General features: G+C 68.8%; 57 protein-coding genes and 2 tRNA genes. 37 read left to right on the forward strand and 22 right to left on the reverse strand.

The window, feature by feature from the left end:
• The 7 genes from VGZ23_12970 to VGZ23_13000 all read left to right on the forward strand — a co-directional run.
• A partial coding sequence (locus VGZ23_12970; protein ID HEV2358501.1) for a hypothetical protein occupies positions 1-463 on the forward strand: 463 nt, incomplete at its 5' end.
• A gap of 3 nt (positions 464-466) precedes the next feature.
• Positions 467-1429: a pyridoxal-phosphate dependent enzyme gene (locus tag VGZ23_12975; GenBank protein HEV2358502.1), complete on the forward strand. Its 963-nt coding sequence runs from the start codon at positions 467-469 to the stop codon at positions 1427-1429.
• Between the two features lie 120 nt (positions 1430-1549).
• Positions 1550-2005 (forward strand): M67 family metallopeptidase, encoded by a 456-nt coding sequence (locus tag VGZ23_12980; protein ID HEV2358503.1) that lies wholly within the window; start codon positions 1550-1552, stop codon positions 2003-2005.
• Positions 2002-2433, forward strand: a complete 432-nt coding sequence (locus tag VGZ23_12985; GenBank protein HEV2358504.1) for an Rrf2 family transcriptional regulator — start codon at positions 2002-2004, stop codon at positions 2431-2433. Before VGZ23_12980 ends, VGZ23_12985 begins: the two co-directional genes overlap by 4 nt.
• Complete coding sequence (locus VGZ23_12990; protein HEV2358505.1) at positions 2430-3014, forward strand: sigma-70 family RNA polymerase sigma factor; 585 nt, start codon at positions 2430-2432, stop codon at positions 3012-3014. The genes VGZ23_12985 and VGZ23_12990 overlap by 4 nt, the downstream gene beginning before the upstream one ends.
• Positions 3011-3235, forward strand: a complete 225-nt coding sequence (gene rsrA / locus VGZ23_12995) for a mycothiol system anti-sigma-R factor (protein HEV2358506.1) — start codon at positions 3011-3013, stop codon at positions 3233-3235. Before VGZ23_12990 ends, rsrA begins: the two co-directional genes overlap by 4 nt.
• Before the next feature lie 57 nt (positions 3236-3292).
• The gene (locus VGZ23_13000; GenBank protein HEV2358507.1) at positions 3293-4222 is read left to right on the forward strand and encodes a hypothetical protein; all 930 of its coding nucleotides are present in this window, start codon (positions 3293-3295) and stop codon (positions 4220-4222) included.
• Between the two features lie 368 nt (positions 4223-4590).
• On the opposite strand, the gene VGZ23_13005 is transcribed toward VGZ23_13000, so the two are convergent.
• Complete coding sequence (locus VGZ23_13005) at positions 4591-4899, reverse strand: hypothetical protein (protein HEV2358508.1); 309 nt, start codon at positions 4897-4899, stop codon at positions 4591-4593.
• Positions 4900-5114: 215 nt separating this feature from the next.
• On the opposite strand from VGZ23_13005, the gene VGZ23_13010 reads away from it, so the two are divergent.
• From VGZ23_13010 to VGZ23_13020, 3 genes are all read left to right on the forward strand, one after another.
• Entirely contained in the window at positions 5115-5723 is a 609-nt protein-coding gene (locus tag VGZ23_13010) for a helix-turn-helix domain-containing protein (GenBank protein ID HEV2358509.1), read from the forward strand.
• A gap of 125 nt (positions 5724-5848) precedes the next feature.
• Positions 5849-5980, forward strand: a complete 132-nt coding sequence (locus VGZ23_13015) for a hypothetical protein (GenBank protein HEV2358510.1) — start codon at positions 5849-5851, stop codon at positions 5978-5980.
• A gap of 84 nt (positions 5981-6064) precedes the next feature.
• Positions 6065-6141, forward strand: a tRNA-Met gene (locus VGZ23_13020).
• A 437-nt stretch (positions 6142-6578) separates the two neighbouring features.
• Here VGZ23_13020 and VGZ23_13025 read toward each other — a convergent pair.
• Positions 6579-6905: a JAB domain-containing protein gene (locus tag VGZ23_13025; GenBank protein ID HEV2358511.1), complete on the reverse strand. Its 327-nt coding sequence runs from the start codon at positions 6903-6905 to the stop codon at positions 6579-6581.
• Between the two features lie 497 nt (positions 6906-7402).
• On the opposite strand from VGZ23_13025, the gene VGZ23_13030 reads away from it, so the two are divergent.
• On the forward strand, positions 7403-7618 hold the full coding sequence (locus VGZ23_13030) for a hypothetical protein (GenBank protein HEV2358512.1): 216 nt from the start codon (positions 7403-7405) through the stop codon (positions 7616-7618).
• Between the two features lie 975 nt (positions 7619-8593).
• Here VGZ23_13030 and VGZ23_13035 read toward each other — a convergent pair.
• Positions 8594-8761: a hypothetical protein gene (locus VGZ23_13035; protein ID HEV2358513.1), complete on the reverse strand. Its 168-nt coding sequence runs from the start codon at positions 8759-8761 to the stop codon at positions 8594-8596.
• Positions 8762-9296: 535 nt separating this feature from the next.
• Here VGZ23_13035 and VGZ23_13040 point away from each other — a divergent pair.
• On the forward strand, positions 9297-9746 hold the full coding sequence (locus VGZ23_13040) for a cupredoxin domain-containing protein (protein ID HEV2358514.1): 450 nt from the start codon (positions 9297-9299) through the stop codon (positions 9744-9746).
• An 87-nt stretch (positions 9747-9833) separates the two neighbouring features.
• On the opposite strand, the gene VGZ23_13045 is transcribed toward VGZ23_13040, so the two are convergent.
• From VGZ23_13045 to VGZ23_13055, 3 genes are read right to left on the reverse strand one after another with little or no spacing between them, the layout of a single operon-like run.
• Positions 9834-10277 (reverse strand): GNAT family N-acetyltransferase, encoded by a 444-nt coding sequence (locus VGZ23_13045; protein HEV2358515.1) that lies wholly within the window; start codon positions 10275-10277, stop codon positions 9834-9836.
• Positions 10278-10327: 50 nt separating this feature from the next.
• Positions 10328-10987 (reverse strand): class I SAM-dependent methyltransferase, encoded by a 660-nt coding sequence (locus tag VGZ23_13050; protein ID HEV2358516.1) that lies wholly within the window; start codon positions 10985-10987, stop codon positions 10328-10330.
• Positions 10988-11009: 22 nt separating this feature from the next.
• The gene (locus tag VGZ23_13055; protein ID HEV2358517.1) at positions 11010-11579 is read right to left on the reverse strand and encodes a GNAT family N-acetyltransferase; all 570 of its coding nucleotides are present in this window, start codon (positions 11577-11579) and stop codon (positions 11010-11012) included.
• Between the two features lie 295 nt (positions 11580-11874).
• Between VGZ23_13055 and VGZ23_13060 the strand changes: the two genes are divergently transcribed.
• Positions 11875-12345, forward strand: coding sequence for a hypothetical protein (locus tag VGZ23_13060; GenBank protein ID HEV2358518.1), 471 nt, complete (start codon positions 11875-11877; stop codon positions 12343-12345).
• A 22-nt stretch (positions 12346-12367) separates the two neighbouring features.
• Here the strand turns inward: VGZ23_13060 and VGZ23_13065 are convergent, their stop codons facing one another.
• Both VGZ23_13065 and VGZ23_13070 read right to left on the reverse strand, forming a co-directional pair.
• Positions 12368-12766 (reverse strand): hypothetical protein, encoded by a 399-nt coding sequence (locus VGZ23_13065; protein ID HEV2358519.1) that lies wholly within the window; start codon positions 12764-12766, stop codon positions 12368-12370.
• 31 nt (positions 12767-12797) lie between these two features.
• Complete coding sequence (locus VGZ23_13070; GenBank protein ID HEV2358520.1) at positions 12798-13559, reverse strand: M23 family metallopeptidase; 762 nt, start codon at positions 13557-13559, stop codon at positions 12798-12800.
• A 285-nt stretch (positions 13560-13844) separates the two neighbouring features.
• On the opposite strand from VGZ23_13070, the gene VGZ23_13075 reads away from it, so the two are divergent.
• From VGZ23_13075 to VGZ23_13110, 8 genes are all read left to right on the forward strand, one after another.
• Positions 13845-14819 carry a succinylglutamate desuccinylase/aspartoacylase family protein gene (locus VGZ23_13075; protein HEV2358521.1) on the forward strand — a complete coding sequence of 325 codons (975 nt, stop codon included), beginning with the start codon at positions 13845-13847 and terminating at the stop codon, positions 14817-14819.
• A 92-nt stretch (positions 14820-14911) separates the two neighbouring features.
• On the forward strand, positions 14912-15730 hold the full coding sequence (locus VGZ23_13080) for a carbon-nitrogen hydrolase family protein (GenBank protein ID HEV2358522.1): 819 nt from the start codon (positions 14912-14914) through the stop codon (positions 15728-15730).
• A 62-nt stretch (positions 15731-15792) separates the two neighbouring features.
• The gene (locus VGZ23_13085; GenBank protein HEV2358523.1) at positions 15793-16647 is read left to right on the forward strand and encodes a sugar phosphate isomerase/epimerase family protein; all 855 of its coding nucleotides are present in this window, start codon (positions 15793-15795) and stop codon (positions 16645-16647) included.
• A gap of 109 nt (positions 16648-16756) precedes the next feature.
• Positions 16757-17905: an extracellular solute-binding protein gene (locus VGZ23_13090; GenBank protein ID HEV2358524.1), complete on the forward strand. Its 1149-nt coding sequence runs from the start codon at positions 16757-16759 to the stop codon at positions 17903-17905.
• 13 nt (positions 17906-17918) lie between these two features.
• The gene (locus VGZ23_13095; protein HEV2358525.1) at positions 17919-18764 is read left to right on the forward strand and encodes an ABC transporter permease subunit; all 846 of its coding nucleotides are present in this window, start codon (positions 17919-17921) and stop codon (positions 18762-18764) included.
• Positions 18761-19588, forward strand: coding sequence for an ABC transporter permease subunit (locus tag VGZ23_13100; GenBank protein HEV2358526.1), 828 nt, complete (start codon positions 18761-18763; stop codon positions 19586-19588). The genes VGZ23_13095 and VGZ23_13100 overlap by 4 nt, the downstream gene beginning before the upstream one ends.
• 43 nt (positions 19589-19631) lie before the next feature.
• Entirely contained in the window at positions 19632-20747 is a 1116-nt protein-coding gene (locus VGZ23_13105) for an ABC transporter ATP-binding protein (protein HEV2358527.1), read from the forward strand.
• Positions 20744-22009 (forward strand): hypothetical protein, encoded by a 1266-nt coding sequence (locus VGZ23_13110; protein HEV2358528.1) that lies wholly within the window; start codon positions 20744-20746, stop codon positions 22007-22009. Before VGZ23_13105 ends, VGZ23_13110 begins: the two co-directional genes overlap by 4 nt.
• A gap of 16 nt (positions 22010-22025) precedes the next feature.
• Here VGZ23_13110 and VGZ23_13115 read toward each other — a convergent pair whose 3' ends face one another.
• Positions 22026-22568: a macro domain-containing protein gene (locus VGZ23_13115; protein ID HEV2358529.1), complete on the reverse strand. Its 543-nt coding sequence runs from the start codon at positions 22566-22568 to the stop codon at positions 22026-22028.
• 164 nt (positions 22569-22732) lie between these two features.
• Here VGZ23_13115 and VGZ23_13120 point away from each other — a divergent pair, with 164 nt between their 5' ends.
• The 4 genes from VGZ23_13120 (at position 22733) to VGZ23_13135 (ending at position 25872) form a co-directional block, all read left to right on the forward strand.
• Complete coding sequence (locus VGZ23_13120; GenBank protein HEV2358530.1) at positions 22733-23323, forward strand: DoxX family membrane protein; 591 nt, start codon at positions 22733-22735, stop codon at positions 23321-23323.
• Positions 23324-23497: 174 nt separating this feature from the next.
• Positions 23498-24859, forward strand: a complete 1362-nt coding sequence (locus VGZ23_13125; GenBank protein ID HEV2358531.1) for a trypsin-like peptidase domain-containing protein — start codon at positions 23498-23500, stop codon at positions 24857-24859.
• Positions 24856-25050, forward strand: a complete 195-nt coding sequence (locus tag VGZ23_13130; GenBank protein HEV2358532.1) for a hypothetical protein — start codon at positions 24856-24858, stop codon at positions 25048-25050. Before VGZ23_13125 ends, VGZ23_13130 begins: the two co-directional genes overlap by 4 nt.
• A 96-nt stretch (positions 25051-25146) precedes the next feature.
• Positions 25147-25872, forward strand: a complete 726-nt coding sequence (locus VGZ23_13135; GenBank protein HEV2358533.1) for a hypothetical protein — start codon at positions 25147-25149, stop codon at positions 25870-25872.
• A gap of 97 nt (positions 25873-25969) precedes the next feature.
• Here VGZ23_13135 and VGZ23_13140 read toward each other — a convergent pair whose 3' ends face one another.
• The 4 genes from VGZ23_13140 to VGZ23_13155 all read right to left on the reverse strand — a co-directional run bounded on the left by VGZ23_13140 (position 25970) and on the right by VGZ23_13155 (position 28400).
• The gene (locus tag VGZ23_13140; GenBank protein HEV2358534.1) at positions 25970-26419 is read right to left on the reverse strand and encodes a hypothetical protein; all 450 of its coding nucleotides are present in this window, start codon (positions 26417-26419) and stop codon (positions 25970-25972) included.
• A gap of 148 nt (positions 26420-26567) precedes the next feature.
• Positions 26568-27497: a lytic transglycosylase domain-containing protein gene (locus tag VGZ23_13145; protein HEV2358535.1), complete on the reverse strand. Its 930-nt coding sequence runs from the start codon at positions 27495-27497 to the stop codon at positions 26568-26570.
• Between the two features lie 207 nt (positions 27498-27704).
• Positions 27705-28031 (reverse strand): hypothetical protein, encoded by a 327-nt coding sequence (locus VGZ23_13150; GenBank protein ID HEV2358536.1) that lies wholly within the window; start codon positions 28029-28031, stop codon positions 27705-27707.
• Positions 28032-28130: 99 nt separating this feature from the next.
• Complete coding sequence (locus VGZ23_13155; GenBank protein HEV2358537.1) at positions 28131-28400, reverse strand: hypothetical protein; 270 nt, start codon at positions 28398-28400, stop codon at positions 28131-28133.
• Between the two features lie 178 nt (positions 28401-28578).
• On the opposite strand from VGZ23_13155, the gene VGZ23_13160 reads away from it, so the two are divergent.
• The 3 genes from VGZ23_13160 to VGZ23_13170 are packed head-to-tail and all read left to right on the forward strand — an operon-like array spanning position 28579 to position 32091.
• Positions 28579-30129, forward strand: a complete 1551-nt coding sequence (locus VGZ23_13160; protein ID HEV2358538.1) for an ABC transporter substrate-binding protein — start codon at positions 28579-28581, stop codon at positions 30127-30129.
• A gap of 45 nt (positions 30130-30174) precedes the next feature.
• A complete protein-coding gene (locus VGZ23_13165) occupies positions 30175-31107 on the forward strand; it encodes an ABC transporter permease (GenBank protein HEV2358539.1) in 933 nt (310 codons plus the stop codon).
• Positions 31108-31137: 30 nt separating this feature from the next.
• Positions 31138-32091 (forward strand): ABC transporter permease, encoded by a 954-nt coding sequence (locus VGZ23_13170; GenBank protein HEV2358540.1) that lies wholly within the window; start codon positions 31138-31140, stop codon positions 32089-32091.
• A 47-nt stretch (positions 32092-32138) separates the two neighbouring features.
• Here the strand turns inward: VGZ23_13170 and VGZ23_13175 are convergent, their stop codons facing one another.
• Positions 32139-35183, reverse strand: a complete 3045-nt coding sequence (locus VGZ23_13175; protein HEV2358541.1) for an MASE1 domain-containing protein — start codon at positions 35181-35183, stop codon at positions 32139-32141.
• Between the two features lie 414 nt (positions 35184-35597).
• Between VGZ23_13175 and VGZ23_13180 the strand changes: the two genes are divergently transcribed.
• Positions 35598-35888: a hypothetical protein gene (locus VGZ23_13180; GenBank protein HEV2358542.1), complete on the forward strand. Its 291-nt coding sequence runs from the start codon at positions 35598-35600 to the stop codon at positions 35886-35888.
• Positions 35889-35969: 81 nt separating this feature from the next.
• On the opposite strand, the gene VGZ23_13185 is transcribed toward VGZ23_13180, so the two are convergent.
• From VGZ23_13185 to VGZ23_13195, 3 genes are all read right to left on the reverse strand, one after another.
• The gene (locus tag VGZ23_13185; GenBank protein ID HEV2358543.1) at positions 35970-36095 is read right to left on the reverse strand and encodes a hypothetical protein; all 126 of its coding nucleotides are present in this window, start codon (positions 36093-36095) and stop codon (positions 35970-35972) included.
• A gap of 13 nt (positions 36096-36108) precedes the next feature.
• Complete coding sequence (gene metC / locus VGZ23_13190) at positions 36109-37290, reverse strand: cystathionine beta-lyase (protein HEV2358544.1); 1182 nt, start codon at positions 37288-37290, stop codon at positions 36109-36111.
• Positions 37291-37355: 65 nt separating this feature from the next.
• Entirely contained in the window at positions 37356-37706 is a 351-nt protein-coding gene (locus tag VGZ23_13195; GenBank protein HEV2358545.1) for an OsmC family protein, read from the reverse strand.
• Between the two features lie 113 nt (positions 37707-37819).
• Here VGZ23_13195 and cax point away from each other — a divergent pair, with 113 nt between their 5' ends.
• From cax to VGZ23_13215, 4 genes are all read left to right on the forward strand, one after another.
• The gene (gene cax, locus VGZ23_13200) at positions 37820-38908 is read left to right on the forward strand and encodes a calcium/proton exchanger (GenBank protein ID HEV2358546.1); all 1089 of its coding nucleotides are present in this window, start codon (positions 37820-37822) and stop codon (positions 38906-38908) included.
• An 85-nt stretch (positions 38909-38993) separates the two neighbouring features.
• Positions 38994-40307, forward strand: coding sequence for an aminotransferase class III-fold pyridoxal phosphate-dependent enzyme (locus VGZ23_13205; GenBank protein ID HEV2358547.1), 1314 nt, complete (start codon positions 38994-38996; stop codon positions 40305-40307).
• 7 nt (positions 40308-40314) lie between these two features.
• Entirely contained in the window at positions 40315-42129 is a 1815-nt protein-coding gene (locus VGZ23_13210) for a gamma-glutamyltransferase family protein (GenBank protein HEV2358548.1), read from the forward strand.
• A 50-nt stretch (positions 42130-42179) separates the two neighbouring features.
• Entirely contained in the window at positions 42180-43067 is an 888-nt protein-coding gene (locus VGZ23_13215) for a TIGR03619 family F420-dependent LLM class oxidoreductase (GenBank protein HEV2358549.1), read from the forward strand.
• Between the two features lie 9 nt (positions 43068-43076).
• On the opposite strand, the gene VGZ23_13220 is transcribed toward VGZ23_13215, so the two are convergent.
• Positions 43077-43658, reverse strand: a complete 582-nt coding sequence (locus VGZ23_13220) for a DinB family protein (GenBank protein HEV2358550.1) — start codon at positions 43656-43658, stop codon at positions 43077-43079.
• Positions 43659-44000: 342 nt separating this feature from the next.
• On the opposite strand from VGZ23_13220, the gene VGZ23_13225 reads away from it, so the two are divergent.
• Complete coding sequence (locus VGZ23_13225; protein HEV2358551.1) at positions 44001-45056, forward strand: hypothetical protein; 1056 nt, start codon at positions 44001-44003, stop codon at positions 45054-45056.
• Positions 45057-45230: 174 nt separating this feature from the next.
• On the opposite strand, the gene VGZ23_13230 is transcribed toward VGZ23_13225, so the two are convergent.
• Genes VGZ23_13230 through VGZ23_13240 form a run of 3 tightly spaced genes read right to left on the reverse strand, consistent with a single transcriptional unit; the run spans position 45231 to position 49604 of the window.
• On the reverse strand, positions 45231-47105 hold the full coding sequence (locus VGZ23_13230; GenBank protein ID HEV2358552.1) for an ABC transporter ATP-binding protein: 1875 nt from the start codon (positions 47103-47105) through the stop codon (positions 45231-45233).
• Positions 47102-48931 carry an ABC transporter ATP-binding protein gene (locus tag VGZ23_13235; GenBank protein HEV2358553.1) on the reverse strand — a complete coding sequence of 610 codons (1830 nt, stop codon included), beginning with the start codon at positions 48929-48931 and terminating at the stop codon, positions 47102-47104. The genes VGZ23_13230 and VGZ23_13235 overlap by 4 nt, the downstream gene beginning before the upstream one ends.
• 16 nt (positions 48932-48947) lie before the next feature.
• Complete coding sequence (locus tag VGZ23_13240) at positions 48948-49604, reverse strand: O-methyltransferase (GenBank protein HEV2358554.1); 657 nt, start codon at positions 49602-49604, stop codon at positions 48948-48950.
• A 299-nt stretch (positions 49605-49903) separates the two neighbouring features.
• Here VGZ23_13240 and VGZ23_13245 point away from each other — a divergent pair, with 299 nt between their 5' ends.
• Positions 49904-50476: a sigma-70 family RNA polymerase sigma factor gene (locus VGZ23_13245; GenBank protein ID HEV2358555.1), complete on the forward strand. Its 573-nt coding sequence runs from the start codon at positions 49904-49906 to the stop codon at positions 50474-50476.
• A gap of 209 nt (positions 50477-50685) precedes the next feature.
• Here the strand turns inward: VGZ23_13245 and VGZ23_13250 are convergent, their stop codons facing one another.
• Entirely contained in the window at positions 50686-51159 is a 474-nt protein-coding gene (locus tag VGZ23_13250) for an MOSC domain-containing protein (protein ID HEV2358556.1), read from the reverse strand.
• A gap of 93 nt (positions 51160-51252) precedes the next feature.
• On the opposite strand from VGZ23_13250, the gene VGZ23_13255 reads away from it, so the two are divergent.
• On the forward strand, positions 51253-52149 hold the full coding sequence (locus VGZ23_13255; GenBank protein HEV2358557.1) for a TIGR01777 family oxidoreductase: 897 nt from the start codon (positions 51253-51255) through the stop codon (positions 52147-52149).
• Between the two features lie 121 nt (positions 52150-52270).
• Positions 52271-52346: transfer RNA gene (locus VGZ23_13260), tRNA-Ala, on the forward strand.
• Positions 52347-52612: the final 266 nt, after the last annotated feature.

Consider the following 52612-nt stretch of genomic DNA (forward strand, 5'->3'; position numbering starts at 1 on the left):
CGAGGCCGCGGCCGAATCGCACATCGCCGCCGGGGACGGGATCGCGGCGATCGTCGACGCGCAGGGTGCCGCGGTGCTCCGCGATCCCGGCCGCGGGGCGGCCGCCGCGGACGCGCTGCGCCGGGTGGTCGCGCTCTATCACGGCCGGCCGGTGCACCGGACCGAAGACGGGCGGCTCGACGAACTCGCGGCGACGTACGGCGCGGGCGCGCTGATCCTGTTTCGGCGGTTCGTAAAATCCGAGATCGTAGCCCTGGCGCTCGGCGGGGGCTGCCTGCCGGCCGGCATCACGCGGCACGTGATTCCCGGGCGGGCGCTGCGTCTCAACACGCCCCTCGCCTGGCTGGCCGATGCCGGCGCGCTCCCCATCAAGCAAGCGGCGCTGGACGCGCAACTGCGGCAGCGCTGGCAGGCGCACGGGGTGCGCCACTACGCCGAGCCCACATTTCTGTTCGACGAGTAGCCGATGAACGACGCCACCGTGCAGCCCGGCACCGCCTACGCCGGCCTGCCCCCGGCATCGGGGACGTCCCTGCTGGATCGGATCGGCCACACCCCGCTGTTCCGGCTGCGGCGCCTCGCCCGGCACCTGCCCCGCGCGGTGGAGGTGTACGTCAAAGCGGAATGGTTCAACCCGGGCGGCTCCGTCAAGGACCGGCCGGTCCTCCGGATGCTCGCGGACGCGGAGCGGGAGGGGCGCCTCCGGCCGGGCGTCACGATCCTCGACTCGACGTCCGGAAACGCAGGCATCGCCTACGCGATGATCGGCGCGGTGAAGGGCTACCCGGTGCAACTCGTGATGCCGGCCAGCGCGAGCGCGGAGCGCAAGCACATCATCGCCGCGTACGGCGCGCGGATCGTTTTCTCCGATCCGCTGGAGGGCAGCGACGGGGCGATTCTGCTGGCGCGCCAGATCTACGCCGAGGCGCCGGAACGGTATTTCAAGCCGGACCAGTACAACAACCCGTCCAATTGGCGGGCGCACTACGATACCACGGCCGTCGAGATCCTCGAGCAGACGGCCGGCCGCATCACGCACTTCGTGGCGGGACTCGGCACGACCGGCACGGTCGTCGGGACGGGGCGCCGGCTCCACGAGGCCAACCCGCGAATCCGAGTCGTGGCCGTGGAGCCGGACGGCCCGCTGCACGGACTGGAAGGATTGAAGCACATCGCGTCCTCGATCATCCCCGGGATTTACGATCCGTCGGTGCAGGATGAGACGGTCCCGATGGGCACCGAGGCGGGTTACGCGATGGCGCGGCGTCTGGCGCGAGAAGAAGGAATGCTGGTCGGCGAGTCGGCCGGCGCCGCTGTGGAAGCGGCGCTGCATCTGGCCGCCCGGCTTCGCGAGGGGGTGATCGTCGTCGTCGCCCCGGACGCCGGGGACCGCTACTTCAGCACCCCGCTGTGGCGGGACCTTGCGTGACGTCCGCCCCCAGGGATTCGCTCCGCACCGGCGAGTGCCCGGGAGAGGGGCGCGGGGGTCCGGGGGCTTTCCGTTTTCGGACAGTTGGGCTACAATCGTGGCGGAAAGGAATCCGAACCGGTGGCGGTACGCCTGACCTGGGCGCAACGCGAACAAATCGTGGCACAGGCGCGCGCCGAAGCGCCGAACGAGTGCTGCGGCATGTTGCTCGGCCGGGGCGATACCGTCGAGGAGGTATTCCCGGGTCGAAACGTGGACGGGACGCCGCGGACGCGGTATGAGCTGGATCCACATGATCAGCTCCGGGCGTTCCGCCTCATGGATGAACGGGGGTGGGGACTCGTCGCCATCTACCACTCGCATCCGCAGACGGAGCCCAAGCCGAGCAAGACCGACAAGGTGCTGGCCATGTATCCGGACGCCCGGTACGTGATCGTATCGCTGCGGGACCCGGCGGATCCGCAGGTGCGGGCGTGGCGGATCCTCGAGAAGACCGACGGTGACGGGAAGCCCGTGGTCGATGAGGGCGGGCACGCCGTCAAGACGGAGCTCGAAGAGGAAGTGCTTGTGACGTGAAAGTCAGTGCCAGGGCGGAGTACGGCATTCGAGCGCTGATCGACCTCGCCCAGCACTACGGGGAGGGGCCGGTGCAGAGCCATGAGATCGCGCGCCGGCAGGGGCTCCCGGAACCCTACCTCAATCAGCTCCTCACCACGCTGCGACGGGCCGGCCTCGTGCAGAGCAAGCGCGGGCCGAGCGGCGGACACGTGCTGGCGCGCCCGCCGGAAGGCGTGACCGTAGGCGAGGCGTTCCTGGTCCTGGAGGGCACCGTCGCGCCGTGGCTGTGCGTCGAGGAAGAGGACGCCCACTGCATCTACGCGCCAGGGTGCGGTCTCCGGCCGGTCTGGCAGGCCGTCAAGGCGGCGACGGAGGACGTGCTCAACCGGACCACCCTCGCGGACATCATCGGCCGTCCCGCGCTGGTACCCCTCAGCAAGGCGTGACCATTGCCGCGGCCGACCGCAGCGCCTATGAGCGCCTGATCGGCGCGCACCTGGACGGCCTGTACGCCACCGCACGCCGGCTCACCCGCAACACCGCCTCCGCGGAAGACCTGGTCCAGGAAACGATGCTCAAGGCGTGGCGGTCGTTTCACACCTTCGAGCCCGGCACCAACGCCCGGGCATGGCTCTACCGAATCTTAATGAACACGCACTTCGACACCCACCGCAAGCAGTCGCGGGAGCCGGAAGTCGTGCCCGCCGACGACGTCGGCGCGCTCTACCTGTACGGCAAGACCCGCGACGGGATGGCCCTCGGCGAGTCCGGTAATCCCGAGCGCGAGGTCCTCGATCGGATCGTGGATGCCCAGGTGCGGAAGGGCCTGGAGGCGCTGCCGCTGCCGTTTCTCGCCGCGGTCCTCCTGGTCGACGTGCACGGATTCGCGTACCGGGAAGCGGCCGAGGTGCTCGGCATCCCGGTGGGGACGGTCATGTCGCGCCTGTACCGAGGCCGGCACGCCCTGCGCCGCCGCCTGTGGGAGTACGCCCGCGACAGGCGGCTGGTCCGCGAGGCGGCCCCGTGAACTGCCAGGAGTGCCTGGACCAGATGTGGCAGTACCTCGACGGGGAGCTGGACCTCGTGGCGTCGGACGACCTGCGCCAGCACCTCACGCAGTGCCGCGAGTGCTTCTCCCACGCCGAGTTCGAGCGCCGGCTCAAGGAGATGGTCCGGCGCGCGTGCGGCGGCGAGCAGGCCCCGGCGCGCCTGCGTGATCGTCTGACGAAACTCCTGAACTTGTACTGAGTCGGCGTTGCTTCGCCGTGCCGTCCGTCCCCACCGCGCGCGGCGGTTTCCCTCCGTATGACGCGGCGCGGCGCGATCGACATCGGGACGAATTCCGTCCGCCTGCTGGTGGCCGACGTGGCCGAGGCCGGGCCTCATCCCGAGGTGCATCCGGTCGAGCGGGCGCTTACGATCACCCGCCTCGGTGACGCGCTGCACGCCGGAAGCCTGCTCACGCCGGAGGCGGCTGCCCGCACCGCCGCCGTGGTCGAGGCGTACGTGGCCCGCGCGGCAGCGCTCGGGGTGCCGCGGCCGCTCGTCGCGGGCACCTACGCCCTCCGCGCCGCACGCAATCCCGAGATGCTGCTCGCCCGACTACCGGTGCCGGTGCGGGTGCTGAGCGGCGAGGAGGAGGCGGCCCTCGGCTTCGATGGGGTGATCGCGGGCCTTCGTGATCTCGACCCGGCCGCACCGGCGCTGGTCCTCGACGTCGGGGGGGGCAGCGTCGAGCTCACGTGGGGGACGGCGCGGCGCGGGATCCAGGGCAGCCGCAGTCTCCCCGTCGGAAGCGTCGTCATGACGCGCCGCGCCCTCGCGCACGATCCGCCGGATCGCGGCGAAATCGCCGCGCTCGAAGGCACGCTCGCCGCATCCCTCGACCCGGTGCTCATTCCCCTGCGTCCCCAGACGCGGCGTCTCGTGGGCGTGGGAGGGACGGTCACCACCCTGGCGGCCATGGTCCAGCGCCTGTCACCCTACGATCCCGATCGCGTCCACGGGTTTGAGGTGACGGCGGAGGCCGTCGAGGGCCTGCTCGCGACGATGTGCCGCCTGCCCCTGGACGCCCGCCGGCGGCTGCCGGGTCTGCAACCGGAGCGCGCCGACGTGATCATCGCGGGCACCTTGGTGGTTCGCCACGTGCTCGGGGCGCTGGCGTGCCGCGCCATCACCGCGAGCGAGACCGATCTTCTGTGGGCGCTGGTGGCCGGCGGGGCCGCCAGCGCCTGACGTGGGCGCAATAGGCCAGATACTCGTGCCCGAACGTTCGCCTCAACGTGGGCTCCTCGTACCAGACCACGAACAGATGAGCGGCGAGGACAAAGAGAGCGGCATAGCCGAGAAGCGTCGGCGACTCGTAGAAGACCGCCGCACCGACCAGGGTCAGCCCAACGCCAATGTACATGGGATTGCGCACGAAGCGGTAAGGACCTCGTGTCACCAGCCGGCGAGGCGGAGCGAAGGGTGCGGGAGTCCCTCTGCCGACAAATGCGAAGCCGGAGACGCACCACAGCGCCAGTGCCGCACCGGCGAGCCCCAGAATCATCCCGGCCGCCGACGCCGCCAGGAGCACATACGGATCGTGGAGCAGCCCCATGCTAGCGAGAATTTGTGAGAAAGCGACGTTCCTGAGTGTGAACCGGAATCGCACAGAAGTTGTTGGCGTCAACGCGCAGGGGCCTGGCCGCCTTGGCGTTGTAGTTTTCGTGCGCGATATGCGCCGTCAGCTCGACGATCTCCCGTTCCGAGAACAGCCGCCGGAGGTCGGCGAAGAATTCGTCCGGAACGTCGATCGGCGTGGCGCTCACGCGGTCCGCGTATTCCAACGCGACGCGCTCCCGCTCGGACAAGGTGCCGGCCCGCCGTCCCGAGGCGAAAATCATGTTGGACAACGCTGAGGCCAGCACCGTGCGGGGGCTCGCGCACACACCTTGATCGCATTCAGCGGGCGGCCGAGCGTCAACCGCATCCAGCCTTGAATGACGCCGGTCAGGATGCCCGCCTTGCGCCCTTCCAGAGATCGGACTCGGGCCATCGCTGGTTGTCCTTTCGTCGCGACCGGGTTCTATGCTATTATTTCAATCATGCTGTATGATTAATTGTCAAGAGGGGGAACCGGGGCATGTCTCCTCGCGCCTACAGCATGGAGAAACGCGGGGCGGCCGTTGCCGCGACGCGCGATCGCATCCTCGAGGCCGCCCGCCGGGTTCTTGCGCAAGACTTGGACACCGAGCTCGGCATGGACGCGATCGCCCGCCGCGCCGACGTCTCCCGCCTCACGATCTACTATCACTTCGGCTCGCGTCCCGGCCTGCTGGAAGCTTTGTTCGACTACCTCAGGATCAGAGGCAACATGCAGCGCATCGAGGAGGTGGTCCACGAGCGTGATTCGTTGGTTGCCCTCGGAAAGCTGATCCACAAGTTGGTGGGGTTCTGGTCGTCGGATCCGGGCGTGATCCGACGGCTGCGCGCCATGGCGGCGCTCGACCCGGAGATCGCCAAGGGCATGCGGGCCCGCGACGAGCGCCGCCGGCGCGCGGTTCGCGAAATTGTCCGACGCGCGGCGGCGGCCCGAAAGAAAGAGCCGGGGCAGAACCTCGCTGCAGACGTGCTGTTCGCGGTGATCAGCTTTGAGACATACGACGCGCTGGCGAGGGCGGGACACAGCCGCGAAACCATCATCGCGACGATCACGCGTCTGGCGCGGTGTGCGGTGGGGAGCGAGAGGTAATCGTGTGGGTTTCTGCAACTACGGCGTCCCGCCGGTAGGAGGTCCCTCGCGCGGCGCGAATCGGAGCGCTCACACGATGGCTGAGGACGACGAGGCGGTCGGCGCGAGCAAACCCGACCGGCGCGATGGCGCCCGACGGCCCGCCTACCGTGCTCAAGGCGCTCGCCTCCTTCAACAAGGAGCTCGATCCGAAGGAGATCGATCTCAGCAAGACCTACACGGACGAATTCGTGAAGGCGGCGGTGGCCAAGCGATAGCGGGTTCGCTTTGACAGCCGCGGTCGAGATGGTATAATTTGGTTGTGCCGCGGCTGGCGCGGCGCCAATGTTCAGAGGTAGCGGCGCGGGGTGGAGCAGTCCGGTAGCTCGTCGGGCTCATAACCCGAAGGTCGCAGGTTCAAATCCTGCCCCCGCTACCAAATAACGAAAGCCCGGGACGCCCGGAACGCTTGTTTATCAAGCGGTCCGGGCGTCCCGGCGTTTATGGGGGTGTGTTACCCGGCTACACGGGAGTACCCTGGAATACCCGCCAGAGGGGTCCGCACAAAATCGCAGGAGGCCGGGCCAACACGGCGAACCGCACCGTCACCGCGGCTCTGCGCGTCGCGATGATTCGCTGCGTGGCACGCCGCAAACGCTGGCGAACGGGAACCCGCCGCAAACGGTCTCAATGGTCGCGTCGGCGGCATGCGGCTCGGGGATCTCCAGCAACGCGAGGATAACCATCGCTATCTCGCATCGCGCAGGACTGCACCGCGCTCGGCCAGGCTGACGTGGCCCCGGTCGCCGAGAACGACATGGTCGAGCAGCCGAATGGCCGATGAGATCCCCGGCCTGCGCGAGTCGTCTGGTGATCTCAACGTCGGCGCGGGAGGGTTCCGGGTCGCCCGACGGGTGCACATGCGCGAGGACGAGCGCCGCGGCGTTTTGCGAGGATTGCGCACTTGAACACGTCGCGCGGATGGACGTGCGCATGGTCGAGCGCAGCGACCGCGACAAGATGAACGGCGATCACGCGATGTTTGACATCGAGCAGCAGCGCCGCGACGTGCTCGCGGTCCGCGTCGCCGATGATCGCCCGCGCGATAGTTGCGGCGTCGCCGGGATTGCGGATCGGACGTGTCTCCGCATTAAGGGTTCCCTCGCGAACTGACGCCACGCGACAGACGGGCAAGCGATACATCCGCGCGGACCCCCCTTGCGAATTCTGATCTCAACCGCCGCCGTTAGCTGAGGGGTTGCCCGATGCCGCGGGCGGTCAACAGCGGCCGGAGGACGTCGCGTTGGCGATCGAAGACCGTTGACGGAACGGCGGCAAGGGCGCAGGCTTATCGGAGCAGAGGCGCGCGATGGATGCTGAAGTGCGACCTTTGAACCTGTTATTCTGTTCTCATGATGAGACAGTGTGAGGTGGGGCCAAATGGCCGCTGGTGCGAGCCAAGGACTTGTTGAGCTAAAGAGACGCTTTCTGCCTACAGTCATTTTGACCGAATTGCGAAACCTACGCCGGCCCCTCAATGACGAACGACATTGAGATTGCAAGAGGACTCCCCTAGCGACTCTGCAGAACTATCGTGCCGCGTCGCGTGACTTACCGAGGACGGGCGCTGGTGCAACTCGGGCTTGACCGGAGGCCGGTAGGGGGTGGAGTGAGCTATGTGTTACAACTGCGGATGCAATATGCCGGACAATCCTATGGGCGTAGGGCACGCTGGAGCCGAACCAACAGGGAAGTCGATCACCAACAAGACCTTCGAAGAGGCCGGCAAATCCATGGACGAGAGTGCCGACGAATCGAAGCGGAACGCTCTGGGCCTGCTGCAGAAGGTGCTCGGCGAGAAGCCTGCGAGGATCGTGAAGGATCCCTCTGGATTTGATCGCTATGACGCTGCATAGTCGTTTCCAGGGGGCTGAGTTCACCTGAGCCGTGCGCGGCGACCTGCACCCAGCGGCTCATGTTCGCGCGCCACCGCTGGCACTCCGTGACCCGGGCGTAGTGGTCACGCCCACCCCGGCTTGGGCTCCGCGGATGCGGCGGCCAAGCCCGTAAGACACTTGAGGACCGTCCGCCTGTTTCCGCGCTCCTCGGCCGCGGTCAGGGTCTGGCGAAAGAGCGCCCGGGACCGCCGGTGGTCACCTTGCCGAAGCACCGCGTATCCCAAGTTATGGAGCGTCTGTCCAGTTTAATCTTGTTCTCCGCAGGCGCGCAGGAGCGGTAACGCCTCCTCATAGAGAGCCGCCGCTTTTGGATACTCCCCGCCGGCGCGAGCCGTATTGGCAAGACAGTTCAACGTCCGGGCAAGCTTCCACGTGCTCCCCCGCCCGATGCAGGGCCACGGCGCCGCTCCAGCCACTCCGCGGCCTGAGCGAGGTCGCCCGAGCCTTCCGCGGCATCGCCGCGCGCGACGTCTGTTGTCGGGGCAGGGCCGCGCGGTTCCCCATGGTGAGCAGTCCGAATCGATCGTCCACCCGGGCGACGAACAACGACACCGCCTCAGATTGCCGCGCTCCTGCCGGCGCGAGCCCTGCGTCGACTCGGGGCAGCGACAGCGACGGTACGCGGTAGGCCAACTCGCCGGCGATTTCCAGCCGCTCGCGGCTGGTCGCGCGGATTCGGAGGTTCGGGCCCCGGCGTAAACAGGGCATCGGCCAGTCTTCCGCAGGCGTCCAGTACGTGCTCGCAGTTATCGAGCAGAAGCAGGAGCGATTTGGAACGTAGCGCGTCAATCAGTAAGTCGGGGAGTGAGCGCCCCGGCTGTTCAGCCACACCCAACGCGGCGACGACCGTGTGAGGGACGAGGCCGGGGTCGGAGAGGCCCGCCAAGTCGGCAACCCACACCCCGTCGGCATAATCCGGCAGCAGTCGACCCGCTACTCCCAGGGCGAGCCGGGTCTTGCCGCATCCCCCGCTGCGGTGAGGGTGAGCAATCGGGTGCGGGCGAGGAGACGCTTGGCCTCGGTGATTTCCCGCGCCCGCCCGAGGAAACTGGTCAGCGACATCGGGAGGTTGTTCGGCCGCGAAGCCCGTGCATCGGCCATGGCGACCTCCACGGTCGCAAGAATGGGCCGCGATTACTGCCGACGTTCAGCGGAGGACGCTGCCGGTCCTCTGCCGGCTGGCCGAGATGCCGACCAGCGCGGTCTCATCGGCGACCCGCAGGCCCGGCGGCTCGATATTTCGGGGACCGCCCGCGGCCCAGATGGACAATCCAAGGTAACGCGCAGAGCGTGAATGCGCGCGCAGAAGGACACCCGTTGGGCCGGCTGCAGCGCAATGTCCCCCGTGCGGCCTCGGGTTCAGCCTGTCTTCCGCGCCGTTTCGATTGTCCGACCGCCACTGGAAGATCTGGACTCTGAACAGGGCCGGCACCCGCTATGTTGGCCGGAGACTCTCATTCGAACTGAAGCCACCCCTCCGATGATTGGGACGCCCGTAACGGATCGTCAGCAGACGAGTCTTCAGCTCCTACCATTGCGAGGATCATGTCACACATCTGTAACGGCGCTGTTACTTGGAGGTCGCCCGCGGTACTGCTATCATCAGGCAAGCGACTGCAGGCGGGGAGGGATGCACGTGAAAATCCGGCTGACCGTGGCGACGTTTCTGGCGGTGGCGCTGCTGCTCGGCGCGAGCCTGATGACATCCGCGCAGACCACGTCGACGCGAATCATCAAGGTATCGATGGTGTCGTACAGATTCGATCCCAGCATTGTCACGATGAACGTTGGAGATCGAATCACGCTGCAGGTCACCAACGACGACAAAGCCCATCCAGGTCGAGCGCACAGCATTGCGTCCCCGTTCTTTCAGAGCCTGAACTACACCGTGACCGGCGACGCGCAGCAAGGTGTGGCGAAAAGCGACGGCTGGAAATACGTTCTGATCGACAACGGCAAGACCGCTGAAGTGACGTTCGTGCCACAGACACCCGGACAATTCAACTTCTTGTGCGAGCAGTACAATCACGCGTCGCTCGGCCAGGTCGGGACATTTATCGTCTGGCCTGCGGGGTACAAACCGTAACCTGGCGACCAAGTAAGTCAAGATGTGGGGAGGCTCCGGCTCGAGTCCCTCCTGCCCTTCAAGGCGGAAAGATTGAACATGATGAGACTAACCGCGTCGCTGCTTTCGTGAAAGGGCCTTCTTCAGGAAATACTTCTTGTGCTGCATCGGGTATCCATCGAGCACACCGATTTCCTCATAACCAAGTTGCTTGTAGAAGTCCGGCGCCTGGAAGCTGTGTGTGCCGAGCATCGCAACGTGACAGCCTCTGGCAAATGCCTCCCGCTCGGCAGCCTGCATCAACTTCGATCCGAGCCCTCGTCCGCGGATGTCTTCGCTTACCCACAGCAACTTGATATCCAGACATCCTCCCCAGGTGTAAGCGTAGATGCCGGCGATCATCTGCCCGGATGAATCGCGCAGAAAAATCGCGAGTTCCTTGAAGTCGTAGATCTTCGTCTCGTCTACGTTGAAGGTGTCGATGCGATCCCTGAGAAGGTCGACCTCCAGGCCATCGGGATGCGTATCGATGTCGAACTGGGTTTGCTCCACAGTCGGCCCCCCAGACATCGTCCGCGCGAGTCATCACCTCATTCTGGCAGTCAGATTGGCTCCCGTGTTCCCGAGACGAAGAAAAAGGAGTCGTGCACCCTCTGTCCGCGCGTATCAAAACCAAAGCGGGTTAATCTGTTTGCGAGTAAGGCCGGATGGTAATAGACTTTCACAATGCCAAAGGTACGCCCGTCAGAAGTCCTTCGAGTTTCACGAATTCCTAGTCTTTCTGGGATCGGCCTGTCTCGGAAATCCTCGCACTGGTCCACGATGAACACTTTGCCACCGGGGCGAACGGCGGTCCGCACCTTGTCCAGAAAGGTATCCACAAGATCGGGCGGCACGTGAGAGAGCCAAAATGCCATGAACACCAAATCGTACTCACTCTCGGGCTGCCACTCGAACAGGTCTGCCTGCCGATACTGCACTCTGGCGTCGGCGACGCTGGAGCGGTTGAGTTCGAGCATTTCGGGAGAGGCATCAATGGCGATGATTTCCTGTCCGATGTTGACCAGCTCTTTCGTCCAAATTCCGGTTCCGCATGCAAGCTCTAGGATGTGCTCGAATGGACCCATCGTGCGCAGGACGCGCTTCACCGTTTCGAATTGTTCTTGATAGGCGCCTGATCGCCCATACTCAGGTGCGCGCGCACGGTAGAATGCTATTTGCTCCCGAAGCAAGTCTCGCTCCATGGCCGGATCGTCCTTCACGGTTGCCCTCCCCGAGACCGCATCAGGCCTCCAGTATTCCGACGACCTGAAACCATTGAGGCGTCGGCCGCGGGTTGTGTTGCACGGTCATGCCGATCCGCCGCATCACTGCCTTGGACGCCACGTTGTCGTATTCGGTGGTCGCTACGATGCGCCGCACGTTGAGATGCTCAAACGCAAAGCGCGTCAACGCGGCGGCCGCCTCTGACGCGAACCCGCGACCGCGGTGCTCGGGCAAGACGGCGTAGAATAGGCCCACTTCCGGTGAGAACTTCGAATTCTCAGCGCCGCCAAAGAACGGTAGCTGGCCAAACGGCGCGAGGCAGGGAACGAATCCGACCGAGCCGATGAGCCTTCCGGTCTCCCTCATGACAACGGCCCGATCGCCATACGGCGGCTGATGTAATTGGGCTAAGACAGCTTCCCCCAGCGCGTAGTATGTGACCCGCTCGCGATACGCCTCGGGGTCGCTTGGCCCGCCAAATGATACATGTATGAGGGTCGCGAACGCGTCGAGGTCGTCTGTTGTGAGCGGCCGTATCACCAGCCGGTTCGTTTCCAGTTCGCGCATGAGATGCACCTCGGCGACCAATGTTCCCCCTCCATATTAGGCGAAAGGGTACCGGCCGTGCGACCGGCGTCAGATGTGTACGAGGCGCGCCGTGTTGCCCCGAAGCCAGCGCGTCGGAAACACAATCTCCGGGACTCGAAGGAGGCAGAATGCGACTTGCAAAGCCGACGTGGCTCGTCGTGTGCGCAACCGTGGCCGGCGGCATCGCCCCGGCCGCCTTCGGTCCGTGGGCCTTGGCCGTCGGGGACCCCGCGGCGAAGGCCGAGATCATCGCCGCGTTTCGCAAACTCAACGCCCTGCCAAGCCTCCGGATTCGATGGACCGCGCCGGGGGGATGGGCGTGGCGGAGTTCGTCCAGCCAGACCAGCGGCACTTCTCCGGCAAGTCGGCCCAGGGGTCGTTGGAGATATTCCAAATCGGCACGGAGATCCGCACGCGCTACGACTTCCCCGGCGCGTCGAGCGGGTGGCGGTGCGCGAAGAGCCGTGGGACCACCACATACTTCGATACCGACAAGATGCAGAAGGACACGACCACCGAGGTCGTCCGCAAACCGGACACCGTGATCGACGGCGCGCCGGTCCACGCCTACGCCGACGCGAAGACCAACGGCGAACTGTACGTCGGCGCACAGACGGGCCTGCCACGCCGTGCCGTCGACCCGGCGAAACCCGCCACGGCGGATCCCTACGATTACGGGGCGCCGATCACGATCACGCCGCCGCCGTGCGGGTGGGACATTCGCGCCCGCGATCGCGCGGCAACCGGACAGTCTAGCTATAGCTAACAGCTCCGCGGGACGGCGAGCGTCAGCTCGATGAGGATCGCACGCTTTCTTTCTTGATGGTCCGCACACCCCGGCCGGCGTCGTGGTAGCTGCGGGTCGCCTGGATGCCGAAGTAGACGGCCGCAAGCGTAAGGGCAAACAGCGCCCAGACGAGCGCCACCGTCTTGTTGCTGAGCTCCTGGGTCAATAACGAGATCAGAAATGCCAGCGCCGCGCCGAACGCGATCCCGAAGAAGACCAGGTGTACCGCGACCGAGCCCGCCGCCCGGCTGATCTGGTCCAGCTCCTGTTCGCTCACGCTGTACATTTCGATCACCCGGGAGACCGGCACGATGGTGACTTCCCCAACCGACGTATGCTCCGGAGCAAGAAGGCGCGGCTTCGACATCAGAGCGTCGTCGATTTGCGGCTCCACGGCCATCGATTCTCCTCCCCTCACTGGGGCTGCCGTTTCAGTTCAAATAGCCGGTCGGATCTTGAGGGACGCCGTTCTCGAACACCTCAAAGAGCAGGTGAGGCCCGGTGCTCCATCCCGTGCTCCCGATGCGGCCGATCTCCTGACCCTGTGCCACACGTATCCCCGATTGTACCGTCCAGGCTGAGAGATGGGAGTACGCCGTCTCGAGCCCGCCGCCGTGATCGACGATGACGAGCTGGCCGTACCCGCTCTTCCATCCGACGAACCGCACGATCCCCGGATATGCCGCGACGACGGGTGCGCCCAATTGGCCGGCGATGTCCAGCCCGGTGTGAAATTCCCGTGTCCCGAAGATTGGATGTGTCCGCCAGCCGAAGGGCGATGTCACAGCCCCGCGTGAGGGCCAGGCCAGTCGCAGCCGTTTTCCCGCGTCCCGGGTCCCGGCTGCACGCGGCGCCTGGAATGGCGCTCTGACTCGTGGTTCGCCGACCGGCGAAGGTCCGCGGCGAGAAACCAGGACCGCCACCGGGGAACTGTGTGAGAACGTTTCCCCCGGCACGACCGCCGGGGCGGCGGGGGACACCTGCGCCGCCGGATCCGAACGGGCGGCGAGCGAAAGATCGGCCTGACGCAGGTGAAGGGCCCGGTTCGTTTCCGGATGGACGAGGGCGGGATCGTCCGACGTGGGCGGGTGAACGGCGCTCCCCGCGCTGGTCAATGGCAGCATCAGTGGAAGAACGCCCAGAATGACGACCAGCAGCATGCCCGCGGGCGCGAATAGAGCCGCACAGGGCATCGGACCTCCCTGGAGTCGTCGAACGTAAGTTGACTTATCCGCTGCCCCACGCATGAGGTCCGCAAACCTAATCGTATAATGCACATTTCCGGGGTGGATCATGACCCGCTGACGACAAGGTGGCACTATCGTGCAGTCGAACCGCCGTCTGCGTCGGAGTATTGCGGAAGAATTCCGCCGGAATTTTCACGATGGGTTCCTCAACACTTCCCGTGGAAGGAATCGACTGCGGCTTCGGAGAGCGGGTCTGGGGAATGCGCGGGTTCGGCCGAGAAGCCTCTGTTCATGACGCACACGCGTCTCAGGCTCGACGAATTCGAGGTGAGCCGCCGGCCCGGGCGCCGTCGTGTGATGGTCACCGTGGACGCGAATCCCCCGGTCGACCTCCCGTTGCTCGTGATCGCCGGCGACCGCCCCGGACCGGTGTTCGTCGCGGCGGCCGGCGTTCACGGGGACGAGTACGAAGGGCCCCGGGCGCTCTGGGAGATCTACGACTCGCTGCCGCCGTCCTCCCTGTCCGGCGTGCTCGTCGGCCTCCCCATCTGCAACCCGTGGGCATTTGCCGCGGGATCGCGCACCACGCCTCCGCAGCTCGACGGCGTCAACCTCGCCCGCACGTTCCCCGGGGATCCCGCGGGGTCTTCGACGCAGCGCCTTGCCGCGGCGCTGCTGTCGTTCGTCATGCGACTCCGCCCGTCGCTGTTTCTCGACCTCCACAGCGGCGGAGTGCGGTACCGGTTCCTGCCGGCCGTCGCCTACCGGCAGGGGCTGGGCGATACCGCTCGCGCACGCGCGGCCGCGCGTGCCTTCGGCCTCGTCAACCTCTGCCGCGCGCGGGACCATCCGGGCACCTTCAACACCGAGACCGCACGGCGCGGCATCACGACGCTCGGGAACGAGATGACGGGCGCCGGTGGATGCCTCGACGAGGACGTCGAGGCCGACTACCAGGGCGTTCTCAACCTGCTGCGCTGGCTCGGGATGCTGCGCGACCGGCCGGCGCCGGAGGCGGCGGGACCCTTCTGGCAGACGACCGAGGTGCCGGCGCCGTCGGGCGGATGCGCGGAGGTCCTGCGTACGGTGGGCGACGCCGTGCCGGACGGCATGCCGATTGCGTCGGTGCGGTCGCCCCTGGGGGAGGTGACCGGCGAGGCGAGGGCCCCCCACGCCGGAACGATTTGGGTGACGCGGCACCTCAGGGTGATCGAGGCGGGAGAGATGATCGGCGCCGTCGCCCGGCCCGTCCCGGACGACGAGTGAGGCGCGGCGGGCGCGGGCCCGGACGGGAGACGTCCTGCACGACGACGAAGTCCTGAACGGCGAAACTCGTTTCGTTCAACCGGAGGACGCGCATGCGGATCGCGTTGTGCCAGCTCGTTTCGTCCCCGCGGAAGTCCGACAACCTCGAGGCCGCGGCCGGGGCCATCCGCGAGGCGAAGCGCCGCGGCGCCGCCCTCGCGCTGCTGCCCGAGGTCTTCATGGCCTACCTGCATCCAAAGGATCCCACCACAGCGGCCGAGATCGCGGAGCCCGTGGACGGCCCGTTCGTGTCGGGATTGGCCGCGGAGGCCCGCTCCCAGCACCTCTACGTCGGCTGCGGCCTGTGGGAGACGGCATCCGGCGAGCGCGAGCGTGCGTTCAACACGACCGTGCTGATCGGTCCCGACGGGCGCCTGCTCCTCGCCTATCGCAAGACGCACCTCTACGACGCCTTCGGGTATCGGGAGTCGGACCGCATCGTGCCGGGGACCGAATCTCCGGAGGTGGTGCGCACGCCGCTCGGGACCCTTGGGCTGCTCGTCTGTTACGAACTGCGCTTCCCGGAACTGAGCCGCCGTGTGGCCGTTGCCGGCGCCGACGTGCTGCTCCTCCCGGCCGCGTGGGTGGCCGGCCCGCTGAAGGAGCATCACTGGTCGACGCTGCTTCGGGCGCGGGCGATCGAGAACACGATGTACGTCGCGGCGGCGAATCAGGCCGGGAACGTCTTTACGGCCGGGAGTCTGCTGGTCGATCCCATGGGCGTCACGGTGGCCGCGGGCGGGGAAGACGCCGGCCTGGTGACCGGCGACGTCGATCTCGCGCGTATCGCGGCAGTCCGCGAGAAGCTGCCGGTCCTGCGGCATCGGCGGGAGAACCTGTACGTCCCGCCTCCCGCCGGCGTCCGCCGGTAGGCACCGCTTCACCGCATCCGGACGCGGCGGGGAGGGCGAAAATCGCCGGCACGATCGGGGCGGTGCTCGGTCTAGCGATCCGGGCCGGCGACCGGCGCGACGAGGAACTGCTGCTGGCGCGCCGGCTCGGCTACGAAGCGGTCGAGATCAGCATGGACGGGACCGGGATGGTCTTCGGCGGCCGGCTCCATCCGGAACGGCTGCGCGAGGCCCTGCGGGCGTTCGGACGCCATCCCTTCGGCTATTCTGTGCACAGCCCGAGCAGCCTGGACCTGCGCGACCGCCGCAACCGCGAGGCGCAACTGGATCTGGCCTGCGCGACGCTTCAATTCAGCCGCGAGGTGGGGGCGCGCGTGCTCGTCATCCACTTCGAGCGCCGGAGCGACAATTCGGAAGATGAAGCGGCGTTCACCGAGGCCATTCAGCGTCTCTCCGACGAGGCCGGCGACGTGCGGCTCGGCATCGAGAACATCGAGGTGGAGCGGGTCGCGCCGGTCGTCGAGCGGGTCCGCGAGATCGCGCGCCCGAACGTGATGATGACGCTCGACGTCGGCCACGCGATGCTCGCCGCGTCCCTGTTCGGGTTTGACCTGCTCGACGCGGTTCGCAGCGCGGCGCCCGTCATCGGTCACCTGCACATGAACGACAATTTCGGCCGCTACGATCCGCTGCGCCTGGAGAACTTTCCCCTGTACCGGACGCAGACCCCGGCCGACACGTTCCCGCTCGGGAAGGGCGACCTGCACCTGCCGGTGGGGTGGGGCGTCATTCCCCTCGACCGTGTGTTTGGGGTGCTCCGCGGGTATCGCGGCACCGTGATCCACGAGTACCGACACCACTTGTTCCCGGCCAGCGCCGAAGCCGACTACACCCGCGCCCGAGCCCTGATGGGCGTGCTGGCCGGCGCGGCGCGTTAAGAAACGAGGGACGGCGCGTTAAGAAAAGGGTGGCGGCCGGTCATCCCGAATCAGGGGCACGAGAGCTCCGCAATGCCAGGCGGCATATCACTTAGGGGGGTGGATGTTCGTGAAACGGCTCAGCAGCATCCGCGGGCTCGTGCCGGCGGCACTCGCCGTCGCGCTCGTCGTCGTCCTGATTCCGGCGGCCGCGCCCCAAGGCGCAGCGGCGGCCGGACCGGTGACGCTCAACGTCTACATCGACGGCGACACCAATATCTTCGATCTGTGGAGCAAGTCGCTGCTCCCGGCATTCAGCAAGCGCTATCCGCAGTATCGCACGAACATGGTGGCGCTCCTGCACGGCAACGGCTCGCAGGGCGTGCTCGATAAGATTGTCGCCGCCAAGCGCGCCGGCCGCACGACGGACGTGGATCTGTGGGAAACCGAGCCGTCGTTCGTCCAGGAGGGCATCGCCGACAACCTCTGGGTCAAGCTGAACGATAAAGTGCTGACGAACCTCGCCAAGGTGCCCGCGCAGAAGATCGCCGCCACGGGCGGCTACAGCATCCCCTACCGCGGTTCGTCGGTCGTGGTCGCCTACAACGGCCAGTTCGTGAAGACGCCGCCGAAGACGTTCGACGAGCTGGTCGCCTGGATCAAGGCCAACCCCGGCAAGTTCACGTACTGCGATCCCAACACCGGCGGCTCGGGTCAGGCATTCGTCGCCGCGGCGATCTACCGGTACGCCAGCCCGGACAAGTACGCGGGCAACGCGTACGATCCCAAGGAAGAGGGCGCGTGGGACCCGGCATGGAAATTGCTGCGGGATCTGCAGCCCGCGATGTACAACAAGGGGTTCCATCCGAACGGCAACGTCGCCGTTCTGCAGCTCCTCGGCCAGCAGAACATCTGGATCGCCCCGGTGTGGTCCGACATGGGCCTCGACTTCCTCAAGCGCGGCCTGTTGCCCAAGACGGTGAAGCTCGAGCAAATCTCGCCGCCGCTCTTCGGCGGCGACTCGACGGTGACGCTGCCGGCGCTCTCCCAGCACCTCGAAGGCGCCCTGACGCTGCTCAACTGGCTCCTCACCCCCGAGGCGCAGACGCTCGTGATCAGCCAGGTGTCCGGCTATCCGGGCGTCGACTGGAAGTACATGCCGGCGTCGGTCCGCGCCCAGTTCGCCGACGTCGCGAAGCCGTACGCGCCGTTTCCGAACGCGAAGTACCTCGCGGATCTGAAACTGCTCTGGCATGATCGGGTGGCGGCCGGACAATAGACGGCCCCCGGGCGTGACACGGGCGTCGCGGCAGGGAGCATTGGGGCTCGCCCTGGTGCTCCCGCCGCTGCTTCTGCTCGTTTTTCTCGTGGTGCTGCCCGCGGTCACGGCGGTGATCGAGACGCTCACCCCGCCCGGCGGCGGCGGGCCGACGCTTCGGAGCTACGCCCGCGTGCTGGCGGCGCGGACGGTGCGGGCCGACATCGGCTTCACGATCGCAGTGACGCTCGTCTCGGTCGCGGTCGTGTTCGCGCTGAGTTACCCTCTCGCGCTCTACCTCCGCTTCTCCCGCGGCCGCCTCTCGCGGGTGCTGGGCGTCCTGTTCATCATCCCGCTGTTCGTGCCGGTGGTGATCGCGTCGTTCGCGATGATCACGTTTCTCGTGAGCCACGGCCTGGTCTCGACGCTGCTCTACCGGCTCGGCGTCCAGTCGTTTCCGCAGCTGGTCTACAACGGCACCGGGATCATGCTCACCCAGGTCTGGGTGAACATTCCGTTCGCCGTTCTGATCCTCGGCGCCGGCCTGCAGGCCATCGACGACGCGCTGATCGACGGAGCGCGCGACGCGGGCGCCGGCCCGCTGCGCACGTTCCTGTCGATCATCCTGCCGCTCAACGCCGTGCCGACCATGATTGCGCTCACCCTGCTGTTCATCGGCGTCTTCGGCTCGTTCACGATCCCGTACCTGGTGGGCGGGAACGCCCCGGCGATGCTCGGCGTGACGATGACGAACTACCTCACCCAGTACCTGCGGCGCACGGAGGCGGTGACGATGGCGGTGCTCGCGTTCCTGATCGCCTCCTGCGTCGGCGCGGTCTACGTGCGGAGCGTCAGCCGGCGGGAGCGGGGGACCGCGTGAACCCCGTGCTGTGGCCGTGGGCGGCGGGCGCCCTGCGGCGGGCGGTCGGGGCGGCCGCGCTGCTCGCGCTCGCGTCGTTCATCCTCGGCCCGCTGCTCACCCTGCTCGTGTGGGCGTTCGCCGGCACGTGGCTGTTTCCGAATCTCTGGCCGGAGGTGTCGCTGCGCTGGTGGGCGTTCGTGCTCGGCAACGCCGACGTCGGGAAGGCGATCCGGATGAGCCTGCTCAGCGCGCCAACCGCGACGCTCCTGTCGGCGGTGATCTGCATTCCCGCGGCCTACGCGTTCGCCCGGATCGACTTTCCCGCCAAACGGGTGCTGCTGCTGTCGTTCCTGAGCGCCAACGCCTTTCCGAAGATCGGCCTCTACGTCAGCATCGCGACGCTGCTGTACCGGCTCGATCTCATGGACACGTTCCTCGGCGTCGTGATGATCCAGCTCGTGAACACGCTCTTGTTCATGATTTGGATCCCGACGGGCACGTTCCGCGGCATCGACCGCAACCTTGAAGAGGCCGCCCGCGACGCCGGGGCGGGGCCGCTGCGCACGTTCTTCCAGATCACCCTGCCGATCGCGCTGCCCGGCATCATCGTCGCCGCGCTGTTCGCGTTCATCGCCGCGTTCGACGAAGCGCAGGGGACGCTGATCGTGGGAACGCCGAACCACGTCACGATGCCGGTGCTGATGTACAACCTGGTCCTCAGTTATCCCCAGCCGGTCGGGGCCGTGTTTTCGATCCTGTTGTCGCTGCCGTCGCTGGTGCTGCTGCTGCTCGCGCAACGGTATCTCCGGGCGGGGTATCTCGCCGCGGGATACAGCCTGTGAGCGCCGCCCCCGCGTGCCGCTCCGGACGCCGCGGAGCGCCCTGATGGCGCGGCTCGATCTGGTGCGGCTCGGCAAGCGGTTCGGGACCCACGCCGCGGTCTCGGACCTGACGCTCGAGGTCCGCGACGGGGAGCTCATGTGCCTGCTCGGACCCTCCGGCTGCGGCAAGACAACCACGCTGCGGATGATCGGCGGCTTCGAAGCCCCGGACGCCGGCGACATCCAGATCGACGGCCGCAGCGTCGTCGCGCTGCCGCCGGAACGGCGGCCGACCGCCATGGTCTTTCAGCGCTACAATCTGTGGCCCCACATGACGGTCGAAGGGAACATCGCGTTTGGACTTCACGTTCGCCGCCTGCCGCGGGCGCGCATCGAGGCGAAGGTCCGCGACGCGCTGGCGCTCGTGGGCCTGCCCGGGATCGCCGGCAAGTATCCGCACCAGCTGTCCGGCGGACAGCAGCAGCGGGTCGCGGTGGCGCGCGCCCTCGTCCTCGAACCGCAACTGCTGCTTCTCGACGAGCCGTTCAGCAACCTCGACGCCCGGCTGCGCGTGCACCTGCGGGAGGAAGTCAAGCAGCTCCAGCGCACGATCCGCATCACGACGGTGTTCGTCACCCACGATCAGGAAGAGGCGCTGACGATCGCCGACCGGATCGCCGTCATGCGGGACGGAGTGTTGGAGCAGGTGGACACCCCGGCGCGGCTCTACTCGCATCCGCGCACGTTCTTTGTCGCCGACTTCATCGGCACGATGAACCTCGTGGCGGCGCGGCTCGATCGGCGCGCCGCCACGCTGGCCGCCGGGCCGTGGCGGCTGCCGCTTCCCGATGTCGGCTGGCCCGACGGGGCCGAGGTGCGCCTGGCGGTGCGGCCCGAAGACCTCGTGGTCGACCCGGCGGCTCCGCCGGCCCAGGTTCGCCGCGTGATCAATCTGGGGCACTACCTGCAGGTCCTCGTCGACGTGCCCGGCGCCGGGATGCTGCGGCTGTTCACCGACAAGCACCAGACGCTCGGGGAGGGCGCGATGATCGGCGTCGGCCTCGTCCGGGCACTGGCCTTCAAGGACGACGAGTCGGCCGAAGTCGGTGGTCCCATGCGCTCCGCGGCGGCCACGGAGCCAGACCTAGTGAAGTACTCGCCGACAGCCGACGGCGTGTGACGGCCCCGCCCGAGGCCGTACCGCCGCACCTCGGCCGGGGCGAGACGCTCGATTACGCCTTTGCCCTCGAGGCGCCCGGCGAAGCCTGGGTTGCCCTCACGCTCACCGCGCCCGGCACGTCGTGGGCGCGTGCCGAAGCGGCCGTCGCGTGCCTCGAGGTCGACGGCCGCGCCGCGCAGCACCTCGTGCTGGCCGGAGGCGAGGACGCGGTCGAGTACGCCCGCCTCCTCGGCCGGCTCTCCGCGGGACCGCACCGGCTGGTGCTGCGGTTTGACGCCGCGCTGTCGGCGCCCGGGGCCCACGCGTTGGAGTGCCGCGGCGTTTCCGTCCGCGCCGTGCCGGACGACGATGCCGCCGCGTTTCTGTGGCGGCACGCGCCCGTGCTCCACTACCGCACGCTCGACGGTCCGCTCGACGGTCTGACGACCGACACGCCGCTCCTGCTCTTCCACCGGCCGGTCGAGACCGCGGACGGCCGGGGCGTCGAATACCACGTGATCTACAGCCACGAGGACGCCGGCACGGATCTCTCCGGATTGCTGGCGTGCTGGGGACATACCACCGACATCGAGTGGGTCTTCCGGGTCGTCCGCGACGGCTGCGGGCGGATCGTCCGTGAGGAGTTTCAAGGGCCGGGGCACGAAGCGGTGCCGTTTCGCGGCCGGCGCGCGCTGGGCGGCCATGCCATGCTGCAAGTGGCGTCGCGCAACGGCATGGTGACCGACCGCGTGACCTCCCCCTACCGGGCCGCGCTTGCACCCGTCGCCGCGCAGCCGGCCGGTGAGCCGCGCGAAGGCGTCCAGTACCGGTTTCCATGGATTCATCGTGTCAGCGCCCTCGAGGTGATGCGCCAGGAACGCCTCGAGCGCGAACCACGGTCCGCCACGCCCGCCGCGGCCGACCCCCGAGCCTATCTGTACGTGCAGATCAGGCGGTTGCCGCCGGGCGGCCCGGCGCCGGGCGTGGAAGCGCTGGCGCGCATCCGCGGCGCGTGGTACGGCTCGGCGTGGCACCGGCCCGACCTCGCCTTCCGCGGCCAGGACGCGGAGAGCACGGCCGTCAAGCTGCCCCCCGGCAGCGGGGAGGACGAGATCCAGGCGATCGCACTCCGTGTGGTCGAGCCTTCCCCTTCGCCTGTCGCGCTCCGTCTTGTACGGGCGTTCTGCCTCGACGACGCCTATCGTCCGCGTCCGTCGTTTGCGGGACCGGCCGAGTGCACGCTCGGTGCGGAGGCGCCCGAAGTGCAGGTCTGGCGGCGATAACGGCCGGCCGCCGGATCTACGGTCCCGGCACCAGGTGCGCCAGGACCTCGTCGTGAGCGCGCTCATCCGCCGCGCCGTACAGCACGAAGCGGATGTGCGTCACGGATGCGAGTTTCGGCACCTCGTCGAGGACGGCGGTGAGCGCGACCCGGGCCGCGGCATCCACCGGATAGCCGAAGATTCCGGTCGAGATGGCCGGAAACGCGATCGACCTCAGGCCGTGCCGGTCGGCGAGGGCGAGCGCGGTGCGGTAGCAGGAGGCGAGCAGCGTGTCCGCCGGTTCGTCCTGGCCGTAGACGGGCCCCAGGCAGTGGATGACGTGGCGGTTCGGCAACCGGTGCGCGCCGGTGATGACCGCCTGCCCGGGGCGGATCGGCGCGAGCGGCCGGCACTCGGCCTCGAGTCCTGGACCCGCGGCGCGGTGGAGCGCGCCGGCGACTCCGCCTCCGGAGCGCAACTGGGCGTTGGCCGCGTTGACGACCGCGTCGATGCCGGGCTGATCGGCGATATTGCCCCGCACGCACTCGACGGTCACGCCGTGAAGCTCGCGCCGGACCATTCGGCAACCGCTCCCTCCGCCCGCCGTGACGACACAACTATACACGCCGGCCGGCTCCGATCCCGCGTGGGGTGTGCACACCCGATCGCAAATCGGATCGGGGCCCGATGGGGGGCCCGTGTCTTCTCACCTACACTCGATGTTAGGACAAGGAGGTGGGCGCGGTGGCCAACGTGACGAGGCGCGGAACCATTGTAGAGGATCCACCGATTGCGCGGTTTCTCTTCGGGGATACCCGTCTGGCGTGGTTCTGGCTGTTGGTCCGGCTCTACGCCGGCTATGAATGGTTCATCGCCGGTACGGAGAAGCTGGGCAATCCGGCGTGGACGGGGGCGAAGGCGGGGCTCGCGGTTACCGGCTTCGCGAAGGGCGCGTTGACGAAGACCGCCGGCGCGCACCCCAACGTCGCGCAATGGTACGCCGCATTCCTCCAGGGATTCGTCCTGCCGCACGCGGTCCTGTGGAGTTGGCTGATTACGCTGGGCGAGATTGCCGTCGGTGTCGGGCTGATCATCGGCCTGTTTACGGGCATCGCGGCATTCTTCGGCGGTCTTATGAACGCCAACTACCTGCTGGCGGGAACGGTCAGCACCAACCCGATCCTGTTCATCCTCGCCACGTGGCTGGTGCTGGCGTGGAAGACCGCCGGGTATCTCGGGTTGGATTTCTACGTCCTGCCGATGCTGGGTACGCCGGGAAGACCGGGCCGGGTGTTTGCCCCGCACTCGAAGAAGGGGAATCCGATCGCGGCCTGACGGCCCGGGGCGGCCGAGCCAGGCTAAGCGTTGTCGCTCCAGAGGACCTGCCCGGCTCGCCGGCGGGTCCTTCTGTCATGGGCGCACGGAACGGAGGATTGACGTCGCGGATGCGCGAAATCGCAAGCAGCCGTTTCCGCATTCGCGTGCCCGCAGCGGGGGAGAGAGAGAGAAATGATACGCTGTTGGGATCGGCGCCGGTGGTTTGCGGCGCTGTCGTCGCTGGTTCCGGTCGTCGCTCTGGTCGTCGCCCCGATCGTGTCCGCCGCTCCGGCACCGGCGCCCCCGCAACCCGGACCGTCGATGCCGGAACTGTACCGGCGGGCGTCCCCGGCCGTCGTCTTCATCACACAGGTCGACGCCTCGGGCAAGGCGACCTCGCTTGCCAGCGGGTTCGTCGTGTCGCCGAACGGCGTCGTGGTCACCAATCACCACGTCATCAATCCGGACCAGGGCGCCGTCCACATCCGCGTGAAGGTGCCGCGTGGCGACGTGTACACGGACGTGCGGGTGATCTACGCGGAGGAGCGGCGGGACTTTGCCGTGCTCGCGATCAAGGCCGCGGGGCTGCCCGCCCTCCCGATCGGCGACTCCGACAAAGTGGAAGTCGGCGATCGCGTGATGGCGATTGGGAATCCCCAGGGGTTGGAGCTCACGCTCACCGACGGCATCGTGGAAAGCGTCCGCCTGGACCCCCAGCGCGGCTATCGTTTTATCCAACACCAGGCGCCGATCTCACCCGGATCGAGCGGCGGTCCGCTGCTCAATATGAAGGGCGAGGTGATCGGCATCAATGCGTTCGGGTTTCGGAACGCCCAGAACCTGAACGGCGCGATTCCCATCAATTACGTCAAGCCCTACTTTAGCGATCCTGCCACAGTGACGTGGGAGGAGTGGGGACACGTGACCGGCGCAGCGCCGCCCGCCGCACCCCCGTCCCCCACGGGGCCGCCCGCGTCCGCGGCCTGGACGCCGCCCCAGTCGTTCTTCGAGCATGTGAACGACCTCCGCACGAGCCCGGATCAGTTTCAGTTGGGCTTCGCCGCCGGCGTGTACGACGCGGTGTCGATGTTCGCCGCGGCCGCCCAGGGCACCGGGTTGAGCAGTCAGGCGACCGTCGGGCTGTTTCAGTGTATCGACACGAAGGGCGACCGTCTCGGCGAGTTGCGCGGGTGGGTGGTGGACGCGTCGCAGAACGCATCGGACGGCGACGCGGTGGTCTCCGTCGTCGTGCGGGCCTGCCAGCGCGCCTTCTCGCCGGGCTCGTTCTTTGCGCACGTCTCCGATTTCAAGCACAAGGGCGACGACTACCAGTTGGGGATTGCCGCGGGGATCTACGACGCGGTGTCGCTGTTCGCGACCGGGGCCCAGGCAGCCGGCGGCATCGGCACCCGGCAGGTCATTGACTTCTTCCACTGTCTCGACGCCAAAGGCGACGTGCTGGCCGATTTCAGGACCTGGGTCGGAAGTGCGACGCGCGGGGCCGCGGACAAGGACGCGGCCGTGGGGGTGCTGGCCAAAGCCTGCGCGCCATGACCGGCAGGGCGTCCGGAGCCGGGGCGGGCGTCACGGGGCCGATCTCGGGCGGCTCGAGACGCGACCTGCGATTCTGGAGCCTGTACTTCGGGAAGCTTCTGGCGATCAGTTATTTGCTCATGCGCTTCATCATCTACGGGACGAAAGTGCTCGCTTATTATTTCGTGCACGGCGTATGGAAGTTTTTGTGAGCTTTTCGTCGGACGGGATATTGTGTGCGCGTCCGGGGTATAAGGGGCTATAGATAAGCGCGAAGGACCCGACAGCACGAGGAGGTATTTTGCGCCATGTCCCGGCGGTTCATAATCGCAATCGCTGCCCTGATCCTGGCGTTGCCAAGCCTTGCCCTGTTGCCATCCCTGGTGCCATCGTCGGCGTCGGCCGTCCCCGTTCAGTTCGGCCCGGGGACGACGCCCGGAACGATCACGACGGCCACGATCGGCGGCGTCACCGGACCGGTGACCTGGGTCGGCGATGCCTGGACGATGACGGTCGCCGGCCAAACGTTCGCTATGGGAACGCTCAACACGCTGACCGATCAGGTGACGATCACGTCCATGCCCGGCCTCGCCTCCTGCAAGGCCGGTTGTACGACAACGTTAAGCCCCACGACGCTGACCGGGCCGCTGACCGGACAGGTCGGGTTCGTCAACCACGGCGCGTGGGTCTCCGCGGTTGCCCACTGGGGCACCGCGAACGGTATATCGAACCGGGGCGCGCTCGTCTCCGGCGCGGCCAAGGCAACGACCCACAAGGCGACCGGCGACCCCCCGACCACGTCGACGACAACCAATTCCACGACTGGAGGCGGGTCCGGCCGGCACGGGGGGTCGGGACATAACGCGGTTTCCGGAAACGCCGGGGGCGGCGCCGGTACCTCGGGCGGCGGGCATTCACACGGCGGGGGAAATAGCGACCTGGCATCCGCCGGGCTGAACGCGGGCGGGGGGGGCGGCGGCGGCCACGGAGGGGACCACGGAGGGGACCACGGAGGCGGGAGCCACGGCCGCTAGGGTATTCGTCGCGGATCTCGCGCGATAAGGGAAGGTTCGCGCAGGAACGGGACGCCGGCGCACAGCGCCGGCGTCCCGTTGTGTCCTCACGACCAGGTTACGCCGCCGGCCGGCTTCCCTCCCGAAACGCGCCGTGCTCCACGTGGACGGCAAACGCCGCGCCAAGCCGCGCCAGCGCTACCGCGGCGAGCGAGAGGCCGAAGTCTCGGATCGCGACGTCGTAGTAGCCCCGCGCGAACAGCAGGTTGATGATGATGGCCCACAGCCAGGCGGCCACCAGCCATCCGCCGACCACCGGGTCGACGGCCACGATTAGACCGGCGATGATTTCGCCGGCGCCGGCCACCCGCATGAACGCGTCGGGCGATACCGGCAGCATCTGCGCGATCGCCGGCGCGAGGTAGTGCGACCACGGCGCCAGCAGATTGAAGAACTTGTCCGCTCCCATGGCGATCGGCGCGACCGCAAACGCGAAGCGAAGCGTCCGAAACGCCTGATGCGCCGGAAGCGGTGCCATAGGGATCCGGTCATCGAGTGTACGGGCCATCCGCGGTCCCTCCTTGATCCCCTTACCGAGAGTGTTCCAAGCCGCGCCCGCGGCCAAACGGGCCGCGGCGCGGCACGGGATGGGAAGCGACCACATGACGCGGCAAAAGGGCGGGCGGCACGCGCAACCGCCGGCTGCCCGGCCGGGATCAGTGAGACTCGGTCCCGCGCGTCTGGTTGGGACGGATTCTCCGGTAGACTTCCAACACCGCGCTCACGTACCAGCGCGTTTCGGCGAACGGCGGAACGCCGCGGAAGCGGTACACCGCGGCCGGACCGGCGTTGTACGCGGCGAGTGCCAGCCGCGGGTCCTCGAACTCCCGGACGCAGGCGCCGAGCGTCATGGCCGTGCCGATCAGGTTCCCCCACGCGTCGCGCGGGTTCACGCCGGCCGCGCGCGCGGTGTGGGGCATGAGCTGTCCGAGTCCCATCGCGCCGCGGCTGCTGACGGCGCCCTGATTGAATTTGCTTTCCACGAAGATCACGGCGGCCAGGAGCCACGGGTCGAGCTTCTGCTGCCGCGCGGCGGCCACCAGACGCCCGCCGAGCCACCCGGCCTGGCCGGCGCTCAACCGCGGATTCGACGCGCGGGCCAACGCGGCGACGAGCAATGTCGTGCTCTGCCCGGCCCGCGGCCTCGGCGCCGGCTGTGCGAACACCGTCAACCGAGCGAGCCATCCATGGATGATGCGGTCCTGCAGGGCGGTGTGCGGGCGCGCGAGGCCGTGCTGGAAGTATTGGTTGGCGTCGTGCATCCTGCCGGCCGCCGTCGCCGCGATCCCGGCCCAGATCCACGGTTCGGCCGCGGTGGGGTCGGTCTGAGCCGCTTCCAAGAATACGTCGACGGCCTGCGCCGGCTCGCCGGCGCGATACCGTGCGACGCCCTCCTCGAGCAGGTCGCCGATCGCCGGCGGCTCCACCGTGGGCTGTTCGGTCCGTTGCTGGTCGGCGAATGCCGGCGCGAGCGTCCCGGCAAGCAGCAGGAAGAGGGCGGCGGTGAGGATACCGAGGCGGCCGCGGTACGGTTCCCGCGGGCATGCGGCGCGCGTGCAACGGGCTGCGCCGATCGACCCCACCATCGACTGGGCGCCGGACATGGCACTTGTGCTGCACGTACGTGCCCTGCGTCCGCCCGAACGTGACGTGAACGGTGCAGGTTCCTACCGACGGCAGAACGTTTGAGAGAACGCTTGGTAGAACCTGTGCAAGACTCTACTCGAGAAGTTCCGCGGGCGTTGCGCGCAATCCTGCCCGGAAACGGCGCGAGATGTCGGAGAACGGCGCGGTCAGCGCCGGGTCGCCGCGGCGACGAAGCCTGCGAGCACGGGGTGCGGACGTCCCGGCGCCGATTGCGCCTGCGGCACGAAGAGCGTCGCCAGAAAGAACGGGTGCGACGTCAGTTCCACGATGCGCGCCTCCCCGTCCGTGCCGGCGCCGCTCACGATCAGCCCGGCGCGTTCGAGCATGTCGCGATACGATGGGTTGAGGCCGTAGTTGCAATAATACGGCTCGGTGACGTGCGTGACTCCGTACAGACGCGCGGCCAGCGTCCCCGGTGCGATCACGACGGGCTGATGCTGCCCGACCAACGAACAGGCCAGGCTCGTGATCACGAGGGACCGTGCTCCGAGGTGCCGGTATTCTTCATGGTCGGCGTCCCCGATCCCGAGGACGTGGCGCGCGATCTCGACGATCGCGTGTTGAAACCCGCCTCACGTGCCGACCAGCGGAACCCCCCGCTCGCGGGCGTAGCGGACCGCGGCGATGGCCCCGTCCATGTCTCGATAGGGACTCCCGGGGGCGATCAGGAGGCCGGCAAAGTGCCGCAGCGCGGCCTGCGGGTTCGGGCCGATCGCATCCGTCGCGACCCACGCGTGCTCGGCGTCGGCGTGCGCCAGTGCCTCGTTGGTGAACCGGTGCGTGGGATTGGCAGGGTCGAGATCGCCTACCACGCCGATCAGGGGCCGCGCGGTCGCCGTCATGCGACGATCATAGCACGCGAGATCCTGGGCGGCGGCTCAGGGTGCGTGCCGCCGGTGGGGCAAACGGAGCGCGGCAGGAGAGGTTCTGGCGGCGGGAGAACAGGATGCCACTTCTTCGCGCCACCACGCTCCATCCGGAGGATCTCAGATGGCACGACATGCACGAGGCGCAACGCGAGTGTCACGCCGGGAATTGCTTCGCCGCGCGGCGGGGGCCGGGATCGCCGCGGCCGCAGGCGGCGTCTTTCAGGCCGGGTGGGCCGGGCCCGTCGCGGCGCAGACGACACAAAAGCGTGAACTGATCATCGCGCAGGGCGGCGACATCTCCCGGTTCGACCCGCACATGTCCACGTCGTCGAACGACATTCGGTTGTCATTCAACGTCTTCGATAACCTGACGAGCCGCCATCCCAACGGCCGGCTGTTCCCCGCGCTGGCCACGCAATGGAAGCGGACCGATCCGACGACGTGGGAGTTCAAGTTGCTCGACGGCGTCAGGTGGCACAACGGTGATCCGTTCACCTCGGACGACGCGAAGTTCTCGATCGAGCGCACGTACGACCCGACGGCCAAGACTCTCGTGGCGACGGTGTTTACGACGATCGACCGCATCGACGCGCCCACACCGACGTCGCTCGTGATCCATACGAAGAAGCCGGATCCGCTGCTGGCGGCGCGGCTCGCCTTCTACGGCGGGCAGATCGTGCCAAAGAAGTACCTCACCGCGGTCGGGCCGGACCAGTTCAACGCGAAGCCGGTCGGCACCGGTCCGATCCGGTTTGTCTCGTGGGTCAAGGACGACAAGGCCGTCTTCGAGGCGGCCCCCAACTATTGGGGCGGCCGGATCGATGCGGACCGCGTGACATTCCGGCCGATCCCGGAGACGGCGGCGCGCGTCGCGTCGGTGCTCCGCGGCGAGGTCGACATTATTACGCAGTTGCCGCCCGACCAGTGGGACCGCGTGAACCAGAACCCGACCACGATGGGCAAGGGCATCCTGTACGCCGGTCTGTGCGTGCTCGGGGTGAACTCCAAGGTGAAGCCGCTCGACAACCCGCTCGTCAAGCAGGCGATGTCGCTCGCGATCGACCGGCAGTCGATCGTGAAGGACCTCTGGCGGGGCCGCGGCATGGTGCCGAACGGCCCGATCGCGAAGGGCGACAACCACTACGACGCCTCCCGGCCGCCGCTGCCGTACGACCCGGCCAAGGCCAAGGCCAAACTCAAGGAAGCCAACTACCGGGACGAGCCCGTGACGATCGAGACGACCGTCGGCTACGTGGCCAATGACAAGGCGATGTCCGAGGCGATCGCCGCGATGTGGAAGGACATCGGGGTCAATGCGCGCGTCGAGGTGATCGAATACTCGGTGCGCGCCCAGCATAATCGCGACCGGAGCTTCAAGGGCCTGTGGTGGTCGGATCCGACGTCCACGCTCGGCGATCCGGACGGCATGATGTGGCGGCTCCTCGCCCCAGGGGGACCGATGGACTACTGGCGCCAGTCCGAGTTCGACAAACTGGGCAACGACGCGCGCTTCAGCATCGATGAGAACTTCCGCGACAAGGCCTACAAGCGCATGACCGAGTTGCTTCTCGAGTACCTCCCGTGGATTCCGGTGATCCAGCCGTCCGAGGACTACGGGATGCAGAAGTACGTTCAGTTCACGCCGAACGGCAACCAGCAGCTCGACATCCGGCGGTTTAACTTCCACATGCGGCGGGCGTAGGCTCCGGCGCGTTCGACGGGGCGGCGCAGGACTTTCCAGGTTACGATGCACGGCTTCGGCGCGTTCCTCGCGTACCGGTTCTTCCGGACGCTGGTCGCGCTGTGGTTGGTCTCCTCGGTCGTCTTCGTCGTGATGCGGCTGTCCGGCGATCCGGTACCGCTGCTGCTCCCGCCCGATGCGCCGACCTCGGAGATTTTCCGCGTCCGCCACGAGTTGGGGCTCGACCGGCCGCTCATCGTACAGTACGCGGTGTTTCTCCGGAATGTCCTCCATGGTGACTTCGGACGGTCCATTCACTTCCACGAGCCCGCGATGGGGGTGGCGCTCGGCTACCTGCCGGCCACGTTCGAGCTGGGCGCGGCCGCGTTCCTGATCGCCGTCGTCCTCGCACTGCCGATCGGGATTCTCTCCGCGGTCCGGCGCAACTCGGCCCTCGATCACGGGGCGATGGGGTTCGCGCTGATCGGCCAGTCGGCGCCGACGTTTTTCATCGGCGTGCTGCTGATTCTCGTCTTCTCGCTCCGCTTGAACCTGTTTCCGACATCCGGCCGCGGCGGGCTGGCGCACCTCGTGCTGCCCGCCGCGACCCTCGGCGCGTTCGCCATGGCGTCGATCGCCCGCATCACGCGCTCGGCGATGCTGGAGGTGCTCCGGACCGATTTTGTACGGACGGCCCGCGCGAAGGGCGTGGCGGAGGCCGCCGTCATCCTCAAACACACGCTGAAGAACGCGTCCCTGCCGATCATCACGATCACCGGCCTCCAGTTGGGGTCGCTGCTGGGGGGCGCGATCGTGACCGAAACGGTGTTCGCCTGGCCGGGGATGGGGCGGCTTGCCGTGGAGTCCATCTACAATCGGGACTATCCCGTCGTCCAATCCGCGGTATTCATCGCGGCGGTGCTGTTCGTCGGCATCAACCTGACGCTCGACATCCTGTACGGTGTGCTCGACCCCCGCATCCGGGACGCCCAGGGATGAGCCGGCCGAGGCGCGGGCGGGGAGGACCGAGTGGCTGACGGCCGTCCGGCCGCGGGCGTCGTCTCGACTCCCGTCCCTCCCGGCGGGGACCCCGTCGTGCGCGGGGCAGGCCCCGTCTGGCGCGGGGCGGCGATCCGTCCCGCCAGGCGCCGGGCGCGCGTACCCTGGGCGGTCCGTCTCGCCGCCGCGTTCGTCGCCGGCCTCGTCGTGGTGGCCACGGCCGCGCCGTATGTGGCACCGCAGAACCCCGAGCGCGGGTCGCTCCGGGCGCGGCTTGCGGCCCCCACGTTGCGCGCCGTGGACGGCCGGGCGCACCTCCTCGGCACCGACCACCTCGGACGCGACGTGCTGTCGCGCGTGATCTTCGGGGCGCGCGTGTCGCTCGCGGTCGGGTTTGCCGCGGTGACGGTGGGCGGCCTGGTCGGCGGCGCGCTCGGCCTGCTGGCCGGATACCACGGCGGCTGGCTCGATGAGATCGTGATGACGGTGGCCGACGCGCAACTCGCGTTTCCGTTCATCCTGCTGGCGATCGGCATCATCGCGGTGCTCGGGCCGTCGTTCCGGAACCTCATCATCGTAGTGGGGTTGTCGGGATGGGTCACGTACGCCCGCGTGCTGCGCGCGCAGGTGCGCGCGGTGCGCCGGCACGAGTTCGTGGACGCCATCGTCGCGCTCGGCGGGTCGGTGCCGCGGATCGTGCTGCGCCACATCCTGCCTAACGTCGCCTCGACCTTCATGGTCATCGCCACGCTGGAGCTGGCCCGGGCGATTGTGCTCGAGGCAACGCTGTCGTTTCTCGGGCTCGGGATTCAGCCGCCGACCCCGTCCTGGGGCGTCATGGTGCAGGAGGGCCTCGAATACCTGGACAGCGCCTGGTGGATCGCGGTGTGTCCCGGTCTCGTCCTGATGCTGACGTCGATCGTCGTGAGCCGGACCGGGGACTGGCTGCGGGACGTCCTCGATCCGACCCTCCGGGGCGCGTAGCGGTGCCGCCGCTCCGCCATAGAGGAGTCCGGCGCTCCGAGCACCTGTTAGAGTCCCGCCGGGGGTGACGCCGCCACCGCCGCGAGCGCGTCCGCCACGGAGGGAAAGGCGCGGAACTGCGTGCTCAGCCCGGCGATGGACACGATCCGCTCGAGCGCGGAACCGGGAGGGACGACGAGGGCGAGCGACCGCCGCTGCGTGCTCAGATCCCGCCCGAGCGCGAAGAGCGCGCGGATCGTGTGGCTGTCGATGTAGCGGACGTGCTCGAGGGAGACGATGACGGCGGCCGAGTTGTCGCGGGCGGCCTCCTGAAACGCCTGTCGCACGAATTCGAGGCAGGTGTCGTCCAGATCGCCGAACGTTTCGACCACCGGCAGTTGGGCCACCCGATGCACGCGCGCCCCGGCCGTCGGTTCGTCCGCCCCGGCGACGGCGCGCTCGCGGCCCCGCGTGAGGGTCGGATCGGCATCGTCGGGGGCCGGCGCCGGGGTGGAGCCGGCGGCACCGGCCCCCGACGTGACCGCCGGTGCTCGGGCGCCGCCTCGCCGCACCGTGACGGCGACGGTGGTGCCGGCGGATGTCCGGTCCATCTCGACCGAGTCGGCGAGCGCCTCGATGAGGCGCAAGCCGTGGCCTCCGCCGTCCGGCGCGCGCGCCGGACGCCAGCTTCCAGTGTCGCCGATGCTCACCCGCACCGCGTCCCCCTCGTGAGCGCCCTCGACGCGCACGGCGCCGTCGGCGCCCCGGTACGCGTGCTCGATCACGTTGTTCACCGCCTCCCCCACCGCGATCGTGAGGGCCACGGTCCGCGTTTCGTTGAGGCCGGCCACCCGGGCCAGCCGCCGCACCGTCTGGCGGATCAGTCCCGCGCTCGCCGGCTCGGCCGGGAGGGTGAGCTTGAACCGGGAGAACGGAGACGGATCGAGCGCGAGCGTGATGACCGCGGCGTCGTCCCCGGACTGCCGGTCGCCGACCACCCGGCGCAGGATGGCACCCGGACGATCCCCGGACGGTGCCATCATCTCGCGCTGGGCCGCAAGGACCACGGCGTCCTGCCCCGCGACCACGTCCCGCGAATGCTCGATGAGGCCGTCGGTGTAGAGCACGAGCAGGGCGCCCTGCGGCAGCCGCACGGTCCACGAGGGGACGCTCTGCATGTGGAGGTATCCGAGCGGGACTCCGCCGGTCGGCAGGATCCGCGGGTCCTCTCCCGGCGCGGCGAGCACCGGACCCGGGTGGCCCGCCGTCGCGTAGGAAAACGCCGAGGTCACCGGATCGAAGATGCCGACGATCGCGGTTGCCATGGCGTCGCGGCCGTGCGCCAGCGCCAGGGCCTGGCTTGCCTGCGTGAGCACCCCCGCCGGATCGCCCTGGTCAAGGGCTGCGGCTCGGATCGTCTGCCGCAGCTCGGCCATCACGACCGCGGCGGCGAGCCCCCGGCCCGCGACGTCCCCGATGGACACCGCGAGGCCGCCGGACGGCAGCCGGAAGACGTCGTACCAGTCGCCGCCGACGTCGGATTCGTGGGCGCCCGGCTGGTACACGGCGTCGACGGCCAGTCCGGGCACCTGGGGGATCGCCACGGGCAGCAGCGCGCGCTGAAATGTCTCGGCCACGCGGTGTTCGCGTTCGTATAGGCGCGCCCGTTCCACCGCCTGCGCGCACTGGTGCGCGAGCGTGAGGATGAAGGTCATCTCGTCGCCGTCGAACGACCGCGGCGCGCCGAAGTTCATGTAGAGCACCCCGAGCGCGCTGCCTCGCGTCAGCAGCGGGACCGCGGCGCGCGCCCCATGCCGGATCGTCTCGGGCAGCTCTTCGCGCGCCGGATAGTGGCCGGCGAGGTCGGCCTCGGACTCGAGCAGCACGACGCGGCCGGTGCGCATGCATTCGCCGATCCCGCCGAACTGATCGGGCAGGAACCGATTCCAGCGTGCGACGACGTCGGCCGGATACCCCGTGGCGTGGACGAGTTCCAGCACCACCCCGTCCGTGGCGAGGAGCGAGAGCGCGGCCGCGCGCGCGCCAAGCGCGTCGACGGCCTGTGCGACGATCACCGCGGCGACCTCCGCGGGCGTGACGCTTTCGGAGAGGGCGGCCGTCATCGCCGCCAGCCGCGTCGCACGCCCGACGGCCCGCTCGGCCGTACGGCGGGCGTCCTCTTCGGTCAGGACACGCCGTCGTAGCTCCTCGGCCGCGCCGGCCCGCTCGGCGACGATGCGGGCCACCGTCAACGTGATGATGGTCATCATGCCGATGAAGAGCGACAGGTAGACCAGCGCTTCGTTCCGCTCCGGCGTCACCGACGCGAACGGGCCGAGCCGATGGATGGTGCCCCAGACGGAGATCGCCGCGACCAGCGTCACCGCGGTGACCGCATCGCGAGGGCCGAACCGGAACCCGGCCCAGATCAGGAACGGCACAATGGCGAAGCCAAACGGAAAGCGGCTGCCGAACACCACCCCGCTCGTGGCCAGCAGGACCGCGATGAAAATCAGGCGATCGACCGCACCGGACAGCGTCCAGCCGAGCCGCGGGGTGTCGGCCCACAGCAGCAGGAGCGGCGTCACGAGCAGGGCACCGCACGCGTCGCCCAGCCACCACGTCAGCCACATCGGGCCGGCGATCCGCGGGGAGGCGAAGCCGCCGAGGTCGAGACTGAGCACCCCGAGGGTCGCGCTAATCGCCGTGCTCAGCGCGGCGGCGACGATGGCAAAGCGCACGATATCGTCGAGGCGGTCAAACGCCCGGCGTCCGCCCGCGTACCGGTTTACGAGGGTGACCGCGACCACCGCTTCCAACGTGTTGCCCGTGGCGATGCCGAGCGAGGTCCAGATCGTTCCGAGGGTGGTGTCGTTCGTCACGAAGGCGCCGACGAACACCCCGGGCCACGCGCGGGTTCCGAGCAGCAAGAGCCCGGCGATCGCGATGCCGGTCGGCGGCCACACGGGGCTCGCGCTGGGATGCAGGTAGGCGAGCTGCAGGCCGGTCTTGCCGGCGAGGACGTACAGGCCTGCGAACGCCGCGGTTTCGGCGATCCACCGCGCGGTGTAGTGATGCCGGCTAAGCGGGGCGGCCGCGGCTTCGTGGCTCATGTCGAGCCACGGGTGTTTCCGCGCTCCTCCGGGGACTTCCTCCGCCGTCTGCCTGAGAGGCCGGGACGCGGCGCGTTTCGGTGCCGGCGCCGAGGAGTTCTCGGCCGGCGATGACTTCCAGGCTCCGCCGATAGAGGAGTTGAGGACCGAGAACGGAACTCTCCTCGCCTACTACCGCCGGCGTTTCTCCGACGCGATCGCCCTGGCGCTGTTCGCGGCGTACCTGCTGCCCCAGGGAGTGCTCTTCATCCCGCTCGCGGTGATGCTGTCGCGGCTCCATCTGTTCGGCGGCATCACGGCGCTGATCGTAGTCTATCCCACGCTGGTCATTCCGTTCGGGACCTGGGTGCTCTGGACGTACTTTCACCGGCTGCCGGCCGATCTGTTCGACCATGCCCGTGCCGAGGGGCCGGGGTGCTCCGCGTGCTCTGGAACGTGGTCCTGCCGCTCTCGTGGCCGGCCGTGGCCGCCGTGGCCCTGTTTGGCGCGGCCGTCGTCTTCAACGACTACCTTTACACGTTCACGCTCGTCTCCGGACACGAGAACATGACGCTGATGGCGGACGTGGGCAGCAACCTGCTTGACATCGACGACCCGGGCCCTACGTTCGCGGAGATCCTTCTCGGCCTGGGGCCGGCGGCGTTCACGTGCGCCCTGTTCGCCGACGCCTTCGGGAAAGGGCTCGGGGCGGGCGTCATCGACTAGGCTACCCTCCGACGGTGGCCTAGCATGAGCGAGATGCTGTTCTCCCTGCGGCCGCGCGGCCGGCGCCCCAGCCGCGACTCGCTAGCGCTGCTCGCCGGCGTGGCTGTTGTCGTTCTGCGGAGGCGGCGACGTGTCGCCGTGATACTGGACGGGACCGAAGAGGCCGCCGAGCAGGAAGAGCCCAAGCAAGAAAAAGAACGGTCCCATATTCGTTCCCTCCTCAGCCGGTGCCGCCGGCCGCCGTCGCGAGCCGCCGCAGCCCGGCGTCCAAATCCGCCATGAGGTCCTCGACGGCCTCCAACCCCACGTGCAGGCGCAGGAGCGTCCCGGGCTCCACCCACGGCCGCACTGTGCGGACGCCTGTGAGCTGCGGCGGGGTGATGAGGCTTTCAAAGCCTCCGAAGCTCGCGCCGATCTGGAATAGCTGCAGGCCGTCGAGCATGGCCGCGACGGCCGCCCGCGACTCGGTTCGCAGCACCACCCCAAAGAGGCTCGACGACCCGGTGAAGTCACGCTTCCACAGCGCATGGCCGGGGTCCTCGGGCAGCGCCGGATGCAGCACGCGGATGACCTCGGGGCGGCGGGCGAACCAGCGGGCCAGGTCGAGCGCCGATTCCTCGTGCCGGCGCAGACGCACGGCGAGCGTGCGCAGCCCGCGGAGCGTCTCGTAGCACAGGTCCGGCGCCACGCAGTCGCCGAACTCGCCGACCCCGTCCTTGAGGCGCCGAAACAGCGCGTCGGTTCGGGCCGTGACCACGCCCATCATGAGATCGGAGTGGCCGGCGAGGTACTTGGTCGCCGCCTGGATCTCAACGTCGGCGCCGTGGTCAAACGCCCGAAAATACAGCGGCGTCGCCCAGGTGTTGTCGAAGAACACGATCGCGCCGCGCTCGTGGGCCGCGGCGGCGATCGCCGGGAGGTCCTGCACTTCGAACGTGAGCGACCCCGGGGACTCCGCGTGGACGACGCGCGTGTTCGGCCGGATGAGCCCGGCGATGCCGGCGCCCAACGTCGGGTCGTAGAACGTGGCCTCGACGCCGAAGCGGGTCAACACCGACGCACAGAACGTACGCGCCGGACCGTAGACGCTGTCCGGCACCAGCACGTGATCCCCTTGGCGGAGAAATACCGCGAGGGCCTGCGTGATCGCCGCAAGACCCGACGAGGTGACGATCGACCGGGCCCCGCCGGACAACTCGGCGAGCGCCTCCGTCAGCGCGAGGGTGATGGGGGTGCCGTCGATACCGTAGTGGAAGCTGGTATACTTGCGTTCCATGCGGCGCTCGTACGCGTCCATCGTCGGAAAGACGATGGTCGACGCGCGATGGATCGGCGGATTCACCGTCCCCTGATGCCGCGCCGGGTCGCGGCCGGCGTGCACGAGCCTCGTCTCGGGTCTCATCGGTCCTCCTGCAGCGTGACGTTCACGACGACCTCGGTCGCGACCGCGACCGTGCGGTACAGCGGTCAGCGGCTCCTCCAGACCTCGACCAGCCGCTCCGCCTCCGCCCGGCCGACCCCCCGCAGTTCGAAGCGCACTTCGATCCGCCGGAACTGCGCCGGGTCGGCACGATCCTGGACTCCACTGATCGTCGCGACGAGGCCGGTCAGCGGCACGCCGTTGCCCGCGGCGTAGTTCTCGATGAGCGTCACCCCGCAGGACGAGATGCCGGCGAGAAACGATTCGGTGTTGCTCAGCGCCTCGGGCTTCGTCGACGAGTCGAGCACGAAGTGATGCGCCCTCGCGCTGCTGAGCGAGCGGCCGGGCCGCCCGATCGACGCGCTGCGGACCGTGGTCACGACGCTGTCATCGGCCATGCGGATCCTCCGGGGTAGGACGTCGCGCGACACACTCTTCGCGGCTCCGGCGGCCGCCATCCTGCCCGGGCCGCCGCGCCCCGGGGCAGGCGATCCGGGCAAGACCGCGAAACGTGCCCAGCGTGCGCCGCCGCCTGCCCGCCCCGCTCCGGCAGCTGACCTTCTGGTGGCTGCTGCTCCTGGTCCCCCTGTCGGCGGCCGCCGCCGTGCTCGGCCGGTGGCCGCTCCTGACCTTCCTGCTCTCGGGCGGCGCGCTGTTGCCGCTGGCCGAGTTGATCGGGATCTCGACTCAGCAGATCGGCCTCCACGCCGGTCCGCGCGTGGGCGGCGTGCTCAACGCCACGTTCGCGAACGTCACGGAGTTCATCCTCGCGATCGTGCTCGTGCTGCACGGCGAGATCACGGTCGTCAAGACCGCGCTGACGGGCTCGATTCTCGGCAATCTGCTGCTCGTACTGGGCTTCGCGCTGCTGGTCGGAGGGATGCGCCACCGCACGCAGCGGTACAGCGCCGCGGCGGCGGGGGTGCACGCGACGTCGTTGACCCTCGCCGTGATCGGCCTGCTCATGCCGGCGCTCTTTTTCTTCACCGGCGGCCGGCCGAATGCCGGGCAAAGCGAGACGGTGAGCGTGGCCGTCGCCGCGGTGCTGATCGTTCTGTACGGCGCGGCCCTGGTGTTCACGCACCACACGCACGAGCACCTGTTCCGGACGCCGTCGCCGGGGGAACGCCCCGACGGCGGGCTCGGGTGGGCGATCGGCGTGCTGGCCGGCGCCTCGGTGGTCGTGGCCGTGGAATCGCAGCTGCTGGTCACGACGCTCGCGCCGGCGATCGGGGCGCTGGGCCTCTCCAAGTTCTTCGTCGGCCTCGTGCTGGTCCCGCTCTTCGGGAACGTCGTCGAGCACAGCGCCGCGGTCGGCTTTGCGCTGCGCGATCAGCTCGACGTCACGCTCGAGATCGCGATCGGCTCGTCGACGCAGGTCGCGCTCTTCGTCGCCCCGGCGATCGTGTTGATCTCGCTCGCGGCGGGCCACCCCATGAACTTCATCTTCACGACGTTCGAGGTCGCGGCGGTCGGGCTGGCCGTGTTGATCGTGACCTTCATTTCGCACGACGGCCGGAGCAACTGGCTGGAGGGGGCGCAGTTGCTGGCGGCGTATCTCATCATGGCTGCCTCGGCGTTCTTCGTGAGTTCTCCGTGACGGCGCCCCGCGCGATCAACGTGGGTGGTGTGCGCCGCCGGACGCCGCCGGTCTGGGAGATGTCGGACGGGATGCGGAGGATACGATGACACCGACGACAGGGACGTCCAGCACGAGCCGGCAGGGGGACCTGTTGGAACGCGCCGGCCGGTATCTCGCCGGCGGCGGTCTCGGACTGTTCGTGCTGCCGCCCGAGGTCAACCTCGTGATCGCCGAGGGCCACGGTAGCCACGTCACCGACGTGGGCGGCCGGGATTTCATCGACTACCACCTCGGCTCGGGGCCGGCGCTCCTCGGCCACGCGCACCCGGAGATCGTCGAGGCCGTGCAGCGCCAGGTGGCCAAGGGCTCCACGTATTACTTCCTCAACGAGCCGGTGATCCGTCTCGCCGAGCGGCTGGTGGAGGCGATCCCGTGCGCCGATCAGGTGCATTTCGTAGGCTCCGGAACGGAGGCGACGTTTTTCGCGCTCCGGGTCGCGCGCGCCGCGACCGGCCGGTCCAAGGTGCTCAAGTTCGAGGGCGGCTGGCATGGGATGAACGACTACGCCCTGTGGGGCACGGTGCCGTCGCGGCCGAGTTCGTACCCGGACGCGGAGCCCGACTCGCTCGGCATTCCCGAGGCGCTGCGCGGCCAGGTCCTCGTTGCGCCGTTCAACGACGCGGAACGGGCGGTCGCGATCATCGAACGCCACGCCGCGGATCTCGCGGCCGTGATCGTGGAGCCCCTGCAGCGCGTCCTCGTGCCGGTTCCGGGCTTCCTCGCGGCGCTGCGGGACGTCACGCGCCGGCGCGGGATTCTGCTGGTGTTCGACGAGGTCGTGACCGGCTTCCGCATCGCCTGGGGCGGCGCGCAAGAGAAGTACGGCGTGGTGCCGGATCTTGCGACGTACGGCAAGGCGATGTCCGGCGGATTCCCGATGGCGGCGATCGCCGGCCGCAGCGACGTGATGGCGCACTTCGACGCGCGACGCACAGAACGCTCGCGCCTGGTGTGGGCGAGCGGCACGCTCAACGGCAACCCGGTCAGCGCGACGGCGGGTCTCGTCGCCCTCGACGTGCTGGGCCGCCCCGGCGCCCTCGACCATTTCCACCACATTGGCGGCCGGCTCCGCCGGGACATCGAGGTGATCGGCCGGCGCCACGGGTTTCCGGTCCAGACGCCGGGCGAGGACGCCGTCTTCGGCGTGCGCTTCACCGACCGGCGGCCGCTCCGGACCTGGGCCGATTTGCTCACCGCGGATACGGCGCTCAATCTGCGCTGGTCCATCGAAATGCTGAAGCGCGGCATCCTCGTCAATCCCAACGAGAAATTCTATCTCTCGCTGGCCCACACGGATGCCGACGTCGACCGCACGCTCGAGGCCTGCGACGTGGCGTTCGCGGCGATTCGGGCCTAGCGGCGCCTTGAACCCGGACGAGTCGGCCGCCCGGGGCACCGACCCGGCCTACAGTGACTGGGCGTTCAGCCTCGCCTCGACACGGCCCGTCATCCGGGGCCGTTCGTTCATGGTCGCCTGCGGCCACTATCTGGCCTGTGTCGCCGGCCTCAGGATGTACTCGCTCGGCGGCAACGCGTTCGACGCCGGCGTGGCGATGGTCGTCGCCCAATCCGTGCTGGAATACCAGAGTTACGGCTTCGGCGGCGAAGTGCCGATCTTGATCCACGCCGCCCGCGACGGGCGGGTCGCGGCCGTCAACGGCAACACACGGGCGCCGCGGGCGGCGACGATCGAGTGGTTCCGCGACCGCGGCCTCACGCTGATTCCCGGCGACGGATTCCTGCCGGCGGGCGTCTGCGCCGTGCCCGACGCCCTCATCGCCGTGCTCGACCGGTACGGACGGCTTACGCTCGAGCAGGTCCTCGGCCCCGCGGTCGAACTGGCCGCGAACGGGTTTCCGATGTACGAGGGGATGCGCCGGTCAATCGCGCAGCACGAGACGCGGTTCCGCGCGGAGTGGCCGACCTCGGCGGCGCTGTTCCTGCCGGGAGGGCGGATCCCGGATCTGGGAGATACCTGGCGCAATCCCGATCTCGCCCGAACCCTCGAGCGGCTGATCGACGCAGAGCACGGGGCCCGGGCCCGGGGCCGGCACGAGGCGCTGCGCGCCGCGCGGGACTGTTTTTACCGCGGTCCCATCGCGCGGGAGATCGTCGCATACCAGCGGGAGACGCAGATTCGCGATGCCACGGGCACGGTGTCGGCGGGGTTGCTGACCGAGGAGGACTTCGCCTCCTTTGACACGCGGATCGAGGCGCCGGTGAGCGTCAGGTTCCGCGGCTACGACGTCTACAAGTGCGGGCCGTGGTCACAGGGCCCTGTATTTCTCCAACAGCTGATGCTGCTCGACGGGTTCGATCTCGCCTCACTCGGCCACAACTCGGCCGACTACGTGCACGCGGTCACCGAAGCCTCCAAACTCGCGTTCGCGGACCGCGAACGCTATTACGGCGATCCGGAGTTCGTGACCGTGCCGATGCGCGGGCTGCTGTCGGCGGACTACGCCGCGTCGCGGCGCGGCCTGATCGATCCGCGGCGCGCGTCGCTCGATCTGCGGCCGGGCGACCCGCACCCCTTTGAGGGGACGGCGACCCCGGCGGAGGCGGCCGCCGTCGAGGCGCGCGGGTGGGAGGGCGGGACGACCGGGACGCGCGCCGCCGATGCGGACGGCAACATGTTCTCGGCGACGCCGAGCGGCGGCTGGTTCCGCAGCTCACCCGTGATCCCGGGCCTCGGGTTCAGTCTCGGAACGCGGTGCCAGATGTTTTGGCTGCACGATCCGCGGCACCCCGGCGCGCTCGCCCCGCGCAAGCGTCCCCGGACCACGTTGTCGCCGACCCTCGTGATGAAGCACGGACGGCCCCACATGGTGTTTGGGACGCCGGGCGGCGATCAACAGGACCAGTGGACGCTGCAGGTCTTCCTGAATATGACGGTGTTCGGCATGGACGTCCAGGATGCGATCGATGCCCCGGCGTTTCACAGCGTGCACTTCCGGGGGTCATTTTACCCGCGCAAAGCGCGGCCGGGGGAGATGCTCGTGGAAGGCCGAATGCCCGCGGCCGTCGTGGATGGGCTGCGCGAGCGCGGCCATCAGGTCACCATGGCCGGCGACTGGAGCCTCAACTACACCACCGCGATCGTGTATGATCCGGCGCGCGGGCTCATGGAGGGCGGGGCGAGTTCGCGGGGCGAGCGCAACTACGCGCTCGGGTGGTAGCGCCGGGTCAGTCGTCGTTTGACCTTCCTCACGACAAGGGGGGGGATGCTGTGGACGTCGGCGTTACTCTGCCCACCCAGGGCCCGCTCGCCACGCCGGATGCTGTCGCAACAATCGCCCGGCAGGCGGAGGCGCTCGGCTTCGGTTCGCTGTGGGTGACCGACCACATCGCGATGCCGCTTCGCTCCGGCAGCAAATACCCGTACAGTGCGGACGGCAGCCTTCCGTGGGACCCGGCGATCCCCTACCTCGACGCGCTGACGGTCCTGGCCTGGGTCGCCGCGCTGACGCGCTCCGTCCGGCTCGGGACCTCGGTGCTCGTGCTGCCGATGCGGCACCCGCTGCCGGTGGCCAAGGCGGTGGCCACGCTGGACGTCCTCTCCGGGGGGCGCGCGGTGCTTGCGGTCGGCGCCGGCTGGTTCGAGGAGGAGTTCGTGCTGCTCGGCCAGGCGTTCCACGACCGCGGGCGCCGGCTCGTAGACGCGGTGCGCCTGCTGCGGGCCTGCTGGGGGCCTGATCCGGTCCGGTACCGCGGCGAGTTCTACGACCTGCCGGCGTTTGCGATGGCGCCGAAACCGCCGCAGGGGAGCCGCCTGCCGGTGCTGGCCGGCGGCGAGGGCGACGCGGCGCTCCGCCGCGTCGCCGCGGTGTGCGACGGCTGGCAGCCGCTCGGACTCGCCCCCGACGCATATCGTGAACGCGCCGAGAAACTGCTGGCGTACGCCGCGCGGCACCAGCGGGCGCCGGCGGACCTCTGGCTGACGGCGCGCGTCGGTCGGGGCACGCCCGTCACGCGCGAGCTGTGCGACCGGTACGCGGCGGCGGGCGCCCGCACGCTCATCTTGGACCCGCCCTACCGCACGCTGACGCTTGACGCGGCGCGGGCGTTTCTCGACGACCTCGCCCGGACGGTGGGCGCGCGGCCCGCGCCGGCCTAAGCGGGTCACTCAAGTCCCGCGCGAAATACGGAGACCACGCGCGCCGCGCGAGCGCGCCCCCGCGCTCCGGCGCGCATCCGCCCACCCGACGCCGGCGCCGGTCGCTGCCCGGAGACGGTCGGCGAGTTGCGCCTGGTGATACTGAATGTGGCGAATGTTGATGATCTGGTGCTCCATCTTGGGAACCTTATACCAGCTAAACCCGCTGTGTGGATCGTTGAGATCGAGCGCATCGACGGCGTCGTCGACCGTTGAGTCGCAGATCCTCCAGTAGGCCATCACCTCGGCTTTGGTATACGGTCGGCGGGTCCGGAGGGGCGCGTCCATGCGCTGTATCCCTCGCTGGTGGTGTTCCCATGGCCGAAAAGTCCAGTTGCTCGGCTGGAGATACAGATGCGTGTAATAGAGCGTGTGGTACGCGATCCGCCAGATTGGATTGGCGTGCCCGTCCCTGCCGATCCACAGGTCATCGGGACATCGTCTGATGGCCGCCCGCAGCATCGCCAGGGTGGCGTGATACTGGCTCTTCAGCGCCGAGCGCAATGCGTCGATCGGAGGAGCGGGATGCGCCGAGCGTGCCTGCTTGCCCATGGCTGACCTCCAGGGAAGAACGGGAGAGGCCGGACCGGTCACATACTGCCGTATTCACGCCCGTTTGGGGCTCTCCCCGTCATGCCTACGAGTTCTGTGGCCCCGCTCAGCGCGTCGCCGGACCGCCCCGCCGTGAGCTCGTTCAGACATTTGCGCGCGGCGGGGCCGATTGATACCATGGGCGCATGAACCGCTTCGCCGGATCATCCGCGCAACGGCCTCGCGAGTGCATCTGTCCTCCGCGGAGGTAGCACGCCTCCGCTTCCCGGCGTTTCTGCACATCTCGTAGCACGGCCAATCGAACATTTGGGCGCCTCGTAGAGGCGATCCTGGGGGTGTCTCATGGAGACGTGGAGTCCCCGCCTGGGGATTGTGTATGAGCATCCGGAGTGGTTTGCGCCGCTCTTCGCCGGGCTCGACGCGCGCGGCGTCCCGTACGACCGCCTCGATGCGAGCGCGCACCGCTTCGATGTCGATGCGGAGTTGCCGCCGTGGACGCTGGTGCTCAACCGGATGAGCCCGTCGGCCTACCTGCGGGGGCACGGCCAGGCCATCGTGTACGCGCGCGAGTTTCTCCGCTATCTCGAGGCGTCCGGCGTGGACACGATCAACGGCGCGGACGCGTTCGCGCTCGAAACCTCCAAAGCGTCGCAGTTGCTGCTGCTTCGCCGGTTGGGCCTGCGGGCGCCGCGCACCCGTGTGATCAACCACGCGAGTCAGGCGGCCGCGGCCGCGGGCGGCCTCAGGTTTCCCGTGGCGGTGAAGCCGAACATCGGCGGGAGCGGCGCCGGGATCCGGCGCTTCGACCGGCCCGACGAGCTCGAGGCGGCGGCCGCGGCCGGCACGCTCGACTTGGGCATCGACCACACGGCACTCGTGCAGGAGTTTCTACCCGCGCGGGACGGCCATATCGTGCGCGTGGAAGTGCTCGACGGGCGGGTGCTCTACGCGATCAAGGTGTTTCCGAAGCCCGGCGGCTTCAACCTCTGCCCCGCGGACATCTGCCAGACCGATGGCGCCGACGCCGACCCGCGGGCCGCGCCCGCGGCCGCGGATGCCGTCCCGGCCGCCGGTGCTGTGAGCGCGGACCTCTGCCCGGTCGACCTGCCGAAGGTGGCGCTGCGGGTCGAGCGCGCGACGCCGCCGGAGGCGGTCTGCGGCGACGCGCTGGCGATCGCGCGCGAGGCGCGGCTCGACTTGGTGGGGATCGAGTATCTTGTGAACGATCGGGACGGCCGCGTCTATTACTACGACATCAACGCCCTGTCGAACTTCGTGTCGAACGCGCCCGCGATTATCGGCTTCGATCCTTACGTCGTGCTGGCGGAGTATCTCGTCGCGCGGCTCGGGATGCGCCGGGCCGACCGCACCGATCGGACGCCGGTACGCGCAGGCTAGCGGCCCCCTTGGTCGGGACGGTCCGTCATACGTGCGGCCCCCCGGCGGATGCCGGGGGGCCGCGTGCGGTACGCGCCGGCGCAGGGGGGTGCGCCGCCGCTACCGGTACTACATCAGGTATAACGTCGGCGCGGCCGCGTGTAGTTCCGGGGCGGGCTGCTCCGGGGCCGCCCGTCAGTCCAAGTCGGCGAACTGCAGGCGGTACAAGGTCGCGTAGATGCCGCCGCGCGCCAGCAGCGCATCGTGCGTTCCTTCTTCGACGATACGGCCCTTGTGCAGCACGAGGATCCGGTCGACGTAGCGGACCGTGGAGAGCCGGTGCGCAATCACGATCGCGGTCCGGCCGCGGAGCGCCGCCGTCATCGCCCGTTGGATCAGCGCCTCGGTCTCGGCATCCACACTGCTCGTCGCCTCATCGAGGATCAGCAGAATTTCCGGCTGGGCGGCGAGCGCGCGCGCAAACGCGATCAGCTGCTTCTGGCCCGACGACAACCCGGCGCCACGCTCATGGAGTTCGGTGGCGTACCCGCGCGGCAGCGCTTCGATGAACCGGGCCGCCCCGGTCTGCTCGGCGGCGCGCTGGACGTCAGCGTCCGAGATGGCCGGGTCGCCGAGGCGGATGTTGTCCGCGATCGTCCCGGAGAACAAAAACACGTCCTGCAGCACGAGCCCGACGTGCCGCCGCAGATCCCGCTGGCGGAGCCGGCGCACGTCCATGCCGTCCACGAGCACCTGTCCCCGCTGGGGATCATAGAACCGCCCGAGAAGGTTGATGACGGACGTTTTCCCTGCGCCGGTGTGGCCGACGAGCGCGACGCGTTCACCGGGCCGGATCGCGAACGAGACGCCGCGGAGCGCCCACGCCGTCTTCCGCGGGGCCTCTCGTGGAGTCTCCCGCCCCGCCTGTCGCGGGGCAGGCGGGGCAGGCGCGGCCCCGTTCTCCCCGTAGGCGAACCACACGTCGCGGAACTCAATCGCGCCCCGGACGGGCGCAAGCGGCGCGGGTTCCGCCGCGTCTTCGATGGTCACCGGTTCGTCCAGGACCCGGAAAATGCGCTCCGACGACGCCATGGCGGCCTGGAAGATGTTGAACTTGTCCGCGAGATCCCGCAGCGGGTCGAAAAAGCGCTCGGCGTATTGGATCGCGGCGACGAGGACGCCGAGGGTGGCGACTCCTCGGGCGATCTGCCCGCCGCCGTACCAGAGCAGGAGCGCGACGCCGAGCGCGCCGAGAAACTGAATCGCCGGATAGAATTGGGAGAAATTGCGGGTCGCCGTCAGGCTGGCCTCCAGGTGGGCCGCGTTGAGGTCGTCGAACGCCCGCAGCCGCCGTGGCTCCTGGGTAAACAGCTGCGTCACGGTCATCCCGGTGATCTGCTCGTTCAGGTAGGCGTTGATGCGGGCGAGGCGCGTGCGCACGGCGCGGTACGCTTCCCGCGACCGCAGGCGGAAGCGCTCCGTCGTCACGTAGACGATCGGCAGCACGGCAAACACCGCGAGGGCGAGCCGCCAGTCCATCCACAGCATGACGGCCAGGATGCCGATCATCGTGAAGATGTCCCCGAAAATCGCGACGGCGCCCGACGTGATGAGCTCGTTGAGCGCGTCGACATCGTTGGTCACCCGCGTGACGAGGCGCCCGACCGGCGTCCGCGAAAAGAAGCTCATCGACAGGCCTTGGAGATGCGTCACCATTTGTGCGCGCAGATCGGCCATCACGCGCTGGCCGACCGCCTGCATCAGGTAGCTCTGCGCCCAGCGGGCGCCGAAGCCGGCGGTCAGCACGGCGAGGTACACGGCGGCCAGGCCCCCGAGCCCGCGCATGTCCGCGCCCGTCCGGCCCCCGCCGGACGGCGGCGCGATGTACCGGTCGATGCCCACCCGGTACAAGGACGGACCGGCGAGGTCCGCGAGCGAGGCGAGGAGCAGGAGCGCGATCGCGAGCCCGACCGTCGCCGCATACGGGCGGACGTATCCGAGCAACCGCCGCACCAGCCGCGCGTCGTAGGCCCGCCCGAGGATCGGATCTTCGTCGAAGACCGCGCTCATGCGTCGGGGCCCCGGGAGCCGTCCGCACGAGGCGCCGTCGTAGTACCCGCCGCCTTCGCCGCCGCGTCACCGGGCCCGGTCTCGTCGGGGTCGGCCGCTTCCAGGGCCTCGCGGAGCAACTCGCGCTCATAGAGATCGGCGTACAGGCCGCCTCGTGCGACCAACTCTTGGTGCGTCCCCTGGTCGACCACCCGGCCGGCGTCGAGGACGACGATCCGGTCCGCGCCCCGGATCGTCGAGATGCGGTGCGCGATGACGATGCTCGTGCGTGTCGTCATGACCTCTCGCAGGTGCCGCAGGATGGCCTGCTCGGTCTGGGTGTCGACGCTGCTCAGCGCGTCGTCGAGAATGAGGACGCGCGGGTCGCGCACCACGGCCCGGGCCAGCGTCGCCCGCTGGCGCTGTCCGCCGGACAGCGTGACGCCCCGTTCGCCGACCATCGTCTCGTAGCCCAGCGGAAAGTCCGCGGCGTCGACGGCGATCTGCGACACCACGCCGGCGTGGAGGACCTGCGTCCGGTCCGCCGCAGCGGCGGCCCCAAAGGCGATGTTCTCGTAGAGGGTGTCCGAGAACAGGAACGGTTCCTGCGGCACGACGGCCACGGCGGCGCGCAGGGCCGCGAGCGGCAGGTGGCGCACGTCGTGGCCGTCCAGCAGCACCTGGCCCTCGGTGGGGTCGAGAATCCGCGGGATGAGCGACACGAGTGTCGTCTTGCCGGCCCCCGTCGGTCCCACGATCGCGACGGTTCGGCCGGCGGGAATGACGAGGTCGACGTCGCGAAGGGCCGCCGTTCCCTCGCGCACGACGCTTGTGCGGCGGAACGTGATCTCCCCCCGGATGTCCCCGATCACGAGCGGGGAGGCCGGATCGTCGATGCCCGGTGCCTCCGCGAAAATGGCATCGAGCCGGGCCATCGACGCGCGGCCCTGCTGCCAGAGATTCGTGACCCAACCGAGCGCGATCATCGGGAAGCTCAGCCGGGCCAGATAGTACGAAAACTGCACCATCTGCCCGAGCGTCAGGGTTCCGCGGATCACGGCGCCGCCACCCTGCCACAGCAGGACGACCGAGGCGACGCCGAGGATGAGCCCGATCGAGGGCCACAGGGCGCCCTGGGCCCGGGCCAGACTCAGGTTCGCGCGGACGACGTCGTTCGACGCCGCCTGGAACCGGGCCAGCTGGTCCGGTTCCCGCGCGAACGCCTTGACGACGCGAATCCCGCTCATCATCTCCTGCACGCGCGCCGAGAGCGCGCTGAACTGCGCCTGCACCGCGTCGAAACGCCGGTGCACCTCGCGGCCGAGCAGGAAGAACACGAGCGTCGCGAAGGGGAGAATCGCCAGCATCAGCAGCGTGAGCCGCACGCTGATCGTCAGCATGAACGCCACGGAGGCCGCCAGCATCACCGTGGTGTGCACGGAGCGCATGAGGCCCACGCCGGCGACGCGCTGCACCGCCCGGAGGTCGTTCACGGCCCGCGCCATGAGATCTCCGGTCGGGATCCGCTCGAAGAAGGCCAGCGGCATGCGCTGCAGGTGCGCGAAATACTCCCGCCGGAGCTCCGTTTCCACCCGGTACGCGGCCGCCAGAATCGACCACCGCATCACGTAGCTCGCGACGGCTTCGCCGGCCGCGAGCGCGACGAGCGCGGCCGCGTAGCCGGCCAGCGGGCCGGCCGCCATGTGCCGGCGGATTCCGTCGACGGCGAACTTGAGCACCCACGGCGACAGCTGCGCCATGGCGATCGAGACCAACCCGCCGGCGTAGCCGACGGCGTAGGCGCGCCGGTGGCGCCGGATGTACGCCCAGAATCGGCGGCTGCGCATGCGGCCGGGCGGCGCCTTATCCGGTCATGCGGCCGACGAAGATGCCGTCCCGCAGGGGAACGACGAGGCCCGTCAACTCCGAATCCGCCACGAGCAGGCGCGTGAGTTCGCGCACGCCCTGGGTCGCGGGATCGGTCGCGGCTGGGTCCAATACGCGGCCCCGCCAGATCATGTTGTCGACGAGCAGGATGCCGCCGCGGCGGAGGTGCGCCTTCATCACCGGGAGCGACGCCGGATAGCCCTCCTTGTCGATGTCGTTGAAGATCACGTCGAACTCACCGGCCGTCCGGCCCAGGATCTCGACCGCCTCGCCGACGTGGAAGCGCACGACGTCGGTGAGCCCAAGCCGGGCCAGATACCCGCGCGCCTGCTGCGACAAGGATTCGTCCCAGACGGCGTGGTGCACGTCGCCGCCGCCGTTGTCGCGGACGGCCATCGCAAACCACGCCGTCGAGTATCCGAAGCCGGAGCCGAGTTCGAAGACGCGCCGCGCGCCGGCGAGCCGCGTCAGCAGGTAAAAGAGCCGGCCGACAACGGGTCCGACGATCGGGAACCGGCGCTGCTCGGCGTGCGCCTCCATCTCCTGCAGCACCGGCGGCCGCGCGGGAATCAGGCTTTCGAGGTACGCGCTCAGGGCGGGCTGCGCGAGGTCCTGGTACAAATCTTTGCTCATCGACTCACCCTCCGATTCGGGCCGCCGCGGCGGCCCCGCAGGAGTCCGCCGCCGCCTCCCGGAGAGGGTTCGCCCCACGCGCGGGGACACCCGCCGGTCGCACAACACACGCCGGTGTATCTCGGAGGCAGCTCACGATCCTAAGAGGATTCTGTCACATTTGCGAGCGGAATTCGGCCGGATCTCATGCGACGCTTCCCTCCACGATCGTGCTACTCGCGGCCGCTTGTGTGCATAACGGTCTACAACCGGCGCGGTTCGAACCGCGCGGCGGGCGCCGCCGGTGACGCGACGGCGGGGTGGAGGACGCGGTGCCGCCACACAGTCAGCAAGGCTACGCGGAACAGCCGAGCCGTGACCCGCAGGCGTTCGGCGACGTATACGACGTTCACTATCCCCGCGTGTTCCGCTTCTTGGTCGGGCGGCTCCGCGATGCGCACACGGCAGAAGAACTGGCCGCGGACGTATTCGTCATCGCGCTGGCGTCGTTTCGACGGGGCATGCAGCCGCGCTGCATCGGCAGCTGGCTCGTCGGCGTGGCGGACCATCTGGTATCCCGTTACTGGCGGCGGCGGCGCGTCGCAGAGCGCGCGGCGCCGGAGGCCCTGGTTGAGGAGCAGGATCCCGAGGAACTCGCGATCGGCCGCATCGAGAGCGCGATGCTGTGGGAATGCGTCAATGCGCTCTCGCCCGAGCACCGTCAGGTCTTGTTGCTGCGCGTCGTGGCGGGTCTTCGGTCCCGCGAAGTCGGCGAGATTATGAACCGGACGGACGAGGCGGTGCGCAGCCTGCAACTGCGCGCGCTGACCGCCCTGCGTTCACTCTGGAAGGAGGCATCGTCACCCGATGCCGTCGCCGGAGCCGCCGACTGACGAGTTGATCCTCGAGCGTCTCTGCACCCGGCTGCGCGGCCGCGGCGGCGGGGCGGGTGAGGCGGTGGCGTCATGGAGGTCGGGCGAGTCCGGCGGCGGGCAGGGTAATGGCGGCAGCAACGATGGCAGTCATAATGATCACAAGTCGCTGACGCTGATAGACCGTGTCCCTGCCCGCGCGCCGGCGTCCCCGCGGCCGCGGGCGCCGGCTAACTCGGCTCGATCGGCTTGATCCCGTCTCCGATGTGAATCGTTCCCGCCTCGATGATCTGGGCCCGCAGGCCGCCGCGGTGGACCAAGCCTTGGCGGACCGGCCGGCCCGTCACCTCCTCGAGGTGATGACACGGCTCGCAGAGCCGAATGCCCAGCAGCGTGACCTCGCCCACACGGAACTCGCGGCCGACGAGGTGGTTGAGCGCCACGCCGCGCGTCACGATGTTGCGCCGGCTGTCGCCGGCGTCGAAATCGATCTCATAGTCCCGTCGCAGCGCCTCGATCGCCTCCTCTTCGATCAGCGTCACTTCGCGGTCTGGACCGTGCGTCGTGGAGTAGGTCCCCTTGTGCGCGTAATACCGGTCCTGGTCCAGCCCTTTGCCGGGAACCGCGCGCACGGCGGCCACCGGCTTCATCGACTCCGCGGCGCGCGGTGCGACATGCAGCGATACCACTGTCCCTTTGACCATGAGGTCCCCCGGTGACGCGCTCTCTGCCGTCCTGAGGTCGTTCGTGCAGGATCGGTGACGTCCCTCCGCAGAAGAGCCGCACCGCCACCGACCATGCGAATCGCCATCACAGGTTCCCACGGCTTGATCGGATCGGCCCTCGCCGTTGCGTTGCAGGCCCGCGGAGACCGCGTCGTTCGTCTTGTTCGGGACGCGTCCGGCGGGGCGGGCGACGTGGCCTGGGACCCCGCGGGCGGGCACATCGATGCCGGCGGGCTCGAAGGCGTCGACGCCGTGATCCACTTGGCGGGCGAGAGCCTGGTGTCGCGCTGGACCGCCGAGCAGAAGAAGAAGATCCGGGAGAGCCGGCTGCTCGGCACGCGGGTGCTGGCCGACGCGCTGGCCGGTCTTCACGCGCGGCCGCGCGTCATGATCGGCGCGTCGGCGGTCGGCTACTATGGGGACCGCGGGGACGAGGTGCTGACGGAGGCGTCGGGGCCCGGCACCGGATTTCTCGCGGAGCTCTGCCGGGAATGGGAGGCCGCCGCGTCGCCCGTGCGCGCGGCCGGAATCCGCCTCGCGCATCCGCGCTTCGGCATCGTCCTGGCCGGCCAGGGGGGCGTGCTTGCCAAGATGGCGCCGGTCTTCCGGCTGGGGGCCGGCGGGCCGCTGGGTCACGGCCGTCAGTATCTACCGTGGATCGCGCTCGACGACGTGGTCGGCGCCATCCTGTTCGCCGTCGACCGCAGCGATCTCGACGGACCGATCAACGTCGTGGCTCCCAAGCCCGTGACCAACCGCGAATTCACGTCGGCATTGGGGCGCGCGCTGGGACGTCCGGCCCTGATCCCGGTGCCCGCGGCGGCGCTTCGGGCGCTCTTCGGGGAGATGGCGGATGAGGCGCTGCTCACCAGCGAGCGCGTGGAGCCGGCGCGCCTCGCCGGCGCTGGGTATGTCTTCCGCCTTCCGGACCTCGACGCGGCGCTCCGCCACGCGCTGGCCCCCGCGTAACCCGGTTGCGGGCATCGCGGGCGTCCGATATAATTCAGGTCGGCTTCTCGCGGCGGATCACGCGAACACGCGGCGCGTCTATGGTGCGACGGCGCGGCCGCGCGTGACCCGCGCGCAGCGTGGGGACGTAGCTCAGTTGGGAGAGCGCCTGAATCGCACTCAGGAGGTCGGCGGTTCGAATCCGCTCGTCTCCACCATCGCAAAGAATTCGAACCGTCTTCCCGTACCTCGCCTTCAGGCAGCGGGTCGAGTAGGGCCAGGGTGTTGAGCGAAGACCGAGCCGTATAGTAAGGCCGGCCGATATCGCCGCGGATAGGCTCGAGGCGGAGCTGGCCGAGCAGATTCCGCAGGACGGCATTGACCTCGTCTTCCGGAATGTGACCCTTCGTGGCTTCTGGCTCTACTCGCCGCACTTCATGGGATCTGGCGGGGGTCAGTTCAGCGAACGCATGAACTCCGTGAG

This window comes from bacterium (assembly GCA_035945995.1).
Lineage (GTDB): Bacteria > Sysuimicrobiota > Sysuimicrobiia > Sysuimicrobiales > Segetimicrobiaceae > DASSJF01.

What these genes read in the sequence shown, in the direction of transcription:
- VGZ23_13000 (HEV2358507.1), top strand. Translation starts at nt 3,293, where the DNA reads ATGACGCGGCGCGGCGCGATCGACATCGGGACGAATTCCGTCCGCCTG.
- VGZ23_13235 (HEV2358553.1), bottom strand. Translation starts at nt 48,931, where the DNA reads ATGCGCAGCCGCCGATTCTGGGCGTACATCCGGCGCCACCGGCGCGCC.
- VGZ23_13125 (HEV2358531.1), top strand. Translation starts at nt 23,498, where the DNA reads ATGATACGCTGTTGGGATCGGCGCCGGTGGTTTGCGGCGCTGTCGTCG.
- VGZ23_13135 (HEV2358533.1), top strand. Translation starts at nt 25,147, where the DNA reads ATGTCCCGGCGGTTCATAATCGCAATCGCTGCCCTGATCCTGGCGTTG.
- VGZ23_13075 (HEV2358521.1), top strand. Translation starts at nt 13,845, where the DNA reads ATGACGCACACGCGTCTCAGGCTCGACGAATTCGAGGTGAGCCGCCGG.
- VGZ23_13010 (HEV2358509.1), top strand. Translation starts at nt 5,115, where the DNA reads ATGTCTCCTCGCGCCTACAGCATGGAGAAACGCGGGGCGGCCGTTGCC.
- VGZ23_13145 (HEV2358535.1), bottom strand. Translation starts at nt 27,497, where the DNA reads ATGGTGGGGTCGATCGGCGCAGCCCGTTGCACGCGCGCCGCATGCCCG.
- VGZ23_13105 (HEV2358527.1), top strand. Translation starts at nt 19,632, where the DNA reads ATGGCGCGGCTCGATCTGGTGCGGCTCGGCAAGCGGTTCGGGACCCAC.
- VGZ23_13030 (HEV2358512.1), top strand. Translation starts at nt 7,403, where the DNA reads ATGCCGGACAATCCTATGGGCGTAGGGCACGCTGGAGCCGAACCAACA.
- VGZ23_13035 (HEV2358513.1), bottom strand. Translation starts at nt 8,761, where the DNA reads ATGGCCGATGCACGGGCTTCGCGGCCGAACAACCTCCCGATGTCGCTG.
- VGZ23_13225 (HEV2358551.1), top strand. Translation starts at nt 44,001, where the DNA reads ATGGAGACGTGGAGTCCCCGCCTGGGGATTGTGTATGAGCATCCGGAG.
- metC (HEV2358544.1), bottom strand. Translation starts at nt 37,290, where the DNA reads ATGAGACCCGAGACGAGGCTCGTGCACGCCGGCCGCGACCCGGCGCGG.
- VGZ23_13240 (HEV2358554.1), bottom strand. Translation starts at nt 49,604, where the DNA reads ATGAGCAAAGATTTGTACCAGGACCTCGCGCAGCCCGCCCTGAGCGCG.
- VGZ23_13015 (HEV2358510.1), top strand. Translation starts at nt 5,849, where the DNA reads ATGGCGCCCGACGGCCCGCCTACCGTGCTCAAGGCGCTCGCCTCCTTC.
- VGZ23_13140 (HEV2358534.1), bottom strand. Translation starts at nt 26,419, where the DNA reads ATGGCCCGTACACTCGATGACCGGATCCCTATGGCACCGCTTCCGGCG.
- VGZ23_13255 (HEV2358557.1), top strand. Translation starts at nt 51,253, where the DNA reads ATGCGAATCGCCATCACAGGTTCCCACGGCTTGATCGGATCGGCCCTC.
- VGZ23_13230 (HEV2358552.1), bottom strand. Translation starts at nt 47,105, where the DNA reads ATGAGCGCGGTCTTCGACGAAGATCCGATCCTCGGGCGGGCCTACGAC.
- VGZ23_13185 (HEV2358543.1), bottom strand. Translation starts at nt 36,095, where the DNA reads ATGGGACCGTTCTTTTTCTTGCTTGGGCTCTTCCTGCTCGGCGGCCTC.
- VGZ23_13080 (HEV2358522.1), top strand. Translation starts at nt 14,912, where the DNA reads ATGCGGATCGCGTTGTGCCAGCTCGTTTCGTCCCCGCGGAAGTCCGAC.
- VGZ23_13060 (HEV2358518.1), top strand. Translation starts at nt 11,875, where the DNA reads ATGGACCGCGCCGGGGGGATGGGCGTGGCGGAGTTCGTCCAGCCAGAC.
- VGZ23_13070 (HEV2358520.1), bottom strand. Translation starts at nt 13,559, where the DNA reads ATGCCCTGTGCGGCTCTATTCGCGCCCGCGGGCATGCTGCTGGTCGTC.
- VGZ23_13195 (HEV2358545.1), bottom strand. Translation starts at nt 37,706, where the DNA reads ATGGCCGATGACAGCGTCGTGACCACGGTCCGCAGCGCGTCGATCGGG.
- VGZ23_13115 (HEV2358529.1), bottom strand. Translation starts at nt 22,568, where the DNA reads ATGGTCCGGCGCGAGCTTCACGGCGTGACCGTCGAGTGCGTGCGGGGC.
- VGZ23_13155 (HEV2358537.1), bottom strand. Translation starts at nt 28,400, where the DNA reads ATGACGGCGACCGCGCGGCCCCTGATCGGCGTGGTAGGCGATCTCGAC.
- VGZ23_12975 (HEV2358502.1), top strand. Translation starts at nt 467, where the DNA reads ATGAACGACGCCACCGTGCAGCCCGGCACCGCCTACGCCGGCCTGCCC.
- VGZ23_13025 (HEV2358511.1), bottom strand. Translation starts at nt 6,905, where the DNA reads ATGTATCGCTTGCCCGTCTGTCGCGTGGCGTCAGTTCGCGAGGGAACC.
- VGZ23_13220 (HEV2358550.1), bottom strand. Translation starts at nt 43,658, where the DNA reads ATGGGCAAGCAGGCACGCTCGGCGCATCCCGCTCCTCCGATCGACGCA.
- VGZ23_13205 (HEV2358547.1), top strand. Translation starts at nt 38,994, where the DNA reads ATGACACCGACGACAGGGACGTCCAGCACGAGCCGGCAGGGGGACCTG.
- VGZ23_13065 (HEV2358519.1), bottom strand. Translation starts at nt 12,766, where the DNA reads ATGGCCGTGGAGCCGCAAATCGACGACGCTCTGATGTCGAAGCCGCGC.
- VGZ23_13250 (HEV2358556.1), bottom strand. Translation starts at nt 51,159, where the DNA reads ATGGTCAAAGGGACAGTGGTATCGCTGCATGTCGCACCGCGCGCCGCG.
- VGZ23_13165 (HEV2358539.1), top strand. Translation starts at nt 30,175, where the DNA reads ATGCACGGCTTCGGCGCGTTCCTCGCGTACCGGTTCTTCCGGACGCTG.
- VGZ23_13130 (HEV2358532.1), top strand. Translation starts at nt 24,856, where the DNA reads ATGACCGGCAGGGCGTCCGGAGCCGGGGCGGGCGTCACGGGGCCGATC.
- VGZ23_13175 (HEV2358541.1), bottom strand. Translation starts at nt 35,183, where the DNA reads ATGAGCCACGAAGCCGCGGCCGCCCCGCTTAGCCGGCATCACTACACC.